The sequence below is a fragment of the Acidiluteibacter ferrifornacis genome, assembly GCF_009909615.1.
Classification (GTDB): Bacteria; Bacteroidota; Bacteroidia; order Flavobacteriales_E; family Vicingaceae; genus Acidiluteibacter; species Acidiluteibacter ferrifornacis.
This window is the reverse complement of record NZ_WWNE01000003.1, coordinates 300,670-347,121: the sequence shown is the minus strand read 5'-3', so window position 1 is coordinate 347,121 and position 46,452 is coordinate 300,670. Positions and strand designations below refer to the sequence as shown.

The following is a 46,452-nucleotide window of genomic DNA, read 5'->3' as shown; positions in this document are numbered from 1 at the left end:
GTCCTTGGTTCGAGCCCAAGAGGAGGAGCAACAGAGCTGCACATTATGTGCGGCTCTTTTTGTTTATAGTGTTCTGTATTTTTTTGATTTATGCCCTACTACGATTATATATTATATTCGAAAAGCATTGATAAGTATTATGTTGGTAAAACAGAGAATCCAGAGGGGAGATTGAGATATCATAATTCAGCATTAAATCAGATTTGGACGAAACGCGGAAAGCCTTGGGAATTAGTAAAGCTCATTGAATTTGAAAATTCAACACTTTCGTCAAAAGCGGAGCGCTTTATTAAGAAACAGAAAAGTAGAAAGTTCATTCAGGAAATAGTTGAATTAGGATGGAAAGGTTAGCGCATCTGATCCCGATGCATCGGGAAGGGTCCTTGGTTCTTTTGAAATTTAAACTTTTTCTATAACGATAGTAGAACTTTCAAATTCTTTATTCAAGTGTAGTTAGATTTAAGTACTGTGGAATATTTTGTGGGGTTATTTCTACAGGTTTAAATATAATATGATTTTCATTCTGTATTAATGCGTTGTTTTTTAGAGTGTTGTTAGGTTGGTGATTTAGCTTGTTTTATTGGGCTTTGATTTGATAAATAAATGTTAAATCAAAATCAATTAACCAAAAATGAAAAAACGAACCAAAATAATAATTGGAGTCGTAGTGCTTTTGTTAGCCATTCGAATTTCTCTTCCTTTTGTGGTAACTAAATATGTGAACAAGGTACTTTCCGAAATTGAGGGTTACGAAGGTTCGATTGACGATGTTGATTTGCATTTATATCGAGGGGCCTATAAAATAATAGGGTTAGAGTTGTTTAGTGTAGAAAAAGACATTAAAACACCATTCGTTGATATCGATGTTATCGATATTTCTGTAGAATGGAAAGCGCTTTTTGATGGTTCTATTGTTGGCGAAATTATTTTGGAAAACCCTAAACTCAATTTTGCGGCTGGACCTTCAGAAGAGGAGGTTCAAACAGGAGAAGAAAATGATTGGACTCAAACGATTAAAGACTTAGTCCCACTCCAAATAAATCGATTTGAGATTATAAATGGGAAAGTTTCTTATATAGATGATTATAGTTCTCCTAAAGTGGATATTTATTTCAATGAGATGAATGCTTTAGCCACAAACTTGAATAATTCGAAAGATTATACTGAAAACCTGCCTTCAAAAATTATATTGACAAGTAGAACGATTGGGGATGGGAATTTTGACCTGGATATGGATATTAATATTTTAAAGCAGGTTCCAGATTTTGACTTCAATTTGAAATTAGATGAAGTCAATTTACCAGCTTTGAATGACTTTTTTAAAGCTTATGCAAAAGTAGACGCAGAGAGTGGAACTTTGAGCCTCTATTCAGAATTGGCCTTAATTGATAAAAACCTTGATGGATATTTTAAACCCCTTACCAAAGACATTAAAATATTGGATTGGAAAAACGAAGAAGAAAATATTTTTGGCAAACTATGGGAAGCCTTAATAGGTTTAGCAGGAAATGTAATAGAGAATCAACGTAAAGACCAAATTGGTTCAAAAATTCCAATCAATGGAAACTTAGATAACACCAATGTAGGGACCTGGAAAGCATTAATAAGTCTTTTAAAAAATGCATATTTGAATCCTCTGCAAAGTCAATTGGATCAGACGATAATCGTAAAGAAAAGAGAAATAATAAATAAAGAAGAGCAATAAGTAGTGAAGTAGTGTAAATGAAAAATGCCTTTTCGTCCCAAAACGAAAAGGCATTTTTGTTATTATATTATATGTTTATTTTTTGATCGTAATAATTCGATCTCCTGAATCGTTGAACGGGCCTTCTACTGGAGCTCCATCAGCACTGATTAATTTAATGCGAAATGTATTTTCACCTTCTTTCAATCCCTCTACGAAGTAAGGTTGCCATTGATCAATTAAGAATGATGTACCGTTAATTTCTACTTGTACACGGTTCCCCTCTGTTGATAATTCAGTGTTTAATAAGTAAAAATCCAGTAAAATCTTTTCAGCATCTTTACCGCTATATTCTCCTTTAGGTCTACTGTAGAACAAATGAGGAGCTTTTTCATCAAACTTATTTTCGACTTTTCCTATGGGAAAGTTTTTCAATACAAAAGCAGTACTATTTTTAATACTCTCGTGGTATGAACGTGATAAGAAACTCAATACTACATTATTTCCTTCACCTAACTCTGCTTTGAAGCTCGGTTCATATTTTGCCAAATACGGAGCATTGTTCAATATAAAATGTATGTGTTGTCCTTTTTCAGAGTTTGCACAATGTCTATTCATAGCATCATCCGTTTGAACAGCAAGTTCATAATCCGAAACGGTAAAGTCAAATTGATTTTCACCCACTTTTAATTTAGCATCATCCTTGGGATTGTTCAAGGTCAGCTTTGCATTGGGAAAATCTTGAGCGATATCAGCTGGATAAATGGTTATTCCATCTTGAGTCATGCGTCCTTCGGTTGAAGCTGTTTCTTCTTTTACTGCTTCTTCAGTTGTCGTTTCGGTCATTTCATCATTTGACTCTTTTGGAGTATTTTCTCCACAAGCACTCAAAAACAGCGCACTTGCAATCATTCCGACTTTAAATAGGGACTTATTCATTTCGTTGATTTTTAAGTTTAATTAATTATTCAAATGTGATGAGAACTTGATTTTTCTCTACAGCAACCCCTTTCTCAACTTCTATAGATTTAATTATTCCTTCTGTAGGCGATTTTAGTACATTTTCCATCTTCATCGCTTCCAACACCATTATGGCATCGTTTGCAGCTACAGTGTCTCCAACAGCCACATTGATATTAAGTACCAATCCTGGCATCGGAGCTTTCATTTCTGAAATTTTTGCTGAATCTAAATTGTCTAACCCTAATCTATGTAGCAACTGGTCAAATTGATCTTCAATAGTGAGGTCAATTTTTTTTCCATTTACTTTTATGCTATAGGCTTTTGTTTTAGGATTCGCATTTAATACCTCAATGCGGTAGGATTTATTGTTCTTTATAGCATGAAAAGTTCTGCTATCGATGGATTCTATTTGCCATTCAAACGACTGTTCGTCAATGGTTCCTTTTTGGAAAGTAGCATCTTCAAATTGAACTTTGTGCGACTTGCCTTTGCTGCTGTGGACGGTCAATTCTTGTGTCATGTAACAAAAGTAAATTTTTTTATTGGATTCCTTAAGTAGGATTAGATTAGTTTGAAAATCGGGAAAGTTTAGTCAACTTTGAAGGTTGATTCATAAATAGATATTTTACAATGAGAAAAAGTTCAATAGTTATTCTTTCTAGTTTGTTTTTAGCTTCTTGTTCTTTATTGAATAAGAATAAGATAGAAGAAGTTAATCTGGATGAAGTTATAGTGACACCAGCCAAGAAATTGGACTACCAACCTTCTGAAACACGTATAAATGACTTATTGCATACCAAGTTAGATGTAAAGTTTGATTGGACGAAAGCTCATTTGCACGGAATAGCGCATTTAACCTTTAAACCTTATTTTTTACCTACTGACTCTTTGACACTAGATGCAAAAGGATTTGAAGTGAAGGAAGTAGTCTTGATCACACCTGAAGGTTCAGAAGTGCCATTGAAGTATGAGTATAAGGACAAATTGCATTTGAATATTAATTTAGATAAGACGTATACAAGAAACGATACGTATCAAATTTCAATTAATTATATCGCTAAGCCGAATGAATTGGAAGACGGAGGAAGTGCCGCCATTACTTCTGATAAAGGATTGTATTTTATCAATCCCAATGGAGAAGAGACCAACAAGCCGAAGCAAATATGGACTCAGGGTGAAACAGAAGCTAGCTCATGCTGGTTTCCTACAATCGATGCTCCGAATGAGAAGATGACTCAAGAAATTTACATGACTGTTGATACACAGTATGTGACGCTATCCAACGGTATTTTAATGTTTCAAACTGATAACGGTGATGGCACAAGAACCGATTATTGGAAGCAGAAATTACCTCATGCTCCTTACTTAGCTATGATGGCAGTTGGAGATTTTGCAATAGTAGAAGATTCATGGAAAAGTATAGGGGTGAATTATTATGTAGAACCAAAGTTTGAACCTTATGCAAAGCAGATTTTCCCTCATACACCTGAAATGTTGACGTTTTTTTCTGAGCGTTTAGGAGTGGAATACCCTTGGGAAAAGTATGATCAAATAGTAGTTCGAGATTATGTTTCTGGAGCAATGGAGAATACAACAGGCGTAATTTTCGGGGAGTTTGCACAGGGAGATAGTCGCTATTTAATTGATAATTCAGCAGAAGATGTTGTTTCTCATGAATTGTTTCACCACTGGTTTGGTGATCTTGTTACTTGTGAGTCTTGGTCAAATTTACCACTAAATGAGTCGTTTGCAACCTATGGAGAGTATTTGTGGAGAGAATATAAAAATGGGAAAACATGGGCTGATTACCATAATGCACAAGATTTAAAAAGTTATTTGAGAGAGTCTAAGCGTAAGCAAGTGGACATGATTCGTTTTTATTACGATCAAAAAGAAGATATGTTCGACAGTCATAGTTATGCGAAAGGTGGCAGAATTTTGCACATGCTGCGAACGATACTAGGTGAGGAGGTTTTCTTTGAAGGTTTGCGAGTGTATTTGGAGGACAATAAATTTCAGGCTGTAGAAATTCATCAGTTGAGATTGGCGATGGAAAAAGTAAGTGGTCAGGACTTGAATTGGTTTTTTAATCAATGGTTTTTATCAAGTGGTCATCCAGTGTTGAAAATTGATTATGCTTACGACAAAGATTTAAAATTGCAATTTGTGACAGTAGAGCAAAATCAGAATCTGAAAAATACTCCTCTGTATCGTTTGCCAGTTGCGATAGATATTTATACAGAAAGTGGAGTTAAGCGTCATAATATAGTCGTGACAGAAAAACGTCAGATATTTGAATTTAAAACTGAATCAGCGCCGACTTTAGTCAATTTTGATGCTCAGAAATACCTGCTTTGTGAGAAAGAGGACAATAAGGGATCCATTAAAGAATGGATCAAGTTGTATGAAGTAGGAACTTTATATGACGACAAGAAAGAGGCGCTAACTGCTTTAATAGACACTAAGGATACTTTGGCTATTCAGACCATAATGAAAGCTACGAATGATGAATTTTGGGGAATTCGTTTGTTAGCAATCGACTGTATGGAAAATGCAACTAAACTAAAAATGGGAGCCACAAGAAGTCGTCTCATCGAAATGGCCAAAAATGATGAAAATTCAAGTGTAAGGGCTAAGGCGATTGAGTGGTTGATTGAGGAGTTTGAGCAGACTAATGAAGTAAAATCGGTATATAGCAGTGGATTGAATGATTCTTCTTATGTGGTTGTTGGTTCATCTCTTTATGGATTATATGAAAGCGATAAAGAGAGAGGTTTAGCTGCAGCAAAACAGCTGGAAGCAATTGACAATATTGATATCATGTCAACAATTTCTCTTATATATTCTACGGAGTCGGATGAAGCGCATCAAACGTTTTATGAGTCAGCTATGACTAAGGTTAGTGGGTTCGATAGATATGCAATTTTGAGCGGCTATGCTAAGTATATTAAAAGTCAGAGTCTTAATTCTAAGGAGAAATCTATTCCAACATTTAAGAATTCAGCCATTATTGAAAATGCATGGTGGATGAGAATAGAAGGTACAAATGCATTGTTGGAAATGAGAAGAACAATTTTAACAGATATGGAAAAAACTGCTAAAAAAATAGACAATACGGTAGATGAATCTGTAAAAACGGATTTAAAAAATCAACATAAGCAAATGCAGCAAGTATTGAATAAGATTGATGATGCATTAACAGAAGTGAAAGCAAAAGAAAGTAATTCTCAAATTTTAGAAATCATCAATAAATCAATGGCTAAGAATTAGGCTTGGTCTTGATTTTCTTCAAACCAACGATCTACATTCAAGTTTTCTTGAGATGCGGCCGCAAATGCTAAACGGTCGCATCTTTCATTTAAAGGATTGCCAGCATGCCCTTTTACCCATTGAAATTTCACATTATGTTTCGGGTAAATCAGCAGAAATCGTTTCCACAAATCACTATTCTTTTTGTTTTTGAAATTAGTTTTTACCCATTTAAAAACCCAACCTTTCTCTACAGCGTCAGCTACATATTTTGAGTCGGTATAAATGACCACATCACTTGGTTGTTGCTTTAGCATTTCTAAGGCAACTATAACACTCAACAATTCCATCCGATTGTTAGTGGTGTGTTTAAAACCTTCTGACACCTCTTTTCGGAATTTACCGCTTATCAAAACGATACCATAACCTCCTGGTCCTGGGTTGCCTTTAGCAGATCCGTCTGTATATATTGTAATTTGTGGCAAATGAGTAAAACTTTAGTTAAATGGAAATTAATGTATGCGCAATCCAGCGAACAATAAAGTGGAAGTGTTAGGATATAACCTAGACTGTGAGTTTTTACTTCCTTTAAAGCCATTGATATCCGCATCGATTAAAAATCCAAGTTCAATGATTTCATTATTTTTTATGATTATTCTGGACCCGAATTCACACATAAGGGAAACAAAGTTAGAATTAAAATCGGAAGGACTTGCAACAAAAGGAGCAGAAGAGTATTTTTCAGATAGAAGACAATGTATGGCACCGCCCAATTTAATATCCGGTGAAGATTTCTGTAGTCCCATATAGATATAGGCAAACATAAGATTAGGTGTGATGTATTGCAATTGATAGGCTAGCTTAATTTCAAAGACTTGTGGTTCTCTTATAAGACGAATTCTATTGGTGAATTTTTAATTCAACTACTCGTAAGAGGTGTTAAAATGGTTGCCCCACTTTTCATTGATTGCTTTTATTATTGAAAGTCATGCAGTATAGCTTAGGGAATTGTTAAAGGCGATGTTGGTGGTATATTGGGATTTGTCTAGTATATTCGGGATGAATGGTACTTTATACTACCTATTAGGACTGCTCGAATAAACTTGTAAATTTACCCCGTAATTAACGGTCTGTCCTACTGGCTCAAATTAGAAGCATGATTGGAAGACAAGTAATAGGAAATAAATTAGAGTTGAATTTTCCATCTATTGGAAAATTAATAATACAAACCCTGTCTTCTGGGGTTTAAAATAGAGGCAATGAAACGAAAACACTTTAATGAGTTGATTTTAAATCAAACTGATTACCTCTCTGCTTTGCACTTGCAAGAAGATCTATTTGATCGAAAATTGGCCAAAAAGCAAAATGGAGAAGTTGATCTAAATTACCTAATCCTGCTAGAACATCCTCATGTTTTCACCCTAGGGAAGTCTGGTGATGTGGGTAATTTAAAAGTGAAACCTGAAGACGTGGAAGCCACTTATGTAGCGACAAATAGAGGAGGAGATATTACATATCATGGTCCTGGACAATTGGTGGGTTACCCTATTTTAGATCTAGATCAATATGGGTTCGGTGTCCGCCAATACGTAGAACTGTTGGAAGAGTGCGTAATCGATTGCTTAAAACATTACGGTTTAAAAGGGGAGCGAATAAAGGAAGCTAGTGGAGTATGGATAGATGCAGAGTCTGATTTCCCGAAAAAAATATGTGCGGTTGGAATCAAAGTAAGTATGGGTATAACTATGCATGGCTTTGCATTCAATGTCAATACCAACCTCGATTATTTTGATTACATCGTTCCTTGCGGATTGGCTGATAAAGGAGTGACTTCATTAGAACAAGAATTGGGTAGAACCATTCCGATGGAAGAAGTGCAGCAATTGTTTATTTCGAAGATGAAAGCCCGCTTTTATAGCAATTAAATATGTCGCTCAGCGTGATAAGACGAGCGCACCAAAGGACCACTTTCTACGTGAGTGAATCCCAATTCCATTCCAATGTTTTTATATTCCGCAAATACATCTGGGTGCACAAATTCAGAAACAGGCAAATGCTTCTTAGTTGGTTGTAAATACTGGCCTATAGTTAGGATGTTTACATCTACACTTCTCAAGTCATTCATAGTTTTAATGACTTCTGCTTTGGTTTCTCCTAGGCCAACCATAATCCCGGACTTCGTGCGCTGAATGCCACCTTTCTTCAATCGATCCAACACTTCAATACTTCTCCAATATTTGGCTTGAATTCTCACCTCTTTTGTAATGCGTTCAACTGTTTCTATGTTGTGTGATACAATTTCAGGCTTCACATCAATGATGTATTGTAGGTTTTCCCATTCTCCTTTAAAGTCTGGAATCAATGTTTCTATAGTCGTGGCCGGATTGTATTTTCGAATCAAGTCCACAGTTTTTTTCCATGCATTGGCTCCTCCGTCTGCTAAATCATCTCGATCTACAGAAGTAATCACGCAGTGCTGTAGCTTCATTAATTCTACCGAACGAGCAATTTTTAAAGGCTCAAAAGGATCTAATTCTTCTCCTTTTCCGGTGGCTACATTGCAAAACTGACAAGAACGGGTACAAGTGTTTCCCAAAATCATAAAAGTAGCAGTTCCTGCTCCCCAGCATTCAGCTTGGTTCGGACATTTTCCTGACTGGCAAATGGTGTGGAGGTTATTCTCATCTACAATGTTCTTGAGTTTTTTATACTCTTCGCCCGATGAAATTTTTGATTTTAACCACTTTGGTTTTCCTATTTTGACTGGTTGATCCGCTTTGTTCTTGAATAGATTTGCCATTGCCTGAAATTTGAAGGCCAAAGGTAACTAACGAAATTTTACTAGTAAATGTTTAAGTAGAGAAATGAGGTGTTCACGATGAATTATAAATAAAACAGCCGCAGAACGGGGGCGAACTACGGCTGTTTTTTTACACTAAAACTACTAATCTAACTAACTTAATCTAACTAACTATTATACCCCCATATTGGTTCTGAATAATTTAACGGCTATTGCCAATAAGATTATCCCAAATATTTTTCTTAAAATGGCTATCCCTCCTGGACCAAGCACTCGTTCTATCATACTAGATGATTTTAGAACTGCATATACAACGATCATATTCAGAAATATTGCAATAACAATGTTAATAGTTGCAAATTCTGCTCTTAATGATAGTAAGGAAGTCATCGTTCCAGCACCCGCAATTAATGGGAAAGCAATTGGAACAATTGACGCAGTTTCAGGGATGTCGTCTTTGTACAAACGAATGCCAAGTATCATTTCAAGTGCTAAAAAGAAAATGATAAATGAGCCTGCAATAGCAAAGGAGTTAACATCTATACCAATTAGACTTAGTATGGACTCTCCAATGAATAAGAATAAAATCATTATGAAAAGCGCTACTACACTCGCTTTTTCAGACTTTATTTTACCTACTTTTTGACGCAGATCGATGATAATAGGCACAGAACCTATTATGTCGATAACGGCAAACAATACCATGCTTGCTGTTGCGATCTCTCTGTAGTCAAATTCATTCATTTCTTCTTCCTCTTAAATGGGCGGGCAAAATTAGAGAAAAAATTAATATGCAAGCATAGTAGATGAAATAAATTTTATTTAGTAGTCAATTAAATCAAAATCAAGTTGTTTCTTTGTTAGGTCGGCTTTTAAAACCTTAATTGTAACTTCATCCCCCATTCGAAGTACGTTGCCTTTTCGCTTACCTTTCACTGCAAAGTCTTTCTCATCGTAGAAATAATAGTCGTCTGTAAGTGCTTTTAGTCGCACTAGTCCTTCACATTTAGTCTCTACGATTTCCACAAAAATCCCAAAATCACTAACCCCAGAAATAACTCCGGTGTAGATTTCGCCAATTTTGTCTTTCATAAACTCCACTTGCTTGTATTTGATAGAAGCTCGTTCGGCCTCGGCTGCTAATTTTTCTCGATCAGAAGCGTATTTGCATTGTTCACTTAATAACTCTTCATTGGCAGACTTTCCACCGTCTAAATAATGTTGCAATAATCGGTGAACCATTACGTCAGGGTATCGTCGAATAGGTGAAGTAAAGTGAGTGTAATATTTAAAACCAAGTCCATAATGACCTACATTGTCGGTAGAATAGACCGCTTTAGACATGGTTCGTATAGCTAACTGGGAAATCAATTGTTCTTCGCCTTTTCCTTTCACGTCTTCCATCAATTTATTCATGGTTCTGCTCACTCCTTTTGGAGAAGTAGTGTCAATTCCATATCCAAACTTTTTGATGAAGCCTGCGAATAATTCTAATTTTTCAGGATCTGGACTTTCGTGTATTCGATAAACAAAGGCTTTTTTACTGGCTTTCTGTTTTTCCTGTCCTATAAATGCGGCTACTTTTCGGTTGGCTAGCAGCATAAAATCCTCAATAAGTTGGTGAGCATCTTTTTGTTCTTTTAAGAACACTCCTATAGGTTTTCCATCCTTATCTAATTCAAACTTCACTTCCAACTGGTGAAAATCAATAGACCCATGCTTAAAACGTTCTTTTCTCAAATTTTTTGCAATTCCATTTAATTTTAGGATGATCTCAGAAAAGTCTCCCTCTCCAGATTCAATACGCTCTTGTGCTTCTTCATAGGTAAAACGTCTGTCAGAATGAATTACTGTACGGCCAAACCATTCGTTGGAAACGTTTCCTTCTTTATCCATTTCGAAAACGGCAGAAAAACACAATTTGTCTTCATTTGGTCGTAGTGAGCAAGCAAAATTCGACAGCACCTCTGGTAACATCGGGATAACTCGATCTACCAAATAAACCGAAGTTCCTCTTTCGTAAGCTTCTTTGTCTAATGGAGAGCCTTCTTTTAAATAGTGAGCCACATCAGCAATGTGCACACCAATTTCCATTTTTCCATTCTCCAATTCTTGATAAGAAATGGCATCATCAAAATCTTTTGCATCGTAAGGGTCAATGGTGAAAGTAGTCACCTCACGCATGTCTCTTCGAAGCTTGATTTCTTCTTTGGTAATCTTTGTATCTATTTTATCTGCAGCGTCCAATATCTTTTTAGGGAAATGAATCGGCAAACCGTATTCTGCCAAGATAGAATGCATTTCTGTTTCATTGTCTCCAGGCATTCCAAGCACCTTGATAATTACACCAAAGGGATTTTTAGCTCCTTCTGGCCAATCGGTAATTTTAGCGACTACTTTTTCGCCATCTTTGGCTTTACCAAGTTTATCCTTATCAATGTATATATCAGCAGGAACTTTTCTATCGTCAGGAATAACAAAAGCAAAGTTTTTATTCATCTGCACTGTGCCAACAAATTCTACTTTAGATCTCTTGACAATATGTACGATTTCGCCTTCGACTTTCCCGCTCTTTTTTACTTTTAGTATCGCAACCTCTACTTCATCACCATGCATGGCATTAGCCGTATGATTAGAAGATACATAGACGTCATCCAATCTATCATCAAGAGGTACAATATATGCTGCACCTGAAGCCGTCATGTCAACGGTTCCTAATATTACTTCTCTAGCTCTTTTGGTAATGATAAATCTTCCCAAGTCTATTTCTTCTAGCTTTCCCTCGTCTGCTAGTTCGTATAAAATTTTACTTACAATTTTACGCACAGAGGGCTTGGTGATGTTTAGTCGCTTAGAAATCTGTTTGTAGTTGAATATTTTTGAGGGTTCACTTCTAAAAAGGTCCAAAATTGCTTTGGAATAGTTTTTTATCGATGAAGGTGGTTGGTATTTTCTCTTTGCCATTCGGCTTGTTTTCTTTTAATGATTATTTGATTGCATCGAAATGCTCTGCAAAACTAATCAATTGTTAGGTAGTGCAAATTTAAATAAAGGTTATGGTGGTTTGGCAATAATAAAGGAGCCTTGAATACTTCGATAAATGTATAACAAGGTTAGTCGAAGCAAAATGTCTTACTTTTTTGTCACATTGAGCTTTTTGAGTTTACACTGAGTATTGCCGAAGTGAAATGTTTAACAAAAAAGCATCAACAACTTTGGCTTTTATTTTGCCGCAGGGTTGAAAATACCTGATCGCGCGGACTTGCAGTCCGTGTGTATTTTTTGTGAGGACTTGCAGTCCCTTTTCATGTTCATTTAACTTAAAAATTTCCAACTCCTATTCAAAATCACAATAGGAATTATCCCAACTGAATCCTCAAGATTTTTTCCAACGGACTAAAAGTCCTCTTTTCTTTCAAGCTTATTTTCGCGGACTGCAAGTCCGCGCTAACGGGTTTCGCCGTCAGGCAATTAATAATTAACCCTTAACAATTCACCATTAATCCTAATCACACTTACTCTCCAGTGCATTCGCCGCCGCCTTACTGCCTAATCCGGTTGCTGTTTGCCATGACAAACACGCTTTTGCTTTGTCTCCAATCGACCAATATACATTAGCTAAATTGTTGTGGGCGCTTGCGTTTTGTGGAACTATCTCAATCACTTTTAGGTAGTCTTCTATGGCTCCTTGAGTGTCTTTCATTCCTAGTTTTACATCGGCACGATAATACAAGGCTTCAGCATTTTTAGGATTGGCTTTTATGGCATCATCGAAATGCTTCAAGGCATAATCAAACGCACCAATGTTGGTCAACTGACGGCCTTTGTAGATGACGTATTTTCGATCTTCCATTGGTTCTAATTCCTGAGTGCGATCCATATCGGCGATTCCCTTTTCGTACTCCTTTAAGTAGAAATGAGCCAACGCTCTGTTCTTGTACACTGAATGTTGGTTGGGCTTGATTTCAAGTGATTTGCTAAAATCTACAATGGCACCTTCATAATTTTCCATTTGTGCCTTGGCGATGGCTCTTCCGTTGTATGCTTCAGCGTTTAAGGAGTCTAATTTTAAGCTTTCGTCAAAGTCGGATAGTGCGGCCTCTATGTTTCCCAAGTTGGCATTCGCCATTCCTCGGTTCGCCAGAATCAATGCATCCGCTCCTTTAAATTCCAACGCTTTGTTGTAATCTTCTAATGCTTTTTGGGCTTCATTTCTATTCAAGTAAATGTTACCTCGATTGGTGTAAGCCAAATCCAAAGATGGGTTAATTTCCAGGGCTTTGTTGAGGTCTAAAAATGCCGCATCGTAATTGTTGTTGAGGTAAAGTGCTTGCCCTCTTTCGTTGTATGGAATGGCTTTTTTTGGATAGTTGAAAATAACATTCGTCCATAGTTTTTCACTGCTTTCCCAAACTTCTACTCGATTATAGGCTTTTATCGAATAAAATGAAAGTAGAATGAACGAAATTCCACCAATCATTGGTCCTACTTTTTTAGCATTGATTTTAGTGGAGAGGGTTACAATAAACTGTCCGATCAACAAGAAAAGACCGATGTTAGCAATGTAAGCATAACGCTCATTTACGATGTCGTTTCCTGTTGGAATAATCTTTACAATCAGTAGAATGTTTACCAAGTAAAACAAACTAGAGAAAATAAGCAGTTTGTTTTTTCGGCCTAAAAAGAAAATAGCAGCTACCACTGCCATCAATGCAAAAGGAGCAGCGAAATAGATCCACTCCAACTGACCGTGTAATGGGTAAAAATACTTTGCAGATTGTTCTAGCGGAAGAAGACTTTTCAGCGGGTAGAATAATATGGAATAACTCACCATTGAGATTCGTTCAAAAATGGAATATTCCTGCATGCTTTGAATAAAGTCGATGGATTGTTGCGCTTTGATATTAATGATTCCGAAAAGAAGTGAAAGTGCAAAAAATGGCACTTTTTCTAAGACGGTTTTGAAAGATAGTTTTCGATCTTGGTAGTAATCAATAATCAGCAAAACAATAGGAAAAGTAACTGCTGCCGATTTACTAAAAAGAGCGAGCAAGAAAAAGACGAGACTCAAGCCATAGTTCAATATCGAAGATTCTTGATGGCTTCGTTTGGCGTATACAATTAATCCCAACAGAAAGAAAAAGGCGTAACACAAATCTTTTCGGCTACTCAACCAAGCCACATTCTCCACACTCATGGGGTGCACAGCGAAAAGTAAAGCCGCGATAATTGGAAGGAAAGTATTTGAATTGATCTTTCGGACAAAAAAGTACACCAAAAAGGAGTTCATGATGTGGAACAGTATATTGGTAAGGTGAAATACAAAAGGATCTCCGCCTCCAATTTTCCAATCCAACGCCCATGATAAAGTTGTAATGGGGTGGTACAACCCCTCAATGAAATTCGTAAACATTCCAACGAGCGACTCCATATTTAGGTTTAGTACATATTGATTATTGAAAATCAATACATCGTCATCGTAGTTGATTAAGTAATTGTAATCAGTAGATTGAGAGTAAATCAATCCAATTAAAATGGGAATAAGTAGTAAAACTAATTTTGGAGAAAATGTTTTGCTCATAATGCAATGATAAGAAATCGGGAGTAGTTAAAAATGTTATATTGCAGAATATAAAAATAACATTTTACACCGCATTTGGTCTGTAAAATGACAGTAAAAAATAAACAATTGGCTTTTCTTTGCACTAAATAGACAACTATGCGGCACATCGTTATAATTGGAAACGGAATCTCAGGAGTTACGGCTGCGCGACATTTACGTAAGCAATCTGATTTTAAAATTACCATCATCTCTGGGGAGACCGAGCATTTTTTCTCTAGAACTGCCTTAATGTATGTGTTTATGGGGCATATGAGATATGAAAATATCAAGCCTTATGAAGATGAATTCTGGGAGAAAAATCGAATTGATTTAATTTTTGGGTGGGTAGAAAAAGTAGATGCGTCAGCCTCAGAATTGAAATTAGCAGATGGCTCGATTGTTAAATATGACGAATTGATTATTGCCACTGGCAGTGTTCCAAATAAGTTTGGGTGGAAAGGTCAAGACTTAATAGGTGTGCAAGGCTTATACTCTTGGCAAGATTTAGAATTGCTAGAAGAAAATGTAAAGCGTACCGAAAGAGCTGTCATTGTAGGTGGAGGTTTAATAGGTGTGGAATTAGCTGAAATGCTTAAAACACGTAATATAGAGGTCACTTTTTTAGTTCGGGAGGGTCGTTTTTGGGGAGGCATATTACCCAAGGAGGAAGGACAATTAATTTCCGATCACATCCAATCGAATGGAGTCAATATTGAATTTAATACAGAGTTAGAAGAAGTTATTGATGATGGAAAAGGACAAGTAAAAGCTATTAAAACTAAAGATGGGCGCATTATTCAGTGTGAATTATTAGGGCTAACAGTGGGAGTTCACCCAAATGTTTCATTCTTAAAAGATTCTGAAATTAAAATCAATAAGGGGGTTCTTGTAGATCACTTTTTACGCACCAATATTTCTAATGTGTATGCCATAGGCGATTGTGCAGAGTTTTATAGACACCCAACAGATAGAAAAAATATAGAGCAGGTGTGGTACACGGGTAAAATGATGGGAGAGACAGTTGCTCAAACTATATCTGGAAATGAAACGGCTTACCAACCTGGTGTTTGGTTTAATTCTGCTAAGTTTTTTGAAATAGAGTATCAAACTTATGGATGGGTTTGGAACAAGCCAAAGGAAAACGAGACCGTTTTTTGTTGGCAACAGAAGGGTAAAGATCGAATGGTGAAATTGGTTTTTGATAAAAATACTAATGCATTGCTAGGGATAAATACATTTGGAATCCGATTGCGTCACGAAGTGTGCAATGCATGGATTGAAAATAGAACGTCCATCGATACAGTAATTCAAAATTTCGGTGGAGCCAATTTTGACCCAGAATTTTTTGCACCCTTTGAGCAAGAATTATTGGATCAATACAATCAGCAATTCAATAAAAATTTGGTTTTAAAAATGAAAAAAAGTGGACGAATAGCGAATCTGCTTTCTAAAATATTAAACAGTTAACTATGAAAATTATTCAACGCATCGGACTGTTTTTGTTCGCTATCGGATTCATAGCATTTATAGGTAGTTTATTCATTAGTTCCTATACTTTGACTCAAGAAACCATTATCAATAATGCACAAAGTAAGGCACAAGCAACCATTTTAACGGAAGTTCTAGCTGAGGTTGTGAATCATAATTATACCTCCAAATGGGCTTTCGTAAGTGCCATTAATAATGAAATAGAAACTTTGAATACTGCCTACAGAGAAAATCAAGAATGGGATAAAGTAATATACAATCAGAAAGAATTGCTTTTTTATTTTACTAAAAATTCTACAGTTGGACCTATTAAAAGTAAAGGTACATTGTGGTTTTTACTCACCTTTGGAGTTGGTATTTTAGGAGCGGTATTGACTAATTTATTCAGTTATATCGGACATGCCGGAATTAAAAACAATGGGATATTTTTCAGTAAATGGAAAAGCCGAGGATGGATAGGGATGATTTTGGGAGGTTTTTTGATTTTATTTTATATTTTATTGTACTGGTTTCCAATGTATATTGCCGAGTGGGCATTGATGTTGGATCCGTTGAGTAAATCGCTGAGTGGAAACCCTGCCAGTCAGTGGTTCTTATATGGTTTTTTGTATACGGTGGCTATCATTACAATGGGAATTCGTTTCATCAAAAAGTATCGCCATAACAAGTACCAAGTAGTTCGAACAATTTCAGTCATGTTTTTTCAGACCTCATTTGCGTTTATCATTCCCGATATTCTAGCTCGTTTGAATTTACCAGCTTACGATTTGAAAAATATTTTTCCATTGGATTATACCTTGTTTTTTGAATGGCGGTTGGATGAGTATCTCGCGAATGGATTTATTGGGTACTTCATGTTATTTTGGTCAATAAGCTTGTTTTTAATTGGAGTTCCATTAATCACTTATTTCTATGGAAAACGTTGGTATTGCTCATGGGTTTGTGGTTGTGGAGGTTTGGCAGAAACAGCCGGTGATGAGTTTAGGCATTTGTCTGATAAATCATTAAAAGCATGGAGGTTGGAGCGATTTACGATACACACAGTTTTAGTATTTGCTATTTTTATGACTGTTGCAGTGATTTACGCATACATAACTGGCGATAATCACTTTTTAGGAATGGATACCTACAAAATCCGTGAATGGTACGGGTTTGCAATCGGTTCTGTATTTGCAGGAGTTGTCGGAACTGGATTCTATCCCATATTGGGAAATAGAGCATGGTGTCGATTTGGTTGCCCATTGGCGGCTTATTTAGGATTGGTTCAACGATTCAAATCTCGATTTAGAATAACTACGAATGGAGGTCAATGTATTTCTTGTGGTAATTGCTCAACATACTGCGAAATGGGAATTGATGTAAAATGGTACGCCCAAAGAGGACAGAATATTGTTCGTTCCTCTTGTGTTGGTTGTGGAATTTGCTCAGCTGTTTGCCCGAGAGGGGTATTAAAATTAGAAAATGGTGCTGAAGAAGGTCGTTTTAATGATGAAAGTATATTTACTTTTGGCAACGATGGAGTGCGCTTGAGAGACGACTTGTAGCTGAATCCTTTAAAATTTTAAAATTTTGCAACCCGATATAATAGTAATCATACCCGCATTTAACGAAGAAAATTCGGTGGGCAAAGTGGTGAACGACATCCCAAAAGAATGGGTGCAGGAGGTTATTGTTGTCAATAATAACTCAACTGATGCTACTTCAGAAAATGCACAAAAGGCAGGAGCAACTGTATTGGCTGAGCCCAGACAGGGCTATGGTAGAGCATGTTTGAAAGGAATGGAATACGTTGCTCAATTGTCCAACAAGCCAGATATTATTGTCTTCCTCGATGCTGATTATTCAGATTATCCAGAGGAGTTGCCATTAGTGGTCCAGCCCATTATTGATGAAACCGCTGATCTAGTGATTGGTTCTAGAGCATTGGGCGATCGGGAAGGTGGCTCAATGACGATTCCACAGATTTTTGGGAATTGGTTGGCAACTACTTTAATTCGTTGGTTATATAAAGTAGAGTATACTGACTTAGGTCCATTTAGAGCGATTAAGTACGATAAGTTAGTGTCACTAAATATGGAAGACAAAACCTATGGTTGGACGGTAGAAATGCAAGTAAAGGCCGCAAAAAAAGGTGTCAAATCGACGGAAGTGGCCGTGAATTATAAAAAAAGAATAGGTCACTCAAAAGTATCAGGAACTGTTAAGGGAACTATTTTGGCAGGATACAAAATTATTACAACTATTTTTAAATACGCGTGGAGTTAATCAGAGGAGTGAAATGCATTTAGAACTTATTTTTATTTTACTTTATGGATTGGCGTTGTGCTTCATCTTTACATACAGCATCATTCAGGTTTATTTGGTACACAGTTACCTCAAAAAATCTCGAGGTGAGGATAAAGTGCTGAAATTGGATTCAGCACTCCCAATAGTAACTGTACAGTTGCCATTGTTTAATGAATTGTACGTAGTTGAACGATTAATTGACGCTGTAGCGAAATTTGAATATCCAAAAGAGTTGTTAGAGATTCAGATACTGGATGACAGTACCGATGAAACAGTAGATATTGTCCGTCGTAAAATTCAACCTTTTGTTCAAGATGGATTTTCGATTCAGCACATTCATCGAGTGAATCGTTCAGGATTTAAAGCAGGCGCATTGGCCGAAGGTTTATTGAAAGCAAAAGGAGAATTTATTGCCATCTTTGATGCCGATTTTTTACCGAATCCTGATTTTCTACTAAAAATGCTATCTGCCTTCGAAGATCCGAAAGTTGGAATGGTACAGAGCAAGTGGGAGCACATCAATCAAGATTATTCGTTGTTGACCAAGTTGCAAGCCTTTGGTTTAGATGCCCATTTTTCAATAGAGCAAGGTGGTCGAAACAACTCTGGGCATTTTATGAATTTTAATGGGACTGCTGGCATTTGGCGAAAAACAGCAATTGTAGATGCCGGTGGTTGGCAGTCGGATACTTTGACTGAAGACTTAGATTTAAGTTATAGAGCGCAATTGAAGGGGTGGAAGTTCCAATTTAGAGAGCAAGTAGGAGCGCCTGCAGAATTGCCAGCAGAAATGAATGCACTGAAAACACAACAGTTCCGATGGACGAAAGGAGCCGCCGAATGTGCCCGTAAGAATTTAGGAAAGGTGTTAGTTGCAAAAGACTTAGGCTTGGGGACAAAAGTGAATGCCATTTTTCATCTGATGAATAGCGGTGTTTTTATCTGTATTGTATTAGTGGCGTTGCTTTCCGTGCCTATGCTTTTTGTAAAGAACAGTATGGAGCAGTATTTATGGCTATTTAAAATAGGTAGTATTTTTATTTTGTCATTACCCATTTTGGGTGTTTTTTACTGGGTTTCTATTTCAAAGCACTACACGAATAAATGGAAAGCATTAAAGTATTTTTTCGGATTGTTTCCCTTATTTTTGTCGGTAAGTATGGGTCTCTCATTGCATAATGCAATTGCAGTAATTGAAGGGTACATTGGTAGAAAAACGCCATTTATCAGAACTCCTAAGTTTAACTTGAAGGATAAAACGCAATCATGGAAGACAAATGTATATATCAAAAAATCACTCTCCCCATTAATTATGCTGGAATTATTACTAACCATTTATTTTATAGGTGCAATATTTCTAGGAATTTATTTCAATGATTATGGACTATTACCTTTTCACATAATGTTGGTATTTGGTTTTGGATTTGTATCTTTAACCTCTATAGTTCATTCATTTAAAACAGTATCATGAAACTGACTTGGCAAAAGGCACTCGTTGTTTTTGGTTCAGGGCTTATTTATCTGTTCATAGCTTATTATTTAAATCGGGAAGAGTGGTATTATTTATTTCCTTCAATAGCTGCATTGTTTGGAGGGTATTTATATCTCGCATACAGTAGGCAGGATTCGCTTTTTCAACCCAACCATAAGTTATTCAATGATTATCCGATTCTTTGGATGGCCATTGCATTTCGCTTTATTTTCATTTTTAGTTTGCCAGAGCTCTCTGATGATTTCTATCGATTCATTTGGGATGGATTATTATCAGTAAATGAAATAAACCCTTTTCTGCAAAAGCCCACAGAAGTGCTGCAAATGACATTTGCAATGGAGCGTGGGTTCACCTCAGACTTTTTAAATCGATTAAATTCACCTGAATATTACACGGTTTATCCTGCTTTTAGCCAGTATCTTTTCATGATAAGTGCTTATATAGGAGATGGAAATATATTAGGTTCGGTAGTGATATTGAGGATAATAATATTTGCAGCTGAGGTCGGTACTATTGTGTTGCTTTCAAAGTTGCTTTACCTTATTAATATTTCTAGGAAAGCAGTTTTAATCTATGCATTAAATCCATTGATAATTATAGAGTTGGTAGGAAATGTGCATGTCGAGGCCATTATGATCTTTTTTTTAGTTGCCGCCTTCTACCAACTCCAAAAAGGTAACTGGATTTATTCGGCCATATTAATGTCTCTTGCAATTTGCACTAAATTAATTCCTTTAATGCTATTGCCATTGTTGTTGCCCACAATTGGTTTGAAAAAGTCGGTTAAGTATTACTCAGTTGTTTTGGGAGGGTGTTTAGTTTTATTTTATCCATTCCTTTCCGAAGCTACAGTATTACATATAGGAAATAGTGTGGGTTTATATTTTCAAAACTTTGAGTTCAATGCTAGCCTCTATTTTATACTCCGAGAAGTCGGTTTTTGGATAACTTCATACAATCAAATCGGAATTATTGGTCCTATTTTGAGTATAATTTCCCTTGGGCTTATTTTATGGATATCTTTCAAGAAATTAGGGGGGAGTTTTAAAATAATCTTTGTAAAAGCCATATTGGTGTTATCGATTTATTTTGCTTTTGCCACGGTGGTTCATCCCTGGTACCTATCAACTTTAATTGTATTTGCTGTATTTTTAAAAGGAAACCGTTTTGCTTTGATCTGGTCAGCTTTGGTTTATTTAAGTTATTTCACCTATAGAGATTCCAATTATCACGAGTTAGTGGGATTGACCTTGTTGTCTTATCTACCAGTTTATTACTTTTTCTATAGGGATGTCATCTTGGATAAAAAATTAAAAGCCAGAAGTAACAAACAGGCTTTAAAAATGAAACAGAAACAACAGTTGGTTGATTTTGGTTAACGTAGAGTTTGAAGAGCAATTGTGGGATAATCAGTAATTATACCGTCAACGCCAATTGCATTTAATGTTCTCATTTTGTCCGGATCGTTTACGGTCCATACATTCACCTTTTTGCCCATTTGATGTATTTTGTTGACTACCTTCCTGTTTACATAACCTTGTTTTAGTCCGACTTCATCAACAAAATCATAGCGTTTAAACTTTTTGTAGTGTAAGTTGCTTCCTGCGTAGTAGGGCTTGATGGGGACAAATGTGCTAAACAGCTTATGGATTGGAGAACTAATCTTCATATCTCGCAAATCAAATAATGAATTGTCATCAAAAGATTGAAAAATACAATCATTCTCCGCATTCATCTCCTTTACAATATTCCAAGATAGCATTTCTAAATCAGGGTGATAGTTTCTCCTATTTTTCAATTCAATCAATAAGGTCGACTTTCCTTTTGTAGTATCTATAACCTCTTCCAGTAGTGGTATCCTTTCATTAGAAAAGTGTGAAGAGAAATGGCTGCCAAAATCTACCTCTTTAAGTTGGTTGTAGGTAAGGTTTTTGATTCTTCTAATACTACCATTAATACGACGTAATGATCGATCGTGAATAACTACTACTTTTTTATCAGCCGTTAAGCGGACATCAATTTCAATTCTATCTACGCCTACATCAATGCCTCGCTTAATTGCTGCAAGCGTGTTTTCTGGAGCTTCACCTCCTGCACCTCTATGTCCTATAATAATCGTTTTTCCCATTTCGAATTGTAAAAGAACACTATTTCTAGTTGAATTCAAATAGGTATAATCTTCATTTCACTAATTTCAAATGAGTGTTAATTTAACAAGATTGCTATCATTCAGGGATGTTCTGTTTCTCTCGAGTTCTTATAGTAATTGAATAATCGGCAAGAAAGCAATTATATTAATAAATGTTAGTTTAAAACATTTCGGACTAATACGTTTTCTGACCTTGTCAATTAGATACATTTGTAATTGAACTCAATAGTACTCAAAAATAACATCATGATGAAAATTTCTGTTTTTATGCTTTCTATCTTGTTTTGCCTCAATGTTTTTTCACAAACAGATACCACCACTTATTACTGGAGTAATCAAAAAGTAAAAGCCAAGGGGGTAATGAAACAAGGAGGAATTGAAGAAGGCACTTGGAAGTTTTATGATCAAAATGGGAAGTTAAAACAAATAGTAACCTATAGAAATGGAATTTTTGATGGTCCTTTTAAAAATTACTATGCTGATGCTGGAATCAGTGAAATAGGAAGTTTCTACAAAGCTAAAATGGATGGACCCTTTGAGTCTTATTATCCAAATGGGAAATTAAAGCAAACTGGCTTTTACAATATGGGTTTTCTCGATAGTAATTGGACGTGGTATTCTGAAGCGGGTAAATTAGAACAAAAAGGGCAGTACGATCTGGATAAGAAAGTAGGGGATTGGGTTTATTACTACCCTAATGGGACGATGAAAGCTATTTTTGTAAATAATGATAGGGGGGCTATTCTGAAAGATTTTTTCACAGACAGTGGTGAGCAATTGGTTGAAAATGGCAATGGTAAATGGACACTTTATTATGAAAACGGAAAGTTAAAAGAGCAAGGGTTTTATGAAGATGGACTAAAAAGCGGGAAATGGGAATACTTTTCGGAGAATGGAAATTTGATTGAAATTGGTGAATTTATAAATGGACTAAAAGATGGGAATTGGAAAACTTATCATTCGTTGACTACCGTTATTAAATTAAATGCATTTTATGAGGCAGGTAAACGAGTGGGAAAATGGAGTCATTTTTATCAGGAAGGACAGTTGGCAAAAGAAATGTCTTATGAAAACGATATAGAATCTGGGGTATATCGGGAATATTTTTTGAATGGAGAGCTAAGCCTCAAAGGATTTTATGAGAATGGGAAGAAAAGCGGAGAATGGGAATGGTTCCTGCAAGATGGTAAGAAAGACATGACTGGTAGTTTTTTGGAGGGTATGCAACATGGTTTCTGGACATACTACTTCAATACCAACGGTAAGGTGTTAAGCAATGGGTTTTATACCGCCGATAAGCAAACAGGGAAATGGCAATATTATTATGAAAATGGAGTCCTTTGGAAAGAAGGGGAGTTTAAAGAAGGACTGAAGGATGGTCACTGGGCATATTGGTATGAGAATAAGTCTAAGCTTATGGAAGGAAGTTTCTTGAAAGGTAAAGAGGATGGTAGTTGGGTTTCATATTTTGAAAATGGGAAAGTGAAAGATCAGGGATCATACTCTTCTGGGTTAATGACTGGAGAATGGAAGGGGTTTTATAATGATGGCAAACAAAGATATGTCGGTAGCTACGTCGATGGGTTGAAATCAGGGATGTGGAGCTTTTGGAATGAAAAAGGTCAAAAGGAGTTGGATCAAAATTATGAGGAAGGTCGACCAGATGGATTGAGAATTAGTTACTACGAGAATGGAAAGGTAAAGGATAAGGGTAGTTATTCCGATGGAATTCAAGTAGGGAAGTGGGAGTATTTCTACGATAATGGGAATAAGGAAATGGAAGCTACATATAAGAAAGGTCGTCAGGATGGTAAAGTAATAACCTACCACGAAATTGGAACCATTGCTAGCGAAAAGAACTACAAAGATGGAATTCCAAATGGAAAATTCATTTATTATGCAAAACGTGAAGGGAAGGTTTTGAAATCAATGATTTATAAAGATGGTAAAAAAGTAAGTGAATCGAAGTAGTAAATTTTTAAAAATGCTGAATGGTCAGTGTTTTGAATTTTGGTTTCTATATATTTGTTAATCTTAAATTAATATACATTTAAATTAACTACATGAAAATCAAAAATTACTTTCTTTCAATTGTCCTAATTTCTCTAGGGTATAGTGGTTTTAGTCAGACTATATTTTCAGAGAACTTTAATGGCGCAAATCCTTTTGCAAACTGGACATTAATTAATGCTGATGGCCGTACTCCCGATGCAAATGTTGCTTTTGTAAATGCCGCATGGGTAACTACTGCAGACTCTAGTGCTTCAGATTTAGCCGCTGTATCTACCTCTTGGTATTCCCCAGCAGGTGCTGCAGATGATTATATGATTACTCCTCGAATTATTCTAGGAACTGGAAATTATTTGCAATTTGATGCTTTAGCTATAGATCCTTCTTTTCCTGATGGGTATCAGCTGCGAATTTCTACAACCACACCAACTGTTGCAGGGTTGATGGCAAACCCAGCCTTATTGACAGTACCAGCTGAAAATAGTACTTGGAACAGAAGAACCGTAGATCTAAGTGCATACAATAACGATACTATTTACTTAGCTTGGAGAAATAATTCAAACGACATGTATTTATTGTTGGTTGATAATATTATCGTATTTACACCTCCTACAGAAGATGTCGTTTTGAAATCTTTATCGATGAATAATGTGTATACCAATGCTTCTAATGTGACTGTTTCAGGAGTAATTGAAAATGCTGGAGTAAATGCATTAACTAGTGTTAAAGTGAATTGGACAGCTGACGGCGGAACAACTGTTAATACAGATGTACTTTCAATAAATGTAGCAAGTTTTGCTAGCCAGTCGTTTACTCATTCAATGACTTGGACTGCTAGTAATCCTGGAGTGAATACTGATATTAAAGTATGGGTATCTGAGCCAAATAATACTGTTGATGCAAATCCCGCTAACGATACTTTAGTTAAAACGGTTTTTGTAAACAATGGAACTTCTGGTAACAAGAAAGTGTTGGTAGAGGAATTTACGACTGCTCCTTGTCAATTTTGCCCAGATGGAGCCGTTGTTGTTGAAAATATATTAGCTGCAGTACCTGAAGCGGTTGCAGTTGGTATTCATGCAGGGTTTGGTACTGATGCCATGACTATTCCTGCGCATTCATCATACGCTGCAGCATTTGCATCTGGAGCACCTACAGCTTCTATTGATAGAAAATTGTTTGATGGTGAGTCTGATGTAGCGATTAGCAGAGCAAGTAATGGTTGGCTAAATGCTGTTAATGCCCAAAAAGTAGTACCTACTCCGTGTAATGTTTCTATTTCAGGGTCGATAAGTGGATCAACCGCTAATGTTGATGTTAATGTAAACTTTGTAGATTATCCTGTAAATCCACAAAATTTAAGAGTGACCCTTTTTGTTGTAGAAGATAGTGTTACAGGTACTGGTTCCGGATATAATCAAGTAAACTATTACAATTCAATTGCAGGACATCCTTATTATGGAAAAGGAAATCCAATTGTTGGTTTCGTTCACAAGCATGTAGTTCGTTCAGTTCCTACAGGAACTTGGGGTGATGCGACTTATTTTGCTTCAAATCCTACGTTAAACTCAATACATTCAAATTCTTATTCTGTAAGTATTGACCCGAACTGGAAAATGAAAGATATTTCTTTTGTCGCTTTTGTAAACTATTACAATCCAAACGGAGGACTAGATGAGTATGAAATCCTAAATGTCGAAGAAGTAAAATTGTCTAGTTTAGTTGGAGCAAAAGAGAATATTGCTTCAAAAGTTGACTTTTCAGTTTATCCAAATCCTGCTAGAGACATTGCGAATGTAACTTTGAATCTGAAAGAAAGTGCTAACGTAGAAGTTGCTATTTTAGATATGACAGGTAAGCAAGTAAGTTTTATAAACTTCGGATCAGTTAATGTCGGAACTCAAATTTTAGAGTTAAACACTTCTGATTTATCGGATGGTTTGTATTTTGTGAACCTGAAAATAGGTGACGAAATGAAGTCTACTAAAATCGCAGTAATGAAATAGTGATTCTTTAGTATAAAGAAAATAGCCCTGTGGTTTTGATACCACAGGGCTATTTTAATTTATAAGTGATAATTATTTATTCGCAGGAATCATGTGCACATCTCTTTGTGGGAAAGGGAAGCTTACACCTTCTTTGTCAAATGCATATTTCACCTTTTCAGTGGTTTCAAAATTAACGTTCCAATAGTCTTCGTTCTTTGTCCAAGCGCGCAAAGATAGATTGACAGAACTATCGCCTAAACCTTCTAAAACAACAACTGGTGCTGGGTCCTTTAATACTCGACTGTCTTCATTAATTATTCTTAATAAAATCTCTCTAGCTTGTTTTACATCATCACTGTAATCGATACCGTAGGTTTGAACCAATCTACGTGTACTTTCTGTAGAATAGTTGGTTACTGATCCAGTAGATAATCCTCCATTTGGAATGATGATAGTTTGGTTGTTAGGTGTTTTAAGGATGGTGTTAAAAATTTGAATTGCTGTAACAGTTCCTGAAAATCCTTGAGCTTCTATAAAGTCTCCAACTTTGAATGGTTTGATGATCAATAAAATCACACCACCTGAGAAGTTTTGTAAAGTACCTGAGAGCGCCATTCCAATTGCCAAACCAGCAGCACCAAGTATAGCGATGAATGAAGTCATCTCTATTCCTACCATTCCCATCACTGTAATAACTAATAATACCTTCAATACCATGCTAAACAAGCTTTTTAAGAAGGGTTTTAGCGAGGCGTCTATTTCTCTTTTGTCTAGTAAATTAGATACAGTCTTTGTAAAAAACTTAATGACCCATAATCCAATAATTAAAGTTAGAATTGCTAAAATTAATTTAGGGCCATAAGTGATTACCATTTCTACCATTTGGTCTTGGTATTTTGTTACGTCGATTTCTTCCATAATTTTTAATGAGTTTTTGTTAATGAATACAATTTGTAAAATACAAAAGTAAGTTTCGGCATTCACACATACAATTATTCAACCAATTGATTCAAATACAGAATTTATGTGTACATTTGCAACCGATTTAATAAGTTGATATTTGGAGGGGACTGATGTCCCCTCTTTTTATAGCAGTAATTCATGATAACAGAAAAGGTAATTCGTACACTAATTGATGAAAAACTAGGAGGTTCAGAAACCTATTTAGTGGATTTGTCGGTAAGCTCATCTAACCAGATTAAAATAGAGTTAGATAGGATGGAGGGCGTTAGCATTGATGAGTGTGTCGCAATGAGTCGCCATATTGAGTCAGCTCTTGATAGAGAAACAGAGGATTTCGAATTGCAAGTTTCTTCTCCAGGTCTTGATCAGCCTTTTAAAGTTTTTCAACAATATGTTAAAAATATTGGCAGAGAAGTTAGCGTATTGAAGGTTGATGGGAAAAAGTTGAAAGGATTGCTGTTGGATGCTAATCAGGATTCTATAACTATTGAATATTCAACGAAAGAGAAAATCGAAGGAAAAAAGAAAAAAGAAACAATCATTCACAAGGATGCAATTCCGATGAATGAGATAAAAGAAACTAGAATAATTATATCGTTTAAATAGTAAAACATGGAAAAGATAAACCTGACAGAGTCTTTTGCAGAATTTAAAGAATTTAAAGACATTGATCGACCAACATTAATGAACATTCTGGAAACTGTTTTCAGAAACATGATCATTAAAAGGTATGGATCAGATGAAAACTTTGACATTATTATCAATATTGATAAAGGGGATTTAGAAGTTTGGAGGAACCGTGAAATTGTTGAAGATGGTGAAGTGGAAGATGAAAATAGCCAGATAGCTTATTCTGATGCTATTAAAATAGAGCCTGACTTTGAGGTTGGTGAAGAGGTTTCGGAGGCTGTAAAGATGCTGGATTTTGGACGAAGAGCGGTATTGGCATTGCGTCAAAATTTAATTTCTAAGGTTTTAGAGCTTGAAAAAGACAATATTTTCAAGAACTATAAAGACCGAGTTGGTGATATTATTACTGGAGAGGTTTACCAAGTTTGGAAAAGAGAATTGTTAGTGTTGGACGATGAAGGAAATGAATTGTTATTGCCCAAAACTGAGCAAATTCCTAACGACTATTTCAAAAAGGGAGACTCTTTAAGAGCAGTTGTTTCTGCTGTAGAGATGAGAAACAATAAACCAATTATTACGCTGTCTAGAACATCGCCTGTATTTTTAGAGCGTTTGTTTGAAATGGAAGTTCCTGAAATATTTGATGGTTTAATTACCATAAAGAATATTGTGCGTGAGCCAGGTGAGAGAGCTAAAGTTGCAGTAGAATCCTATGATGACCGAATTGATCCTGTAGGAGCATGTGTGGGTATGAAAGGTTCTAGGATTCACGGAATTGTTCGTGAATTGCGAAATGAAAACATTGATGTAATTAATTACACGAATAACACCCAATTATACATTAGTCGAGCTTTAAGTCCAGCTAAAATTAATTCGATTAAGCTAGATGATGAGTCAGGCAGAGCTGAGGTTTATTTGAACCCCGATCAAGTTTCTTTAGCAATTGGAAAGGGTGGTCATAATATTAAGTTGGCTGGTAAATTAACTGGCTATGAAATTGATGTTTTCCGCGATCAAGATGAAGAGCATCAAGATGATGTTGCTTTAGATGAATTCTCTGATGAAATCGAAGGATGGATAATAGATGAATTTAAGGCGATTGGCTGCGATTCAGCAAGAAGTGTTTTAGAACTTTCTGTTGAAGATTTAGTGAAAAGAACAGACTTAGAACAAGAAACTATCGAAGAAATTCGAAACATTTTAAAATCTGAGTTTGAATAGTCTTCTTGCAAATGCAGAAAAGAAGCAAGAGATTTTTTAAATTTGTAAAAAATAGGACGAAAACAATATGTCTGATAAGGTAATAACGAAACGATTAAGTAAGGTTGCAAGAGAGTTAAATGTTGGTATTTCTACCATCGTTGACTTTTTGTCTTCTAAAAGTATCTCAATTGAGAGTAATCCCAATACGAAGATTGACAATACTACTTATGAGATTCTTTCCAATGAGTTTCAATCTGAAAAAAGCGCAAAAGAAGAGTCTGAAAAAGTAACTCTTCCAACGAATGAGCGTGCGAAAATTAGTCTTGATTCAAAAGAAGAGGCTCCAAAAGTTGTCGAAGTTGAAGAAGAGGATGAAGACGATGATGACGACGATCAAGGTGTTTTGATTAAAAATGTTTCTCCAGCCAATGTGCCTGCTGAAGCAAAAAAAGAAATCCCAGAAGTCCCTGCACCTGAGAAAACAGAGCCTCTAAAAGAAGAGGAAACTCCTAAGCCAGTAGAGCCAGTTTCTAAAGCGATTAAAATAGAAGAGGTTCCGGCTTCAGATGAAGATACTGGTGGCCCTAAGGTTTTAGGAAAGATTAATTTAGATGAGTTGAACTTAAAGACTCGTCCTGATAAGAAGTCTAAAAAAGACAAAGAAAAAGATTCTGCAGAAGCCAAGAGAAAAGCGAAAGAAGAAGCAGATCGTTTGGCCAAAGAAGAGTCTATTCGTCATAAAAAAGCGGAGGAGCAGAAGGCGAAAGATAAAGCAGAGAAGGAAAAAATCGCTGCTGAGAAGGCTAAAGAAGTAAATACTCCTGAGGTAGTTACGCCAAAAGAGGCTCCTAAGGAAAGAGAGGAGATAAAAACTTCATACGAGAAATTAGACGGCCCAAAAGTGTTAGGAAAGATTGAATTGCCTAGCAAGCCTGCCAAAAAACCAGTTGCATCTTCTTCTGATAAAAAGGAAACGGAGAAGCCTAAACGCAAGAGAAGAAAAAGAATTAATACCCCTCAAGAAACAGCACAAGAACGTGATGCTAGAAGAGGGAAAGGTCCAAGAGGTGCAAAAGGTGGCGGTGCTGGAGTAAAACGTAGAGAGGAAAAGCCTGAATTGACTGAAAAGGAAATTCAAAATCAAGTAAAGGAAACCTTAGCTAGATTGCAAGGAAATACTTCTAAATCTAAAGGTTCTAAATATAGACGTCAGAAAAGAGATGCTGTTAGTGAGCAGACCCAAAAGGACTTAGAAGAGCAAGAAGCACAAATGAAGGTGTTGCAGGTAACTGAGTTTGTTACTGCAAATGATTTAGCTTCTATGATGGACGTTAGTGTAAATGATGTAATCTCTGCTTGTATGAGTTTAGGTTTATTCGTTTCAATTAACCAAAGACTGGATGCTGAGACCATATCAATTGTGGCTGAGGAGTTTGGATTCGAAACTGAGTTTGTTGATTCTGAAGATCAAGAGTCCGTTGAAGAAGAGGAAGATAAGCCAGAAGACTTGGTAGAGCGTTATCCTATTGTAACGGTAATGGGTCACGTTGATCACGGTAAAACATCATTATTGGATTATGTTCGTAAAGCGAATGTAATTGCAGGTGAAGCAGGAGGTATTACACAGCACATTGGTGCGTATAACGTAGAGTTAGATAGTGGAAAGAAAATTACCTTCCTAGATACTCCAGGTCACGAAGCGTTTACCGCGATGAGAGCTAGGGGAGCCCAAGTAACAGATATTGCAATTATTGTAATTGCAACCGATGATAATGTGATGCCACAAACGAAAGAAGCTATAAATCATGCTCAAGCTGCTGGTGTTCCAATCGTATTTGCACTGAATAAGGTCGATCGACCGGCTGCAAATCCAGATAAGATTAGAGAAGAGTTGTCTCAGATGAATATTTTAGTGGAAGAGTGGGGAGGAAAGTTCCAAGCTCAAGAAATTTCCGCAAAAACAGGACAAGGTGTTGAAGATCTTTTAGAGAAAGTGTTGCTAGAGGCAGAATTGCTAGAGGTTAAAGCAAATCCTAATAAGAATGGAGTTGGAACTGTAATTGAATCAGAATTGGATAAAGGACGTGGTTATGTTTCTACTTTATTGGTTCAGTCGGGTACAGTTAGAATGGGAGATGTGGTGTTGGCAGGTCCTCATTATGGAAAAGTAAAAGCGATGTTCAATGAAAGAGGTCAGAAAATTACCGAAGCCGGACCATCGATGCCATTTTCTTTATTAGGACTAAGTGGAGCGCCAAATGCAGGTGACAAATTTAGAGTAATGGACGATGAGAAGGAAGCAAAGAATATTGCGACTAAACGCCTTCAATTACAACGTGAACAGGGTGTAAGAACCAAGAAGCACATTACTTTGGATGAAATTGGTCGTCGAATAGCGATCGGTGATTTCCAAGAGTTAAACGTAATCATTAAGGGTGATGTGGATGGTTCTATTGAAGCATTGTCTGATTCATTATTGAAATTATCTACCGATCAAATTCAAGTGAATGTAATTCACAAGTCTGTAGGACAAATTAGTGAGTCTGATGTAATGTTGGCTGCTGCTTCTGATGCAATTATTGTTGGTTTCCAAGTACGACCTTCAGTAAATGCCCGTAAGGTGGCCGAGAGAGAAGAAATCGATATTAGATTATATTCTATTATTTATGCGGCTATCGACGAAATTAAGGCAGCAATGGAAGGTATGCTTGCAGCTAAGATTGAAGAGCGAGTTACTGCTACTTTGGAAATTAGAGAAACCTTTAAAATCTCTAAGGTCGGTACTATTGCAGGTTGTATGGTGTTGGATGGAAAAATTAATAGAAACCATAAAGTAAGAATAGTTCGAGATGGAATTGTTGTTTACACCGGGTTGCTAGGTTCATTGAAACGTTTCAAAGACGATGTAAAAGAAGTAGCTAAAGGTTACGAATGTGGATTGAACATTGAAAATTATAATGAAATCCAAGAAGGAGATATTATTGAAGCTTACGAAGAAGTTGAAGTAAAACAAACTCTTTAAGGATTGTAAATACTAAAACAAAGCCCATGCATTATTTTGTATGGGCTTTGTTTTTTCTATTCTACTCACCAAGTTCTTTAATTAAGCAAGAAAACTTATATTTGTTGTTACATTAAAAATTACTTCATATGAAAAAAATATTACTCGCTTTTTCTGGGTTGGTATTAGGTGTTGCATCTTTTGCTCAATCTTTTCAATTTATAAATCCCAAAACAAATGCTGATGTAACAGGTACAACTGTTGGATACTGGTTTTCAGAGGCAGATTTGTCATTGGTGCCGGACGTTAAAATGTACGTTAAAAATATAAATTCTACTTCTGATTCGATTCGTGTAGATTTGAAAAGATACGAAATGACTCCACTAGTCGATAGTACATCTAATTATTTTTGTTGGGGGTTTACTTGTTTAGGACCTTCAGTGATAGGTTCTCAACCCATAAGATATAATGACCCAAGTGATATCGTATGGATAAGAAAGGATTCGTTGAATAAAACGCTTTCAATTTATCATGATCCAAATAATTTTTACAATGGAACCTTTAATAATCCAAACTATGAATTTGGTACACAAACATTCAGATATGTAGCTTTTGATCACTTTAATCCAAGTGATTCAGTTTTTGTAGATGTTCAATTTGTAATTACAACCGTTGGCTTGACTAAAATTTCTAAAACCGATTATTCAGTAACTGTAGGCCCTAATCCATCAAATGGTCAATTTAATGTAACTTATGATTTTAGAAAGAATTTCTCAACTAAAGTAATTGAGATTTATGATATGTTAGGTCAACAAGTGAAATCCATTCCTTTAAATTCAAATAAAGGTACAGTTAATGTAGCTGCAACAGAATTGAATTCTGGGATCTATTTTTACAACTTTAGATTAAATGGAAAATCAACAGAATCTCAAAAATTGATTATTACAAAATAAAGAATTAAATCTTTTTAAGATATTTTTTAGCCAGTAAGGATGTTCCCTTACTGGCTTTTTCTTTTATTATTGTAAAGTTTTTTTCATCTCTAATTAATGGAGTGTTAGGGTCAATAAGAAATTTAACGCAATAATCTGGAGTGTAATTAATTAGACTTGCAGCAGGATATACCTCTAAAGAAGTACCAATAATGATAAAAATGTCAGCTTCTGCGGTAATTCTAAGAGCTCTTTCCATGTTTGGTACAGCTTCTCCAAACCAGACCACATGAGGTCGTAGCTGATGTCCTTCTTCACAAACATCTCCGATTTTTATATCTGCATGATTCAGTTCATAAATTAATCTTGGGTTTTTGCTACTTTCCGCTTTATTTAATTCTCCGTGAAGGTGTAGGACATTTGTGGAGCCTGCCTTTTCGTGTAAATCATCAATGTTTTGAGTAATAATCGCAACTTCATACTCATCTTCTAGCTTGGCAAGATTGAAGTGCGCTTCATTGGGTTTTGCAGCCTTTAATTGCTTCCTTCTTTCATTGTAAAAGCTTAGAACCAATTCAGGATTTGTACGGAATGCTTCCGGAGTGGCTACATCCTCAATCTTGAAATTTTCCCATAATCCATTGTAATCCCTAAACGTTTTAAGGCCACTTTCAGCACTAACTCCAGCACCAGATAATACGACGACTTTCTTTAATGTCATTATAATTTTATCAGAAGGATTAACGATAAAAGTAATTTCTTAATGACTTCATTAATGCTTACTTTTACGGGCTCTTAAGTTAACAAAAATGCCTAGAAACAGAAAACAATTAGAAGCGCTAGATTACCATTCTCAAGGAAAACCAGGTAAGATAGAAGTAATACCTACAAAGCCATATAGTTCACAACGTGATTTGTCTCTGGCTTATTCACCTGGAGTGGCAGAGCCATGTCTGGCTATTGAAAAAGATAAAGAAGATGTTTATAAATATACCGCAAAAGGTAATTTGGTAGCTGTAATATCTAACGGTACCGCCGTTTTAGGGTTAGGGGATATAGGGCCAGAAGCTTCTAAACCAGTGATGGAAGGGAAAGCATTACTGTTTAAGATTTTTGCGGATATAGATGTTTTTGATATTGAAATAGATGTTAAAGATGTAGATAGTTTTGTAAATACAGTTAAAGCGATTTCCCCGACTTTTGGAGGAATTAATTTAGAGGATATTAAAGCTCCTGAATGTTTTGAAATTGAACGTAGACTGAAGGAAGAGTTGGATATTCCCATCATGCATGACGATCAGCACGGTACTGCAATCATTACATCTGCTGCTTTGTTAAATGCCTTAGAGTTAGCCGATAAAAAAATAGATGAAATAAAGGTGGTAGTGAATGGAGCAGGCGCATCTGCAATGGCATGTGTTAAACTTTATTTCGCTTTAGGGGTTAAGCCTGAAAACTTGGTAATGTGTGACAGTAAGGGTGTTATTCGAAAGGATAACCAAGATTTATCTGAATCTAAGGCTATGTTTGCTACAGATAAAGATATACATACACTTGCTGATGCGATAAAGGGAGCAGATATGTTCCTAGGATTAAGTAAGGGAAATGTAGTTAGTAAGGCTATGATAAAATCTATGGCTGACAACCCAATTGTATTTGCTTTAGCAAATCCTGATCCTGAAATCGCATACAAAGAAGCAATAAGTACTAGAAAGGATATTATAATGGCGACTGGAAGGTCAGACCATCCAAACCAAGTAAATAATGTACTTGGATTCCCATTTATATTTAGAGGAGCTTTAGATGTCAGAGCCACGGCTATTAATGAAGAGATGAAGTTGGCAGCAGTTAAAGCTATAGCAGAGTTAGCGAAGGAGCCAGTTCCCGAGGTAGTAAACCAAGCTTATGGTACAAGAAACCTGGTGTTTGGTCGTGATTTTTTTATACCTAAACCACTTGATCCTAGATTGATATTAGCGGTAGCGCCAGCAGTGGCAAAAGCTGCAATGGATTCGGGAGTTGCTAAAAAAGAGATTACTGATTGGAATGCCTATGAAGAAGAATTAAGTCGCAGATTAGGTCTTGATAATAAATTAATTAGAAATCTAACTGAACGAGCTCTGCAGAATCCAAAGCGAGTGGTGTTTGCAGAAGCTGACACCTATAAGGTATTAAAGGCAGCTCAAATTGTGAAAGACGAAGGGATAGCTATTCCAATTCTTCTAGGGAATCTGGATCGTATAAATACCCTAATCAAAGAAAATAATTTGGATTTGGCGGATGCAACCATAATAGATCCGAAGGCTGCAGATCAAGAAGAGTTAAGAAATAAGTACGGTGCTTTGTTGTATGAGAAAAGACATCGTAAGGGATTGACGGAATATGAGTCTGCTCATAAAATGAGAGATAGGAACTACTACGGAGCAATGATGGTAGAAGCAGGAGAAGCCGATGCATTTATCTCTGGAATTACTAGGAATTATCCTGAGACCATTAAGCCTGCACTCCAGTCGATTGGAACAGAGGATGGAGTGAATAAAATTGCCGGAATGTATATCGTCAACACAAAAAATGGCCCTGTGTTTTTTGCAGACACTACGATAAATGTTGATCCATCGGCTGAGGACTTAGCAGATATTGCAGTTTTAACAGCGAAAGCTGTAGCGAGATTTAAAATTAAACCAAGGATTGCGATGCTGTCTTTCTCAAATTTTGGTTCGTCTGACTATGAAGAAGCAAAGAAAGTGAGCAAAGCAGTAGCAATTTTACATAGGGATCATCCTGAAATCGTTGTTGATGGAGAGGTGCAAGCCAATTTTGCAATGAGTAAAGAATTGTTGAACGAACAATTTCCATTTAGTACATTAGCCAACAAGAAAACGAATGTGTTAATTTTTCCGAATTTATCAGCAGGAAATATTGCATATAAACTAATTCAAGAAATGTCAGATACTGAGGCTGTAGGTCCAATTTTGTTGGGAATGAAGAAACCAGTTCATATTTTACAATTGGGATGTAACGTTCGTGAAATAGTAAACATGGTCACCATAGCAGTGGTTGATGCACAAACAAGGAAAGATTAATGATTGCTCATATTCAAGGTAGATTAGTCGAAAAAACACCTACTTATGTCGTTATTGATTGTGGTGGTGTTGGTTACCAAATTTTCATTTCTCTAACTACCTATTCTCAAATAGGTCAAGAGGAGAATTGTAAATTGTTGACCCATTTAACTATAAGAGATGATGCCCATTTATTGTATGGATTTAAGGAAGAAAGTGAGCGTGCATTATTTCGGTTATTAATTACTGTTTCTGGGGTAGGTTCCTCTACTGCATTAATGATACTATCTTCATTAAGTCCTGAGGAAACAAGGCATGCAATTTTGTCCAATGACATTAATGCGTTGAAGGGAGTGAAAGGGATTGGAGCAAAAACAGCTCAGCGAATTGTCATCGATTTAAAGGATAAATTATCAAAAGTTAGTCTTGAGGGTAATTTTTCTTTAGATATAGACAATACACTAAAGGAAGAAGCGTTATCAGCATTGGTTATGCTTGGATTTAATAAAACTCAAGCGGAGAAGTCTATTGCTAAAATTTTAAAAGCCTCTCCAGATTTAACCGTAGAGGAAGTTATTAAACAAGTGCTGAAGAGTATATAGTATTAGGAATCCCCATTGAAAATTAGCGTTAAGTATACATTTAGGTCAATAGTCGCTTTAGCACTTTTCGGAGTTATTTATGACTCAACTGGTGCTAGCGATTCTTCTATAGAGACTTATCCCTACGAGGAAGAGCTTTTGGAGGAGAAAGTTTTTCTCAAAGACAATACTAAGTTTACGATTAGTATCCCAATTGATTCTACTGAAGATGACACACTTGATTTAATATACCCTTTTAACGACAATAGTAGCGATCCATTTACAACAGACAAAAGTCCTCTGTACCTTAAGACTCCATCCAACATCAAATCAGGATTTGAGTACGATCCAGAAACAGGACAATACAATTATTACGAAAGGTTAGGTGAAAAATATTATCGTAGCCCAACCTATATGAGTTTAGAAGATTACGCTAATTACGATGCGACTAAGCGTATGAAGGAATACTGGAAAAGTAAATCGGATGCTGAAACGATAGAGCGCTCAGAGGGATTTAGACCACAGTTGCAGGTTAAGGGCGAATTGTTTGACCGGATTTTTGGAGGGAATACTATTGACATACGTCCTCAAGGTTCAGCAGAACTATCTTTTGGTGTTAATGTTTCAAAGCGTGATAATCCAATTATACCTGAACGTCAAAGAAGAACGAGTTCTTTTGATTTTAATCAACGAATTCAACTGAATGTAATTGGAAATATTGGAGAAAAGTTGAAGCTTTCAACTAGTTATAATACTGAGGCGACGTTCGATTTTGAAAATCAAACCAAATTGGAATACACCGGATATGAAGATGAAATTATTCAAAAAATTGAAGCGGGAAATGTTTCTTTACCGTTACAGAGTTCTTTAATTAACGGAAGTCAAACATTATTTGGAGTAAAAACCGAATTGCAATTTGGTCGATTAAGGGTGACCTCAATATTCTCACAAGAAAAGGGTGAACGGAAGTCTATTGAAGTGAAAGGAGGAGCTCAAATTCAAGAGTTTGAAAAGTCTGCTGCAGAATATGAATTCAATAAGCACTTTTTCCTTTCTCATTTTTTTAGAGAAAGTTATGAACAAGCATTACAAGAACCCCCACGTGTAAATTCAAGGATTCAAATTACCGATATTGAAATCTATGTCACCAATAATCAAGGTGCCTTTACCAATACAAAAAACATCATAGCTTTTACTGACTTAGCAGAGCAAAACAGAATTTTTAATAGAAACTTAGCTCAACCTACAGGTTCAATACAAGTTCCATCCAATGGGACAAATAGTTTGTATCAAAGTGTAAACGCTGACCTTCCTGGGGCGCAACAAATTAGAGATTTTAATAATGCAGATCAACCATTGGCCGCTGCTGGTTTTCGGACCGGAGATGATTATGAACGGCTACAAAATGCCGTATTATTGAATCCTTCAGAGTATACCATTAATAGACAGCTGGGTTATATTTCTTTAAACCGCCAATTGAATCCGCAAGACATTTTAGCTGTTTCTTATCGATACACTTACAATGGTCAAGTTTATCAAGTTGGAGATCTGTCTACAGACGGAATTGATGGTCAAGATGCTTTATACTTAAAGTTGCTGAAAGGATCCATTATCAATACTACCATGCCCATGTGGGATTTGATGATGAAGAACGTATACTCTTTAGATGCATTTAATATTAATCCAACCGACTTTAGATTTGAAATTTGGTATTTGAATTCGGAAACGGGAGTTGAAATTCCATTTATTCCAGCAGCCCCTATTGATAACACCCCTCTTTTAAATGTGTTAGAGTTGGATCGAATGACCATTAACAACGCTAAGACAGAATCAGGAGACGGTGTATTTGACTTTATACCTGGCGTTACGATCAATGAAAAGAATGGTCGTGTCTATTTTCCTGTATTAGAGCCTTTTGGTCAAACATTGAGACAGAAGCTAGGAACGCAAGAATTGGGAGATAAGTATGCTTTCGATTCTTTATATACCACAACGCAAGTTCTAGCAGAACAGGATGCGGCTCACAACAGATTCACCATTAAAGGAAGCTACCAATCTAGCTCATCTTCTGAAATTTCATTGAATACCTTTAATATTCCTCAAGGCTCGGTGGTTGTTACCGCGGGGGGAGCTCCATTGGTTGAAAATCAAGATTATCAGGTAGATTATAATTTGGGTAGAATTACTATACTAAATCAAGGAATATTAGAATCAGGAACTCCTATAAAGATTTCATTAGGAAGTAATTCTTTGTTTAATGTTCAAACAAAAACATTAATAGGTTCTAGGTTTGATTATCGAGTTTCTAAAGACTTCTCTTTGGGGGGAACTGTTTTAAATTTGACCGAAAGACCCATCACCCGAAAGATTAATATTGGTGATGAACCCATATCTAATACAGTGATAGGACTGGATGGAACCTATAGAACGGAAGTTCCATTTTTGACAACTTTGGCGGATAAGCTACCATTTTATGATACCAAGGAAAAGTCTACTTTAACTGTGCAAGGGGAGTTTGCCAGACTATTTCCTGGAAACTCAAGAGCAATTTCAAAGGCTGGAGTAGCATATATAGATGATTTTGAAGGGTCACAGTCTATTATTGAGATTAGAAATGCTAATGCTTGGAGATTAGCTAGTACTCCTCAAGGACAAGAAGACTTATTTCCAGAAGGTAATTTCAATGGAGATTTAGCATACGGATTTAACCGTGCCCAATTGGCTTGGTATAGTATTGATCCTTTGTTTTTCAGTGAAACAGATAGCAGAACTCCTGGGTATTTAAAGAATTCAGATTCTCAAGCAAATAATTATTCGAGAGGGGTTTTACAAACAGAAGTTTTTCCAAATAAAGCTGTAGATCCTGCACAAAATCAATTAATCCAAACTCTTGATTTAGCTTATTATCCAACAGAAAGAGGACCTTATAACTATGATGTCTCAGGAAGACCTGGAGTTTCTTCCGGTTTGAATCCAAATGGTACATTGAAAGATCCTACAACTCGTTGGGGAGGAATTATGAGGGATTTGCAAACTAGCGATTTTGAAGCTTCTAACGTTGGATTTATTCAGTTCTGGGTAATGGATCCTTTTGCAGAACAAGATGGTAACCCTAATCAAAAAGGAGGAGAATTATATTTCAATATCGGTAGTATAAGTGAAGATATCTTGAAAGATGGTCGATTGATGTTTGAAAACGGATTGCCTAGTGAAGGAGGGAATCAAAATACATCTTCGGTGATTTGGGGACGAATTCCTACCGTAAGTTATATCATAAATGCTTTTGACAATAATCCGAATGCTAGAGATAATCAAGATGTTGGTTTAGATGGGTTAAAGAACGATGCAGAGCGTAGTAATTTCACAGATTATATGACCCAACTGCAAAATACGTTGGATGCAAATGCCTTTAATGATTTTAGTGCCGATCCTTCAAATGATGATTTTCATTATTACAGAGGAGCTGATTATGATCAACAGCAACTTTCTATTTTAGAGCGGTATAAGCGTTTCAATGGAACTGAAGGGAACTCGCCTGCTCAGTCTACTAGTGCAGACTTTTCAACTTCGTCAACAACTCTACCAGACAATGAAGATCTTAATGGTAACTTCAGTTTGGATCGAACAGAAGCCTACTATCAATATAAAGTGAATTTATCTCCTGAGGCATTGAGAACAGAAAATGTGGGGAGTAACTATATTACTGATGTGCTCACCGCTACAGCAAAAGCACCAAATGGGGAAACCAAAGAAGTAAGATGGATCCAATTTAAGATTCCAATCAGAGAGCCAGATAAGACTGTGGGAAGTATTCGCGATTTTAAGTCGATTCGATTCATGAGAATGTTCTTAAAAGGGTTTGATGACAATATAGTAGTTCGATTTGCTCAATTGGGTTTAGTAAGAGGGGAATGGAGAAAGTACTCTAATGATCAACTGATACCAGGTGATACCCACAACGATGAAGAAGGCTCAACCACTTTTAGTAGTTCAGCTGTAAACGTGGAAGAAAACTCAAATCGATTTCCAATTAATTATACCATACCCCCAGGAATTCAAAGAGAGGTTGATTTTGGAACAACTAATTTAAGGCAAATAAATGAGCAATCGTTAGTATTGAATGTCTGTAATTTAAATGATGGTTATACGAGATCAGTTTATAGAAATGTAGATTTGGATATCCGTCAGTATAAGAAGATTAAGATGTATGCTCACGCTGAAGCTGCGGGGCAAGAAGGTGACTTAAGAGACAATGAGATAGCTGTTGTAATGCGATTAGCAATTGACTTTGAGCAGAACTATTATGAATACGAAGTTCCACTTACAGTTACTCCATTTGGAACAACTAGCAGTAGTCCAGATTTAATTTGGCCTGAAGCAAATAACATTGACCTAGAGTTTGATAAACTTTTAGCCGTAAAGAAGAATAGAAATGTAAGAATGCTTGACCCTTCTTCTGGAATTAGTATTACTAACGCTTATTCTGAACCAGATGGAGAGAAAAATACCATTCGTGTAAAGGGTAATCCCAACCTCGCCGAAGTGAGAGTGGTCATGATTGGTGTTAAAAACTTGAGAACAGGGGAGACTGTTTTTCAAGATGATGGGTTACCAAAGTGTGCAGAAGTTTGGGTGAATGAACTACGACTTTCTGATTTTGATAATGAAGGTGGATGGGCAGCTACTGCTAGAGCAACAGCTCAAATTGCAGATTTGGGTGCTGTTACATTATCAGGTAGTATGAGTACTCCAGGTTGGGGGAGTTTAGAACAAAAACTAAACGAACGCCAAAGAGAGACTAGAATGCAATATGATTTATCGACCTCTGTAGAGTTAGGTAAGTTGCTACCCGAACAAGCTAGACTTAGCATCCCCATGTATTTTGGAGTATCTGAAAATATTATTCGACCGGAGTATAATCCATTAGATCCCGATGTCCCTTTAAATGATCTGATTCAGGATGATGACTTGTCTCAAGATTATAGAGACTCCATTCGTAGAATAACAGATGATTATACCAAAACTAAGAGCATTAACTTTACTAACGTTAGAAAAGAACGATCTCCTACTAAGGAAAAGATGCTACCTTTTGATGTTGAGAACTTCGCTGTATCTTATGCTTATACGGAGACCTTTCATAGGGATATCAATACGGAATACGATAACAGAAAAACTTATCGTGGAGGGATTAATTATAATTATACCGCTAAACCACTAGCAATAGAGCCGTTTAAAAATGTAAATTTCTTTAAGGAAAGGAAAGCCTTCACATTAATAAAAGACATTAATTTCAACCTGTATCCTACCCAATATAGTTTTCAAACACAGGTCAATAGAACGTATAATGAAAGACAAGTAAGAAATAATACCTCTTATTTTGAATTTGCACCTTTTTATCAAAAAACATTTACTTGGAATAGAATATACTCTTTACGTTATAACATTACTAAATCTTTGATATTTAATTATAATGCCAATAATATGGCACAAATTGGTGAGCCCGAAGGAAGAGTAGACCGAGATGTTAAAGATGAATATAAGCAGTTTACAAATGAAGTGTGGGACAATGTGTTAAAGTTTGGTTCTAATACGCAGTTTGCCCAAAATGTGAATTTGACTTATACGCTTCCATTTTCTAAGATTCCATATTTTGAGTGGATTTCAGCCAATGCCACTTATACAGGTAGCTATAATTGGACTTTGAACGGAGATATAGATGCAGACTCCCTTGGTGCGACTATTAAAAACTCAGGTAACTATGCATTGAATACAAACTTTAATATGACCTCTTTGTATAACAAGGTGGAATATTTGAGAGAATTGAGTAAACCTAAAAAGAAAAAGGACGAAATCAAACGATTAACATTAGCAGATAAAACCTATAGAAAGAAGGTAGAGGCAGGTGAAATAGAAGATACTACAAAGGAAGACGAACCTAGTTTTTTTAGAACTCACATTATTGATAATTTCAGTCGTTTAGCCATGAGCTTAAAAACCATGTCTGGAAGTTATAGCGTTAATGAAGGTACAGTTTTGCCCAATTATAATAGAGATATGAATGTTTTGGGTTTCGATGGTAATTTCCAAGCGCCTGGTGCTGGATTCGTTGTCGGACTGCAAGAGCCTGGTACACAATTTTTTGATCGAGCATTGAATGAAGGGTGGTTATTAGAAGGAAACGAATACGGAACTCTTTTTATTTCGGGGAATTATGCAAAGACCTATTCCAAAAATCTGAATTTTAGAGCTAGTTTTCAACCTGTTAAAGATTTGAGAATTGAGTTGACTGCTAATCAAACCTATTCAGAAAGTACTTCGAGGTACTATATCTGGAACGATACTCTAGTAAATTCTAATACTAGTGCTTTAGGAGGATATGATTTTGGACCGACTCAAGTAAACGGTAGTTTCAGTACAAGTTTTATCAGTATCCGAACAGCATTTGTAAAAGATGATGATGATACCTATAAAAATAAAGTGTTCGATGAATTTTTAGCAAGTCGTTCTATTATTTCTCAACGATTAGGAAATGATAATCCTTACTCTACCTTCACTTATACTGATACGATGGGTGGGGTTTATGCAGATGGCTATGGAAGCACATCTCAAGAGGTGTTAATTAATTCGTTTTTATCAGCGTATAGTGGTTCAGATGCTAGTAGTTTTGAATTAGGTGAGATTACCAGTAGAATTCCTGTGCCAAACTGGAGTATTACTTATGATGGGCTTTCTAAATTAGAATTTTTTAAGCGATACTTTAGAAGCTTCACCATAGGTCATAGATATCGTTCTACTTTTAATGTAGGTTCATTTACAACTAATCCATTCTTTGATGAAGAAAACCTCGATACTCGATTAAATAATAGTGGAGACTTTATACCAAGAAAACAAATCGCCTCTGTAAGCATTAGTGAGCAATTTAGCCCATTGATGAATATTGATATGACCTGGAATAATAGTTTACTAACCAGACTTGAATATAAAAAGGACAGAAATATGTCGATGAGTTTAAATAATAATCAAATCACAGAAGTGAAGGGGACTGAAGTGGTGATAGGATTAGGTTATCGATTGAAGAATGTAAAATTTCCTTTTTCTGCAAAAGACAATAAGAAGGTGAGTGATGTAGATTTAAGAGCGGATTTCTCAGTTCGGAATAACAGGACCGTCATTCGTAAAATAGTCGAAAATGAGAATCAATTAACTGCAGGTCAGCGTATCTTTTCAATTAAATTTACCGCTGACTATGTGTTTAGCTCCAGATTAAATATTAGGGCATTCTTTGATCGGATCATGAATACACCTTTTATTTCTTCTTCTTTTCCAACAGCTAATACAAATGCTGGAATTAGTTTGCGTTTTACCCTTTCACAATAAAGGATGAAATACTAAATTTGAAACATAAATTAAAACAATAATAAGATGAATGTTCCTTCTGAATTAAAGTATACTAAAGAGCACGAATGGATTAAAATAGACGGTGATATTGCAACTGTAGGGATTACGGACTATGCTCAAAGCGAATTAGGTGATATTGTTTATGTTGAAATAGAAACTGTTGGCGACACCTTGAACCATGGAGATGTTTTTGGTACTGTTGAAGCGGTAAAAACGGTATCAGACCTTTTTATGCCATTATCAGGTGAAGTGATTGAAATGAATGAAGACCTAGATGGCGCTCCTGAAAGTGTAAATGATGATGCCTACGGATCTGGATGGATGATAAAAATTAAAATGAGTGACCCATCAGAAGTAGAAAATCTATTATCAGCAGAAGCTTATCAAGCGGAAATTGCTTAAAAAACTTAACAAATTAATATACTTTACACCGGCTATCATTTGGATGGTCGGTGTATTGTTTTTAAGTACTCGAGTTTTAGAAGGAATCCCCATTCCCTTATTTAAAGGTTCTGATAAAATTGTCCACTTTATATTTTATGCCATATTAGTTGGGCTACTTTCTTTTGGTTATGTCAAAGGAGAGCGTTTTAATTTATCAAAATTATTATTTAGCGCTTATTGGAGTGTACTTTTTGGAGGACTAATAGAATTGATACAACACTATTTAGTAAAAGGACGCAGTGGGGAATGGGAAGACTTTTTGGCGAACACAATAGGTATACTATTTTCGAGTTATATTATCTATAGAAAATACTTGAGGCGTAGTAGAAATAAATGATTGAAGTAATAATAGGTCAAATTCACTTAAATTTTAATTAACATACATTTCTAAGGGAGTACGTAAAAAATTACTATTTTTATGCCCCGTAAATAATATCAATATGGAACCAAAGAAAAGTCCAAAAGTTAACCTAGAAAAAAAGCGTGGTTTGTTTTTTCAAATCGGCTTGGTGATTACTTTAGGGGTTGTGTTGGCCGCATTTGAGTATCGCTCCTACGAGGCAGTGTCCGATTTAGGAACACTACAAGTAGAGGATATTGAGGATGAAATTATCCCCATTACAATGCAGAATCAACCACCGCCACCTCCACCGCCACCACCGCCACCACCACAAGAGATATTAGAAATTGTGGAGGATGACAAGGAGATTGAGAACGAAGTTGAGATTCAAGATTCAGAAGCGGATCAGACTACCGAAATTTTTGATCAACCAGAGGAAATTATCGAAGAGGCAGAAATTTTTATGATTGTAGAAAATATGCCAATTTTTCCTGGATGTGAGACAAAGCCCAAGGCAGAAAGGGATGCTTGTTCCAATGCAGAATTACAAAAGTATATTGGAAACAATACCGTATATCCACCGATGGCAAGAGATGCAGACACGCAAGGACGTGTTTTCGTTACGTTTGTTATCGATCAGAAGGGAAATGTAACTGATGTTGCTGTTTTGAAGGGTGTTTCTGGAATTGGAGGAAAAGCTTTAGAAAAAGAAGCTATTAGAGTTGTAGAGTCAATGCCAAAGTTTACTCCTGGAGAACAAAGGGGAAAGAAAGCAAAGGTAAGGTATAACATACCAGTTAACTTTACTCTAAGATAAGTATAAATAACCTATAGGTTTAAATCCCGCTATAATGATTATAGCGGGATTTTTTTGTTTACGTCAAGAGTATTGGCATGATTTTACTAACGCAATATTTTGATTTGAGTTCGCGTTCTATTCTCAGTTCGTTCCCATTAATCTGAAATTTATGTAGCACATCTACTTTTTATTTATTCACCTTAATCTAAAAGCTATGGAAACTAAAAAGAGTGCTTCAAAAAATCTTGAACGTAAAAGAGGTTTGTTTTTTCAAATTGGATTAGTCGCCAGTTTGTCATTGGCGTTGTTAGCATTTCAATATACAACACCTAAGTTGATTCCAACTGTAAAAAATGCTAAAGTGTATGAAATTGATGACGAAATAATTCCGATTATAATCCTCAAATCAGAGGAACCCCTTCCTAAACCCAAACCTCCTAAAACCATTACAGACCAAATAAAGGTGGTAAAAACAATCGCAATTGCAGAACCAGAGCCTACTAAAGTAGCTCCTATTGAACTACCTACTGAAATTATTATTGCGCCTATGCCTCCAGAAGTTATTGAAGAGGCTCCATTGCCAATGGTAGAATTGATGCCGGGCCTCGGTGATTGCTCTTTATTGGATAATGCATCCAGAGCCAAATGTACTGAAGACGCGATTCGTATGTTTATCGCTGAAAATATACGTATTCCGGAGTCAGTAAAGGATAGAGGACAAGGAGGAAAAGTGTTTGTTTCCTTTGTAGTGAATAAAAATGGTAATGTAGATAATGTGAAAATTTTAAAAGGTATTGATGGTGCTAAAGCAATGGATAGGGAAGTGATAAGAGTGGTTAATAGTTTGCCTCAATTTGATCCCGGAGAACAATCAGGTAGAAAGGCGAGTGTGATTTATACTATACCAATAGACATTAGAATTAATTAATGAAAAAATGAAAATAAAAAAACCACTCAAAAGAGTGGTTTTTTATTAATCTATAATCATGCAAGCTCCTACTGTTTCGAAGGTTCCTTCATCAATAAGAATTAAGCTGCCTGTGTTCCTGTTCTTTTGGTAACTGTCGAAAAATAATGGCTTAGTTGTTCGAATTGAAATACGTCCAATGTCATTCATGCCGATATTTTTATCTTCTTCTTCTCTATGAAGCGTGTTGATATTTACTTTATACTTCACATCTTTTATTATACATCTGGCTTCGTTTGTAGTATGAATTAATGCATATTTCCCGCCTTTAATAAGCGGCTTATCACTCATCCAGCAAACCATCATGTCTATATCTTGGTTTATTTTTGGTTGGTTATTTACTCTAACCAGCATGTCTCCTCTACTGATGTCAATTTCATCTTCCAAAGTAATTGTAACCGATTGTGGGGCAAAAGCTTCT

Annotated in this window: 34 protein-coding genes (1 of these 34 only partly in view); 22 read left to right on the top strand and 12 right to left on the bottom strand. The window is 36.1% G+C overall.

Annotation, left to right across the window (positions count from 1 at the left end; translation table 11 throughout):
• Nucleotides 1-90: 90 nt before the first annotated feature.
• Nucleotides 91-351: a GIY-YIG nuclease family protein gene (locus tag GQN54_RS01745; protein WP_160631342.1), complete on the top strand. Its 261-nt coding sequence runs from the start codon at nucleotides 91-93 to the stop codon at nucleotides 349-351.
• Nucleotides 352-631: 280 nt separating this feature from the next.
• Nucleotides 632-1,705, top strand: coding sequence for an AsmA family protein (locus GQN54_RS01740; protein ID WP_160631339.1), 1,074 nt, complete (start codon nucleotides 632-634; stop codon nucleotides 1,703-1,705).
• Between the two features lie 75 nt (nucleotides 1,706-1,780).
• Here the strand turns inward: GQN54_RS01740 and GQN54_RS01735 are convergent, their stop codons facing one another.
• Both GQN54_RS01735 and GQN54_RS01730 read right to left on the bottom strand, forming a co-directional pair.
• Nucleotides 1,781-2,623, bottom strand: coding sequence for a phosphopeptide-binding protein (locus tag GQN54_RS01735; protein ID WP_160631337.1), 843 nt, complete (start codon nucleotides 2,621-2,623; stop codon nucleotides 1,781-1,783).
• Between the two features lie 25 nt (nucleotides 2,624-2,648).
• Entirely contained in the window at nucleotides 2,649-3,167 is a 519-nt protein-coding gene (locus GQN54_RS01730; RefSeq protein ID WP_160631335.1) for an acetyl-CoA carboxylase biotin carboxyl carrier protein subunit, read from the bottom strand.
• 110 nt (nucleotides 3,168-3,277) lie between these two features.
• Here GQN54_RS01730 and GQN54_RS01725 point away from each other — a divergent pair, with 110 nt between their 5' ends.
• Nucleotides 3,278-5,917 (top strand): M1 family aminopeptidase, encoded by a 2,640-nt coding sequence (locus tag GQN54_RS01725; protein WP_160631333.1) that lies wholly within the window; start codon nucleotides 3,278-3,280, stop codon nucleotides 5,915-5,917.
• Here the strand turns inward: GQN54_RS01725 and rnhA are convergent.
• Both rnhA and GQN54_RS01715 read right to left on the bottom strand, forming a co-directional pair.
• Nucleotides 5,914-6,381, bottom strand: a complete 468-nt coding sequence (rnhA, locus tag GQN54_RS01720) for a ribonuclease HI (RefSeq protein ID WP_160631331.1) — start codon at nucleotides 6,379-6,381, stop codon at nucleotides 5,914-5,916. The two genes, GQN54_RS01725 and rnhA, sit on opposite strands and share 4 nt — an antisense overlap.
• 27 nt (nucleotides 6,382-6,408) lie before the next feature.
• Nucleotides 6,409-6,720 carry a hypothetical protein gene (locus GQN54_RS01715; RefSeq protein WP_160631329.1) on the bottom strand — a complete coding sequence of 104 codons (312 nt, stop codon included), beginning with the start codon at nucleotides 6,718-6,720 and terminating at the stop codon, nucleotides 6,409-6,411.
• 435 nt (nucleotides 6,721-7,155) lie between these two features.
• Here GQN54_RS01715 and lipB point away from each other — a divergent pair, with 435 nt between their 5' ends.
• Entirely contained in the window at nucleotides 7,156-7,821 is a 666-nt protein-coding gene (gene lipB, locus GQN54_RS01710) for a lipoyl(octanoyl) transferase LipB (RefSeq protein WP_160631327.1), read from the top strand.
• On the opposite strand, the gene lipA is transcribed toward lipB, so the two are convergent.
• The 4 genes from lipA to GQN54_RS01690 all read right to left on the bottom strand — a co-directional run bounded on the left by lipA (nucleotide 7,818) and on the right by GQN54_RS01690 (nucleotide 14,277).
• On the bottom strand, nucleotides 7,818-8,696 hold the full coding sequence (gene lipA / locus GQN54_RS01705; protein WP_160631325.1) for a lipoyl synthase: 879 nt from the start codon (nucleotides 8,694-8,696) through the stop codon (nucleotides 7,818-7,820). The two genes, lipB and lipA, sit on opposite strands and share 4 nt — an antisense overlap.
• Before the next feature lie 174 nt (nucleotides 8,697-8,870).
• Nucleotides 8,871-9,440, bottom strand: coding sequence for a MarC family protein (locus GQN54_RS01700; RefSeq protein ID WP_160631323.1), 570 nt, complete (start codon nucleotides 9,438-9,440; stop codon nucleotides 8,871-8,873).
• 78 nt (nucleotides 9,441-9,518) lie between these two features.
• Nucleotides 9,519-11,660, bottom strand: a complete 2,142-nt coding sequence (rnr, locus tag GQN54_RS01695; protein WP_160631321.1) for a ribonuclease R — start codon at nucleotides 11,658-11,660, stop codon at nucleotides 9,519-9,521.
• A gap of 541 nt (nucleotides 11,661-12,201) precedes the next feature.
• Nucleotides 12,202-14,277, bottom strand: a complete 2,076-nt coding sequence (locus tag GQN54_RS01690; RefSeq protein ID WP_160631319.1) for a tetratricopeptide repeat protein — start codon at nucleotides 14,275-14,277, stop codon at nucleotides 12,202-12,204.
• A 138-nt stretch (nucleotides 14,278-14,415) separates the two neighbouring features.
• Between GQN54_RS01690 and GQN54_RS01685 the strand changes: the two genes are divergently transcribed.
• The 5 genes from GQN54_RS01685 to GQN54_RS01665 are packed head-to-tail and all read left to right on the top strand — an operon-like array spanning nucleotide 14,416 to nucleotide 20,943.
• Entirely contained in the window at nucleotides 14,416-15,765 is a 1,350-nt protein-coding gene (locus GQN54_RS01685; protein ID WP_160631317.1) for an NAD(P)/FAD-dependent oxidoreductase, read from the top strand.
• A 2-nt stretch (nucleotides 15,766-15,767) separates the two neighbouring features.
• Nucleotides 15,768-17,330 (top strand): 4Fe-4S binding protein, encoded by a 1,563-nt coding sequence (locus tag GQN54_RS01680; RefSeq protein WP_160631315.1) that lies wholly within the window; start codon nucleotides 15,768-15,770, stop codon nucleotides 17,328-17,330.
• Between the two features lie 25 nt (nucleotides 17,331-17,355).
• The gene (locus GQN54_RS01675; protein WP_207554786.1) at nucleotides 17,356-18,051 is read left to right on the top strand and encodes a glycosyltransferase family 2 protein; all 696 of its coding nucleotides are present in this window, start codon (nucleotides 17,356-17,358) and stop codon (nucleotides 18,049-18,051) included.
• Between the two features lie 13 nt (nucleotides 18,052-18,064).
• Complete coding sequence (locus tag GQN54_RS01670) at nucleotides 18,065-19,543, top strand: cellulose synthase family protein (RefSeq protein WP_160631313.1); 1,479 nt, start codon at nucleotides 18,065-18,067, stop codon at nucleotides 19,541-19,543.
• Nucleotides 19,540-20,943 (top strand): hypothetical protein, encoded by a 1,404-nt coding sequence (locus tag GQN54_RS01665; protein WP_160631311.1) that lies wholly within the window; start codon nucleotides 19,540-19,542, stop codon nucleotides 20,941-20,943. Before GQN54_RS01670 ends, GQN54_RS01665 begins: the two co-directional genes overlap by 4 nt.
• Here the strand turns inward: GQN54_RS01665 and GQN54_RS01660 are convergent.
• Entirely contained in the window at nucleotides 20,940-21,692 is a 753-nt protein-coding gene (locus tag GQN54_RS01660) for a glycerophosphodiester phosphodiesterase (protein ID WP_160631309.1), read from the bottom strand. The genes GQN54_RS01665 and GQN54_RS01660 overlap by 4 nt on opposite strands.
• Before the next feature lie 267 nt (nucleotides 21,693-21,959).
• Here GQN54_RS01660 and GQN54_RS01655 point away from each other — a divergent pair, with 267 nt between their 5' ends.
• Nucleotides 21,960-23,684, top strand: a complete 1,725-nt coding sequence (locus GQN54_RS01655; RefSeq protein WP_160631307.1) for a toxin-antitoxin system YwqK family antitoxin — start codon at nucleotides 21,960-21,962, stop codon at nucleotides 23,682-23,684.
• 92 nt (nucleotides 23,685-23,776) lie between these two features.
• The gene (locus tag GQN54_RS01650; RefSeq protein ID WP_160631305.1) at nucleotides 23,777-25,729 is read left to right on the top strand and encodes a T9SS-dependent choice-of-anchor J family protein; all 1,953 of its coding nucleotides are present in this window, start codon (nucleotides 23,777-23,779) and stop codon (nucleotides 25,727-25,729) included.
• 72 nt (nucleotides 25,730-25,801) lie between these two features.
• On the opposite strand, the gene GQN54_RS01645 is transcribed toward GQN54_RS01650, so the two are convergent.
• A complete protein-coding gene (locus GQN54_RS01645) occupies nucleotides 25,802-26,629 on the bottom strand; it encodes a mechanosensitive ion channel family protein (RefSeq protein ID WP_160631303.1) in 828 nt (275 codons plus the stop codon).
• Nucleotides 26,630-26,812: 183 nt separating this feature from the next.
• Between GQN54_RS01645 and rimP the strand changes: the two genes are divergently transcribed.
• From rimP to GQN54_RS01625, 4 genes are all read left to right on the top strand, one after another.
• Nucleotides 26,813-27,280, top strand: a complete 468-nt coding sequence (gene rimP, locus GQN54_RS01640; protein WP_160631301.1) for a ribosome assembly cofactor RimP — start codon at nucleotides 26,813-26,815, stop codon at nucleotides 27,278-27,280.
• 6 nt (nucleotides 27,281-27,286) lie between these two features.
• Nucleotides 27,287-28,525 carry a transcription termination factor NusA gene (gene nusA, locus GQN54_RS01635; protein WP_160631299.1) on the top strand — a complete coding sequence of 413 codons (1,239 nt, stop codon included), beginning with the start codon at nucleotides 27,287-27,289 and terminating at the stop codon, nucleotides 28,523-28,525.
• Nucleotides 28,526-28,592: 67 nt separating this feature from the next.
• Entirely contained in the window at nucleotides 28,593-31,529 is a 2,937-nt protein-coding gene (gene infB / locus GQN54_RS01630) for a translation initiation factor IF-2 (RefSeq protein ID WP_160631298.1), read from the top strand.
• Nucleotides 31,530-31,657: 128 nt separating this feature from the next.
• Entirely contained in the window at nucleotides 31,658-32,461 is an 804-nt protein-coding gene (locus tag GQN54_RS01625) for a T9SS type A sorting domain-containing protein (protein ID WP_160631296.1), read from the top strand.
• A gap of 4 nt (nucleotides 32,462-32,465) precedes the next feature.
• Here GQN54_RS01625 and GQN54_RS01620 read toward each other — a convergent pair whose 3' ends face one another.
• Nucleotides 32,466-33,161: an SIR2 family NAD-dependent protein deacylase gene (locus tag GQN54_RS01620; RefSeq protein WP_160631294.1), complete on the bottom strand. Its 696-nt coding sequence runs from the start codon at nucleotides 33,159-33,161 to the stop codon at nucleotides 32,466-32,468.
• An 88-nt stretch (nucleotides 33,162-33,249) separates the two neighbouring features.
• On the opposite strand from GQN54_RS01620, the gene GQN54_RS01615 reads away from it, so the two are divergent.
• The 7 genes from GQN54_RS01615 (at nucleotide 33,250) to GQN54_RS01585 (ending at nucleotide 45,992) form a co-directional block, all read left to right on the top strand.
• Nucleotides 33,250-35,523: an NADP-dependent malic enzyme gene (locus GQN54_RS01615; RefSeq protein ID WP_160631292.1), complete on the top strand. Its 2,274-nt coding sequence runs from the start codon at nucleotides 33,250-33,252 to the stop codon at nucleotides 35,521-35,523.
• A complete protein-coding gene (gene ruvA / locus GQN54_RS01610) occupies nucleotides 35,523-36,104 on the top strand; it encodes a Holliday junction branch migration protein RuvA (RefSeq protein WP_160631290.1) in 582 nt (193 codons plus the stop codon). The genes GQN54_RS01615 and ruvA overlap by 1 nt, the downstream gene beginning before the upstream one ends.
• Nucleotides 36,105-36,119: 15 nt before the next feature.
• Nucleotides 36,120-43,460, top strand: coding sequence for a T9SS outer membrane translocon Sov/SprA (gene sov / locus GQN54_RS01605; protein WP_160631288.1), 7,341 nt, complete (start codon nucleotides 36,120-36,122; stop codon nucleotides 43,458-43,460).
• 45 nt (nucleotides 43,461-43,505) lie between these two features.
• Entirely contained in the window at nucleotides 43,506-43,883 is a 378-nt protein-coding gene (gcvH, locus tag GQN54_RS01600) for a glycine cleavage system protein GcvH (RefSeq protein ID WP_160631286.1), read from the top strand.
• Nucleotides 43,876-44,262 carry a VanZ family protein gene (locus GQN54_RS01595; protein WP_160631284.1) on the top strand — a complete coding sequence of 129 codons (387 nt, stop codon included), beginning with the start codon at nucleotides 43,876-43,878 and terminating at the stop codon, nucleotides 44,260-44,262. Before gcvH ends, GQN54_RS01595 begins: the two co-directional genes overlap by 8 nt.
• Nucleotides 44,263-44,365: 103 nt before the next feature.
• Nucleotides 44,366-45,082, top strand: a complete 717-nt coding sequence (locus GQN54_RS01590; protein ID WP_160631282.1) for an energy transducer TonB — start codon at nucleotides 44,366-44,368, stop codon at nucleotides 45,080-45,082.
• A 196-nt stretch (nucleotides 45,083-45,278) separates the two neighbouring features.
• Nucleotides 45,279-45,992 carry an energy transducer TonB gene (locus tag GQN54_RS01585; protein ID WP_160631280.1) on the top strand — a complete coding sequence of 238 codons (714 nt, stop codon included), beginning with the start codon at nucleotides 45,279-45,281 and terminating at the stop codon, nucleotides 45,990-45,992.
• Nucleotides 45,993-46,037: 45 nt separating this feature from the next.
• On the opposite strand, the gene cysN is transcribed toward GQN54_RS01585, so the two are convergent.
• A protein-coding gene (cysN, locus tag GQN54_RS01580; protein ID WP_160631278.1) for a sulfate adenylyltransferase subunit CysN crosses the window boundary here: on the bottom strand, nucleotides 46,038-46,452 show its 3' end. It continues 854 nt past the right edge of the window; 415 of the gene's 1,269 nt are visible here — the last part of the coding sequence; its start codon lies beyond the right edge, outside the window; the stop codon is at nucleotides 46,038-46,040.

Excerpts from the sequence above, each read along its gene's own strand:
- GQN54_RS01745 (WP_160631342.1), top strand. The coding sequence starts at position 91 with ATGCCCTACTACGATTATATATTATATTCGAAAAGCATTGATAAGTAT.
- GQN54_RS01740 (WP_160631339.1), top strand. The coding sequence starts at position 632 with ATGAAAAAACGAACCAAAATAATAATTGGAGTCGTAGTGCTTTTGTTA.
- GQN54_RS01735 (WP_160631337.1), bottom strand. The coding sequence starts at position 2,623 with ATGAATAAGTCCCTATTTAAAGTCGGAATGATTGCAAGTGCGCTGTTT.
- GQN54_RS01730 (WP_160631335.1), bottom strand. The coding sequence starts at position 3,167 with ATGACACAAGAATTGACCGTCCACAGCAGCAAAGGCAAGTCGCACAAA.
- GQN54_RS01725 (WP_160631333.1), top strand. The coding sequence starts at position 3,278 with ATGAGAAAAAGTTCAATAGTTATTCTTTCTAGTTTGTTTTTAGCTTCT.
- GQN54_RS01715 (WP_160631329.1), bottom strand. The coding sequence starts at position 6,720 with ATGTTTGCCTATATCTATATGGGACTACAGAAATCTTCACCGGATATT.
- lipB (WP_160631327.1), top strand. The coding sequence starts at position 7,156 with ATGAAACGAAAACACTTTAATGAGTTGATTTTAAATCAAACTGATTAC.
- lipA (WP_160631325.1), bottom strand. The coding sequence starts at position 8,696 with ATGGCAAATCTATTCAAGAACAAAGCGGATCAACCAGTCAAAATAGGA.
- GQN54_RS01700 (WP_160631323.1), bottom strand. The coding sequence starts at position 9,440 with ATGAATGAATTTGACTACAGAGAGATCGCAACAGCAAGCATGGTATTG.
- rnr (WP_160631321.1), bottom strand. The coding sequence starts at position 11,660 with ATGGCAAAGAGAAAATACCAACCACCTTCATCGATAAAAAACTATTCC.
- GQN54_RS01690 (WP_160631319.1), bottom strand. The coding sequence starts at position 14,277 with ATGAGCAAAACATTTTCTCCAAAATTAGTTTTACTACTTATTCCCATT.
- GQN54_RS01685 (WP_160631317.1), top strand. The coding sequence starts at position 14,416 with ATGCGGCACATCGTTATAATTGGAAACGGAATCTCAGGAGTTACGGCT.
- GQN54_RS01680 (WP_160631315.1), top strand. The coding sequence starts at position 15,768 with ATGAAAATTATTCAACGCATCGGACTGTTTTTGTTCGCTATCGGATTC.
- GQN54_RS01670 (WP_160631313.1), top strand. The coding sequence starts at position 18,065 with ATGCATTTAGAACTTATTTTTATTTTACTTTATGGATTGGCGTTGTGC.
- GQN54_RS01665 (WP_160631311.1), top strand. The coding sequence starts at position 19,540 with ATGAAACTGACTTGGCAAAAGGCACTCGTTGTTTTTGGTTCAGGGCTT.
- GQN54_RS01660 (WP_160631309.1), bottom strand. The coding sequence starts at position 21,692 with ATGGGAAAAACGATTATTATAGGACATAGAGGTGCAGGAGGTGAAGCT.
- GQN54_RS01655 (WP_160631307.1), top strand. The coding sequence starts at position 21,960 with ATGATGAAAATTTCTGTTTTTATGCTTTCTATCTTGTTTTGCCTCAAT.
- GQN54_RS01650 (WP_160631305.1), top strand. The coding sequence starts at position 23,777 with ATGAAAATCAAAAATTACTTTCTTTCAATTGTCCTAATTTCTCTAGGG.
- GQN54_RS01645 (WP_160631303.1), bottom strand. The coding sequence starts at position 26,629 with ATGGAAGAAATCGACGTAACAAAATACCAAGACCAAATGGTAGAAATG.
- rimP (WP_160631301.1), top strand. The coding sequence starts at position 26,813 with ATGATAACAGAAAAGGTAATTCGTACACTAATTGATGAAAAACTAGGA.
- nusA (WP_160631299.1), top strand. The coding sequence starts at position 27,287 with ATGGAAAAGATAAACCTGACAGAGTCTTTTGCAGAATTTAAAGAATTT.
- infB (WP_160631298.1), top strand. The coding sequence starts at position 28,593 with ATGTCTGATAAGGTAATAACGAAACGATTAAGTAAGGTTGCAAGAGAG.
- GQN54_RS01625 (WP_160631296.1), top strand. The coding sequence starts at position 31,658 with ATGAAAAAAATATTACTCGCTTTTTCTGGGTTGGTATTAGGTGTTGCA.
- GQN54_RS01620 (WP_160631294.1), bottom strand. The coding sequence starts at position 33,161 with ATGACATTAAAGAAAGTCGTCGTATTATCTGGTGCTGGAGTTAGTGCT.
- GQN54_RS01615 (WP_160631292.1), top strand. The coding sequence starts at position 33,250 with ATGCCTAGAAACAGAAAACAATTAGAAGCGCTAGATTACCATTCTCAA.
- ruvA (WP_160631290.1), top strand. The coding sequence starts at position 35,523 with ATGATTGCTCATATTCAAGGTAGATTAGTCGAAAAAACACCTACTTAT.
- gcvH (WP_160631286.1), top strand. The coding sequence starts at position 43,506 with ATGAATGTTCCTTCTGAATTAAAGTATACTAAAGAGCACGAATGGATT.
- GQN54_RS01590 (WP_160631282.1), top strand. The coding sequence starts at position 44,366 with ATGGAACCAAAGAAAAGTCCAAAAGTTAACCTAGAAAAAAAGCGTGGT.
- GQN54_RS01585 (WP_160631280.1), top strand. The coding sequence starts at position 45,279 with ATGGAAACTAAAAAGAGTGCTTCAAAAAATCTTGAACGTAAAAGAGGT.